The organism is Novosphingobium sp. AAP93 (assembly GCF_001296055.1).
Classification (GTDB): Bacteria; Pseudomonadota; Alphaproteobacteria; order Sphingomonadales; family Sphingomonadaceae; genus Novosphingobium.
The window spans coordinates 57672-115030 of sequence record NZ_LJHZ01000108.1; the positions used below are offsets into that span (position 1 = coordinate 57672).

Annotated in this window: 53 protein-coding genes (1 of these 53 only partly in view); 32 read left to right on the top strand and 21 right to left on the bottom strand. The window is 66.4% G+C overall.

All coding sequences use genetic code 11. From position 1 onward, the window contains the following. Positions 1-705 precede the first annotated feature (705 nt). Positions 706-1629 carry a TonB-dependent receptor gene (locus IP83_RS16315; RefSeq protein WP_054123284.1) on the top strand — a complete coding sequence of 308 codons (924 nt, stop codon included), beginning with the start codon at positions 706-708 and terminating at the stop codon, positions 1627-1629. Here IP83_RS16315 and IP83_RS16320 read toward each other — a convergent pair. The 4 genes from IP83_RS16320 to IP83_RS16335 all read right to left on the bottom strand — a co-directional run bounded on the left by IP83_RS16320 (position 1613) and on the right by IP83_RS16335 (position 5210). Further along, a complete protein-coding gene (locus tag IP83_RS16320) occupies positions 1613-2026 on the bottom strand; it encodes a winged helix-turn-helix domain-containing protein (RefSeq protein ID WP_054123285.1) in 414 nt (137 codons plus the stop codon). The two genes, IP83_RS16315 and IP83_RS16320, sit on opposite strands and share 17 nt — an antisense overlap. A gap of 181 nt (positions 2027-2207) precedes the next feature. Beyond that, complete coding sequence (locus tag IP83_RS16325) at positions 2208-2639, bottom strand: CHRD domain-containing protein (protein WP_054123286.1); 432 nt, start codon at positions 2637-2639, stop codon at positions 2208-2210. A 109-nt stretch (positions 2640-2748) separates the two neighbouring features. Next, positions 2749-3906 carry an acyl-CoA dehydrogenase family protein gene (locus IP83_RS16330; protein WP_054123287.1) on the bottom strand — a complete coding sequence of 386 codons (1158 nt, stop codon included), beginning with the start codon at positions 3904-3906 and terminating at the stop codon, positions 2749-2751. 83 nt (positions 3907-3989) lie between these two features. After that, complete coding sequence (locus IP83_RS16335) at positions 3990-5210, bottom strand: DUF3422 domain-containing protein (RefSeq protein WP_054123288.1); 1221 nt, start codon at positions 5208-5210, stop codon at positions 3990-3992. A gap of 83 nt (positions 5211-5293) precedes the next feature. Here IP83_RS16335 and bchI point away from each other — a divergent pair, with 83 nt between their 5' ends. From bchI to IP83_RS20355, 4 genes are read left to right on the top strand one after another with little or no spacing between them, the layout of a single operon-like run. Beyond that, complete coding sequence (bchI, locus tag IP83_RS16340) at positions 5294-6295, top strand: magnesium chelatase ATPase subunit I (protein WP_054123289.1); 1002 nt, start codon at positions 5294-5296, stop codon at positions 6293-6295. Next, positions 6292-7980 carry a magnesium chelatase subunit D gene (locus IP83_RS16345; protein ID WP_054123290.1) on the top strand — a complete coding sequence of 563 codons (1689 nt, stop codon included), beginning with the start codon at positions 6292-6294 and terminating at the stop codon, positions 7978-7980. Before bchI ends, IP83_RS16345 begins: the two co-directional genes overlap by 4 nt. Beyond that, positions 7977-8852 (top strand): alpha/beta fold hydrolase BchO, encoded by an 876-nt coding sequence (gene bchO, locus IP83_RS16350; RefSeq protein WP_054123291.1) that lies wholly within the window; start codon positions 7977-7979, stop codon positions 8850-8852. The genes IP83_RS16345 and bchO overlap by 4 nt, the downstream gene beginning before the upstream one ends. A gap of 14 nt (positions 8853-8866) precedes the next feature. Further along, a complete protein-coding gene (locus IP83_RS20355) occupies positions 8867-9004 on the top strand; it encodes a hypothetical protein (RefSeq protein ID WP_156309789.1) in 138 nt (45 codons plus the stop codon). A gap of 411 nt (positions 9005-9415) precedes the next feature. Here IP83_RS20355 and IP83_RS20940 read toward each other — a convergent pair whose 3' ends face one another. After that, a complete protein-coding gene (locus IP83_RS20940; protein ID WP_231625085.1) occupies positions 9416-10537 on the bottom strand; it encodes a hypothetical protein in 1122 nt (373 codons plus the stop codon). A gap of 91 nt (positions 10538-10628) precedes the next feature. Here IP83_RS20940 and IP83_RS16360 point away from each other — a divergent pair, with 91 nt between their 5' ends. The 11 genes from IP83_RS16360 to IP83_RS16405 all read left to right on the top strand — a co-directional run bounded on the left by IP83_RS16360 (position 10629) and on the right by IP83_RS16405 (position 21737). Then, positions 10629-11801, top strand: coding sequence for a methyltransferase (locus IP83_RS16360; RefSeq protein WP_054123358.1), 1173 nt, complete (start codon positions 10629-10631; stop codon positions 11799-11801). Positions 11802-11996: 195 nt separating this feature from the next. Continuing rightward, positions 11997-12932 (top strand): chlorophyll synthesis pathway protein BchC, encoded by a 936-nt coding sequence (gene bchC / locus IP83_RS16365; RefSeq protein ID WP_231625086.1) that lies wholly within the window; start codon positions 11997-11999, stop codon positions 12930-12932. Next, entirely contained in the window at positions 12929-13924 is a 996-nt protein-coding gene (locus IP83_RS16370) for a chlorophyllide a reductase iron protein subunit X (RefSeq protein WP_054123293.1), read from the top strand. The genes bchC and IP83_RS16370 overlap by 4 nt, the downstream gene beginning before the upstream one ends. Then, positions 13914-15452, top strand: coding sequence for a chlorophyllide a reductase subunit Y (bchY, locus tag IP83_RS16375; RefSeq protein WP_082364780.1), 1539 nt, complete (start codon positions 13914-13916; stop codon positions 15450-15452). Before IP83_RS16370 ends, bchY begins: the two co-directional genes overlap by 11 nt. A 76-nt stretch (positions 15453-15528) precedes the next feature. Beyond that, on the top strand, positions 15529-16974 hold the full coding sequence (gene bchZ / locus IP83_RS16380) for a chlorophyllide a reductase subunit Z (RefSeq protein WP_054123295.1): 1446 nt from the start codon (positions 15529-15531) through the stop codon (positions 16972-16974). Positions 16975-17095: 121 nt separating this feature from the next. Then, on the top strand, positions 17096-17248 hold the full coding sequence (pufB, locus tag IP83_RS19680; protein WP_072383985.1) for a light-harvesting antenna LH1, beta subunit: 153 nt from the start codon (positions 17096-17098) through the stop codon (positions 17246-17248). 107 nt (positions 17249-17355) lie between these two features. Next, positions 17356-17535 (top strand): light-harvesting antenna LH1, alpha subunit, encoded by a 180-nt coding sequence (gene pufA, locus IP83_RS16385; protein ID WP_054123296.1) that lies wholly within the window; start codon positions 17356-17358, stop codon positions 17533-17535. Between the two features lie 126 nt (positions 17536-17661). Continuing rightward, positions 17662-18486 carry a photosynthetic reaction center subunit L gene (gene pufL / locus IP83_RS16390; protein WP_054123297.1) on the top strand — a complete coding sequence of 275 codons (825 nt, stop codon included), beginning with the start codon at positions 17662-17664 and terminating at the stop codon, positions 18484-18486. A gap of 13 nt (positions 18487-18499) precedes the next feature. Then, positions 18500-19465: a photosynthetic reaction center subunit M gene (gene pufM, locus IP83_RS16395; RefSeq protein ID WP_054123298.1), complete on the top strand. Its 966-nt coding sequence runs from the start codon at positions 18500-18502 to the stop codon at positions 19463-19465. Between the two features lie 2 nt (positions 19466-19467). Next, entirely contained in the window at positions 19468-20553 is a 1086-nt protein-coding gene (pufC, locus tag IP83_RS16400) for a photosynthetic reaction center cytochrome PufC (protein WP_054123299.1), read from the top strand. 278 nt (positions 20554-20831) lie between these two features. After that, positions 20832-21737, top strand: coding sequence for a hypothetical protein (locus IP83_RS16405; RefSeq protein WP_054123359.1), 906 nt, complete (start codon positions 20832-20834; stop codon positions 21735-21737). A 47-nt stretch (positions 21738-21784) separates the two neighbouring features. Here IP83_RS16405 and IP83_RS16410 read toward each other — a convergent pair whose 3' ends face one another. From IP83_RS16410 to IP83_RS21080, 7 genes are all read right to left on the bottom strand, one after another. Further along, positions 21785-22045: a hypothetical protein gene (locus IP83_RS16410; protein ID WP_171955427.1), complete on the bottom strand. Its 261-nt coding sequence runs from the start codon at positions 22043-22045 to the stop codon at positions 21785-21787. 75 nt (positions 22046-22120) lie between these two features. Continuing rightward, on the bottom strand, positions 22121-22612 hold the full coding sequence (locus IP83_RS16415; protein ID WP_054123300.1) for a TspO/MBR family protein: 492 nt from the start codon (positions 22610-22612) through the stop codon (positions 22121-22123). Further along, on the bottom strand, positions 22609-23805 hold the full coding sequence (locus IP83_RS16420) for a geranylgeranyl diphosphate reductase (RefSeq protein WP_054123301.1): 1197 nt from the start codon (positions 23803-23805) through the stop codon (positions 22609-22611). The genes IP83_RS16415 and IP83_RS16420 overlap by 4 nt, the downstream gene beginning before the upstream one ends. Continuing rightward, positions 23802-25109, bottom strand: coding sequence for a BCD family MFS transporter (locus IP83_RS16425; RefSeq protein WP_054123302.1), 1308 nt, complete (start codon positions 25107-25109; stop codon positions 23802-23804). Before IP83_RS16425 ends, IP83_RS16420 begins: the two co-directional genes overlap by 4 nt. Then, entirely contained in the window at positions 25103-25999 is an 897-nt protein-coding gene (gene chlG / locus IP83_RS16430) for a chlorophyll synthase ChlG (RefSeq protein ID WP_054123361.1), read from the bottom strand. The genes IP83_RS16425 and chlG overlap by 7 nt, the downstream gene beginning before the upstream one ends. Before the next feature lie 94 nt (positions 26000-26093). Then, positions 26094-27515, bottom strand: coding sequence for a transcriptional regulator PpsR (gene ppsR / locus IP83_RS16435; protein ID WP_054123303.1), 1422 nt, complete (start codon positions 27513-27515; stop codon positions 26094-26096). A gap of 13 nt (positions 27516-27528) precedes the next feature. Further along, the gene (locus IP83_RS21080) at positions 27529-28500 is read right to left on the bottom strand and encodes a B12-binding domain-containing protein (RefSeq protein WP_304437618.1); all 972 of its coding nucleotides are present in this window, start codon (positions 28498-28500) and stop codon (positions 27529-27531) included. Positions 28501-28706: 206 nt separating this feature from the next. On the opposite strand from IP83_RS21080, the gene bchF reads away from it, so the two are divergent. The 14 genes from bchF (at position 28707) to hemA (ending at position 44319) form a co-directional block, all read left to right on the top strand. Then, positions 28707-29246: a 2-vinyl bacteriochlorophyllide hydratase gene (bchF, locus tag IP83_RS16445; RefSeq protein WP_082364782.1), complete on the top strand. Its 540-nt coding sequence runs from the start codon at positions 28707-28709 to the stop codon at positions 29244-29246. Next, on the top strand, positions 29243-30550 hold the full coding sequence (locus IP83_RS16450) for a ferredoxin:protochlorophyllide reductase (ATP-dependent) subunit N (protein WP_054123304.1): 1308 nt from the start codon (positions 29243-29245) through the stop codon (positions 30548-30550). Before bchF ends, IP83_RS16450 begins: the two co-directional genes overlap by 4 nt. 4 nt (positions 30551-30554) lie before the next feature. Then, positions 30555-32120 (top strand): ferredoxin:protochlorophyllide reductase (ATP-dependent) subunit B, encoded by a 1566-nt coding sequence (gene bchB, locus IP83_RS16455; RefSeq protein WP_054123305.1) that lies wholly within the window; start codon positions 30555-30557, stop codon positions 32118-32120. Then, positions 32110-35835 (top strand): magnesium chelatase subunit H, encoded by a 3726-nt coding sequence (locus tag IP83_RS16460; RefSeq protein WP_054123306.1) that lies wholly within the window; start codon positions 32110-32112, stop codon positions 35833-35835. Before bchB ends, IP83_RS16460 begins: the two co-directional genes overlap by 11 nt. A gap of 12 nt (positions 35836-35847) precedes the next feature. After that, on the top strand, positions 35848-36738 hold the full coding sequence (gene bchL / locus IP83_RS16465; protein ID WP_054123307.1) for a ferredoxin:protochlorophyllide reductase (ATP-dependent) iron-sulfur ATP-binding protein: 891 nt from the start codon (positions 35848-35850) through the stop codon (positions 36736-36738). After that, positions 36738-37463: a magnesium protoporphyrin IX methyltransferase gene (gene bchM, locus IP83_RS16470; protein WP_082364783.1), complete on the top strand. Its 726-nt coding sequence runs from the start codon at positions 36738-36740 to the stop codon at positions 37461-37463. Before bchL ends, bchM begins: the two co-directional genes overlap by 1 nt. 3 nt (positions 37464-37466) lie before the next feature. Continuing rightward, positions 37467-38909, top strand: coding sequence for a BCD family MFS transporter (locus tag IP83_RS16475; protein WP_082364784.1), 1443 nt, complete (start codon positions 37467-37469; stop codon positions 38907-38909). A 70-nt stretch (positions 38910-38979) separates the two neighbouring features. Then, the gene (gene puhA / locus IP83_RS16480; RefSeq protein ID WP_054123308.1) at positions 38980-39756 is read left to right on the top strand and encodes a photosynthetic reaction center subunit H; all 777 of its coding nucleotides are present in this window, start codon (positions 38980-38982) and stop codon (positions 39754-39756) included. Continuing rightward, a complete protein-coding gene (gene puhB, locus IP83_RS16485) occupies positions 39753-40382 on the top strand; it encodes a photosynthetic complex putative assembly protein PuhB (protein WP_054123309.1) in 630 nt (209 codons plus the stop codon). Before puhA ends, puhB begins: the two co-directional genes overlap by 4 nt. Beyond that, positions 40379-40861, top strand: a complete 483-nt coding sequence (gene puhC / locus IP83_RS16490; RefSeq protein ID WP_054123310.1) for a photosynthetic complex assembly protein PuhC — start codon at positions 40379-40381, stop codon at positions 40859-40861. Before puhB ends, puhC begins: the two co-directional genes overlap by 4 nt. Further along, complete coding sequence (locus tag IP83_RS16495; RefSeq protein WP_054123311.1) at positions 40861-41148, top strand: hypothetical protein; 288 nt, start codon at positions 40861-40863, stop codon at positions 41146-41148. The genes puhC and IP83_RS16495 overlap by 1 nt, the downstream gene beginning before the upstream one ends. A gap of 104 nt (positions 41149-41252) precedes the next feature. After that, the gene (gene acsF, locus IP83_RS16500; RefSeq protein ID WP_054123366.1) at positions 41253-42278 is read left to right on the top strand and encodes a magnesium-protoporphyrin IX monomethyl ester (oxidative) cyclase; all 1026 of its coding nucleotides are present in this window, start codon (positions 41253-41255) and stop codon (positions 42276-42278) included. Then, entirely contained in the window at positions 42275-43057 is a 783-nt protein-coding gene (gene puhE / locus IP83_RS16505) for a putative photosynthetic complex assembly protein PuhE (protein WP_231625088.1), read from the top strand. Before acsF ends, puhE begins: the two co-directional genes overlap by 4 nt. 41 nt (positions 43058-43098) lie before the next feature. Next, positions 43099-44319, top strand: coding sequence for a 5-aminolevulinate synthase (gene hemA, locus IP83_RS16510; protein WP_054123313.1), 1221 nt, complete (start codon positions 43099-43101; stop codon positions 44317-44319). A gap of 82 nt (positions 44320-44401) precedes the next feature. Here the strand turns inward: hemA and IP83_RS16515 are convergent, their stop codons facing one another. The 3 genes from IP83_RS16515 to IP83_RS16525 form a co-directional block, all read right to left on the bottom strand. Then, a complete protein-coding gene (locus IP83_RS16515) occupies positions 44402-44884 on the bottom strand; it encodes a nuclear transport factor 2 family protein (protein ID WP_197274411.1) in 483 nt (160 codons plus the stop codon). 63 nt (positions 44885-44947) lie between these two features. Then, positions 44948-45964 (bottom strand): SDR family NAD(P)-dependent oxidoreductase, encoded by a 1017-nt coding sequence (locus tag IP83_RS16520; protein ID WP_054123315.1) that lies wholly within the window; start codon positions 45962-45964, stop codon positions 44948-44950. Positions 45965-46178: 214 nt separating this feature from the next. Next, complete coding sequence (locus IP83_RS16525; protein ID WP_054123316.1) at positions 46179-46694, bottom strand: cytochrome c family protein; 516 nt, start codon at positions 46692-46694, stop codon at positions 46179-46181. 259 nt (positions 46695-46953) lie between these two features. On the opposite strand from IP83_RS16525, the gene IP83_RS16530 reads away from it, so the two are divergent. Beyond that, the gene (locus IP83_RS16530) at positions 46954-48507 is read left to right on the top strand and encodes a GtrA family protein (RefSeq protein WP_156309793.1); all 1554 of its coding nucleotides are present in this window, start codon (positions 46954-46956) and stop codon (positions 48505-48507) included. Between the two features lie 39 nt (positions 48508-48546). Further along, positions 48547-49842: an O-acetylhomoserine aminocarboxypropyltransferase/cysteine synthase family protein gene (locus IP83_RS16535; RefSeq protein WP_054123367.1), complete on the top strand. Its 1296-nt coding sequence runs from the start codon at positions 48547-48549 to the stop codon at positions 49840-49842. Positions 49843-49872: 30 nt separating this feature from the next. Here the strand turns inward: IP83_RS16535 and IP83_RS16540 are convergent, their stop codons facing one another. From IP83_RS16540 to IP83_RS16565, 6 genes are all read right to left on the bottom strand, one after another. Beyond that, positions 49873-50391 carry a GNAT family N-acetyltransferase gene (locus IP83_RS16540; protein ID WP_054123318.1) on the bottom strand — a complete coding sequence of 173 codons (519 nt, stop codon included), beginning with the start codon at positions 50389-50391 and terminating at the stop codon, positions 49873-49875. Beyond that, complete coding sequence (locus IP83_RS16545) at positions 50391-50816, bottom strand: PaaI family thioesterase (RefSeq protein ID WP_054123319.1); 426 nt, start codon at positions 50814-50816, stop codon at positions 50391-50393. Before IP83_RS16545 ends, IP83_RS16540 begins: the two co-directional genes overlap by 1 nt. A 10-nt stretch (positions 50817-50826) precedes the next feature. Further along, positions 50827-52566 (bottom strand): amidohydrolase, encoded by a 1740-nt coding sequence (locus IP83_RS16550; RefSeq protein WP_054123320.1) that lies wholly within the window; start codon positions 52564-52566, stop codon positions 50827-50829. A gap of 70 nt (positions 52567-52636) precedes the next feature. Beyond that, the gene (locus IP83_RS16555) at positions 52637-54403 is read right to left on the bottom strand and encodes a hypothetical protein (RefSeq protein ID WP_054123321.1); all 1767 of its coding nucleotides are present in this window, start codon (positions 54401-54403) and stop codon (positions 52637-52639) included. Then, the gene (locus IP83_RS16560) at positions 54400-56106 is read right to left on the bottom strand and encodes an Hsp70 family protein (RefSeq protein ID WP_054123322.1); all 1707 of its coding nucleotides are present in this window, start codon (positions 56104-56106) and stop codon (positions 54400-54402) included. The genes IP83_RS16555 and IP83_RS16560 overlap by 4 nt, the downstream gene beginning before the upstream one ends. A 97-nt stretch (positions 56107-56203) precedes the next feature. Further along, on the bottom strand, positions 56204-57359 hold the 3' portion of the coding sequence (locus tag IP83_RS16565) for a glycosyltransferase (RefSeq protein ID WP_054123323.1). It continues 281 nt past the right edge of the window; 1156 of the gene's 1437 nt are visible here — the last part of the coding sequence; its start codon lies beyond the right edge, outside the window; the stop codon is at positions 56204-56206.

Here is a 57359-nt window from a genome sequence, read left to right on the forward strand (position 1 = left end):
AGCGACAGGAAGCGCGGCAACGTGCGGACTGTGGTACGGGAACCAGCGACTGCCAGGCCCATGTGGTCAGGAACTGCGGACGCCGCAGGACTGAAGGCTGAGCAAGAAGGAAGCGCCTGCCTTGCAGGAAGGACCGGAATGCTGAGCGGACTGGAGGAGTACCGCCCCGAAGGGTGGGAACCGAAGGGCAGGGAACGGCGGAAGGACGCGGTGAGCTCAGGCGCTGGAATGCCAGAGTGCCAGCAGCGGCGACAGTGGGGGCCGGCAGCAATGCCGGCCCTCATTTGCGTTCGGGGCACCCGATTCGCCCCGCCCCGCCCGGCCTGTTGACCGCCCGCCGAGGCGCAAGGTTGACAGGGTTGACACAGTCCAGAGCAAAAACTGTCAGCCCCCTCGAAGTCCCTCCGCCGCGATCAGCAGGGGGCGTAAAGTGGCAGGATTGTTGGGAATCATGCGACATGAGAGGACCATGCCGCAGATCAGCGACTGTAGGACAGCGTTTTATAAATAACAGACGCGTCTGTTATTTATAAAACGCTGTCCTGAGGGGATCCGGTGCGCGTTACTCGGACCGACGGAACTTGCTGAGCGCCGTTCCAGTCTGCTCCATGAGCGGCTCAGCCGACCAGCAGAGCAGATCTCCGATCTTCCCTTTCCTGCGCGCCAAAGCCCGCATGCCAGATGCCATTATCTATATATCATAAAATGGTGACACGACCGGCGCTCATCAACGCCCGCCTCGGCGTGCTGCGGCCGCAGAGCTATTCGGCCAGCAACAAGGAAGGGAGTCTCTCGGGCCGCGCCAACATCGCGTGGAAGCCGGTCGACGCAGTGCTGCTCTACGGCAGCTTTTCGCGCGGGTTCAAATCGGGCGGGATCAACATGTCCGGCCTGCCGCTCGATGCGAACAACCAGCCGACGCTCTCCACCGCGGTGGTCCGGCCCGAGCGCAACACGACCTGGGAAGCCGGGATCAAGGCGGAATTATGGGACAAGCGGCTGACTCTGAACCTTGCCGCCTATCACACAACGGTGCGCGATTTTCAGGCGACTGTGGTCGATTCCAGTCAGACCGTGGCGCTGCGCGGCTATCTCTCCAACATTCCCGAAGTGCGCGTGAAGGGTCTCGAGGCTGATGGAGTGCTGCGGCTGGGGGCGCTGACGCTGACCGGTGCGCTGGCCTATGGCGAGGGGACCTATACCGACTATCCGGCAGGGCCCTGCCCGCTGGAAGTCCAGACGGCGGCGACCGCCGCCTGCAACCTTACGGGCAAGCGTCTCGCCGGCCTGCCACGCTGGTCGGGGACCTTGAGCGGCGACTACGCGGTGCCGGTGGGCGGCGGGTCGCTGGTGCTCCATGCCGACAGCAACTGGCGCAGCGGGTATTTCGGTGATCCCAGCTTGTCGCAATACACCTGGATCGAAGGCTACAACCTCACCAACGCGAGTGTGGGTTATCGGCAGGAAGACGCGCAGGGCAAGGGATGGGAAATCGCGGTCTTCGCGCGCAACCTGCTGGGCGCGAACTATATCCAGAACCTCACCATCCAGGCCGGCAATTCAGGGCTGATCCTCGGCACGCCGAGCGATCCGCGCACCGTTGGCGTAACGCTCAGGCTGCGGCGGTAGGTGCGTCGGCCTCGGTCGTAGTGCGACGCCGGGCGGGGCGCGGTGCAGGCAGCAGCAGTTTTTCGACAAGCGCCGCCAGCCGCTCCGAGATGACTTGCTCAACCTCGCTTTGCAGCGCCCGGTACTGCGCAAGGATCGCCTCGCCCAGTTCGGTGAGTTGGGCGCCTGCCTTCTGGTTTCCCGGGGTGGTGGCGACAAGCGGACCTTGCCAGCAGCGGTTCATGGCATCGACCAGCATCCAGGTGCGGCGGTAGCTCATGCCCATCGCCCGTCCGGCGGCAGAGATCGAGTGATGCTGGACGATCGCGTCCAGAAGGTCCGCCTTGCCCGGCCCCATCGCGACTTCATCGCCGCACATGATCTGGAGCTTGAGCCTGAGTGGGAGTTGCAGTGCCATGGCAGGATACTACCCCTGATGATCGTGCAGTCCAATGCGAATGACGTCGCTTGGTTCGAGGGACCGACACGTGTTGACAGTCGGCCGACCACAGGGATGCATCGGCCGGGGTGCCCGTGCACCACCGTCCTTCGACAAGCTCAGGATGAGCGAGTGGTCCCCTTTCCCGTGTCGGGGAAGATCAGCCCTTGGCCAGCTGGCCTCGCACCGCACCCGCGGGGAAATCTGCGGTGTGGATGTTGATGTAGAAGCCTGCCGGATCCGCGACGATGGGTTTCAGCTTGTCGGGTTCGACGGCGATGCACATGTCGCTGCCTTTGCCGGTGACATCGAGGGTGATGACGGGGGCGCCGTTGGTGCCGGCGGCGCCGGTGTGGACGTGGGCCATGGTCGGCGCGGCGATCTTCTCGCCGTAGAGGGTGTAGCAGAAATCGCCGGTTTCGGTGTTGATCTCGACGCGGAAGGCGCCGTTGCCTTCGGGGGCGCCGCCTGCGGGCTCGTTGGCGCCGGAGAGGTTGGCGGTGAGGACGACCGTCTCGGCAGCGGCGGCGACGGGTGCGAGGGCGAGCGCGGCGGCGCTCAGCGTGAGGATGGCGGCGGGGAGCTTGGGCATCGCATCTTCTCCATGCAGGGCAGCGCGGCCAAGCCCTTCAGACTCGGGGCTAGTTTTACCGCGCGCGAGGCGAGATTACGCCTTGTGGGCGGTGGTGCAACGGTTTGTCTCAGAAGCTTTTGGGCAGGCCCAGCACGTGGGTGGCGACGTGGCTGAGGATGAGGTTCGAGGAGATCGGCGCGACCTGGTAGAGCCGGGTTTCGCGGAACTTGCGCTCGATGTCGTATTCCTCGGCGAAGCCGAAGCCGCCGTGGGTCTGGACGCACATGTCCGCCGCGAACCACGAGGCTTCGGAGGCGAGGAGCTTGGCCATGTTGGCTTCGGTGCCGGCGCCTTCGCCCGCATCGAACTTCGCGGCGGCATCGGCGACCATCTGCGCGGCGGCGGTGGTCTGGATATAGGCGCGGGCAATGGGGAACTGGACGCCCTGGTTCTGGCCGATGGGGCGGCCGAAGACGCTGCGGTCCTTGGCATAGGCGGCCGCGCGGTCGATGAAGAAGCGCGCGTCGCCGATGCATTCGGAGGCGATGAGGATGCGCTCGGCGTTCATGCCGGAGAGGATGTAGCGGAAGCCATCGCCTTCCTTGCCGACGAGGTTTTCGGCCGGGACCGCGAGGTCATCGAAGAACAGCTCGGTGGTGGCGTGGTTGAGCATCGTGCGGATGGGGCGGATGGTGAGGCCGTTGCCGACCGCATCGCGCAAGTCGACGAGGAGGACGCTCATGCCCTCGGTGGGGCGGGCGCATTCCTCGCGAGGAGTGGTGCGCACGAGGAGGACCATGAGGTCCGAGTGTTCGGCGCGGCTGATCCAGATCTTCTGGCCGTTGACGATGTAGCGGTCGCCATCGCGGCGGGCAAACGTCTTGAGGCGCGTGGTGTCGGTGCCGCTGGTGGGTTCGGTGACGCCGAAGGCCTGGAGGCGCAGGTCGCCGCGCGCGATGGCGGGGAGGTAGCGCTCCTTCTGCGCGTCGGAGCCGTGGCGCAGGAGCGTGCCCATCGTGTACATCTGCGCGTGGGCGGCACCGCCGTTGCAGCCGGAGCGGTGGACTTCCTCGAGCACCGCTGTCGCCGCCGCAAGGCCAAGGCCGGAGCCGCCGTAAGCCTCGGGGATCAGGACCGAGAGCCAGCCTTCCTGCGCGAGGGTCGTCACGAATTCGGTGGGGTATTTCCGGTCGCGGTCGAGCGCCTGCCAGTAGCTGCCGGGGAAGCGCGCGCAGAGTTTGCGCACGCCTTCGCGCAGGTCTGCAAAGGTTTCTTCGCCGCTCATGTCCCTCTCCCGCAAGCGCTTGTCAGGGATGGCTATTGCCTGACTTGGGCGCGCCGTAAAGCGGGTCCGGAGGTGCAATTTTGCTAGTCGGCGCCGAGGCGGTGGCGTTCGCGACGCAGGTAGACGTAGAGCATGATGAAGACGGGGACGATCACGAGCGCGGCGAACAGGTCGTGCTCGACGTGGACGCCGAAGAGGGAAAGGCCGCCGCTGAGGTAGGCGAGGAGCGAGACGGCATAGTAGGTGATCGCGACGGTGGAGAAGCCTTCGACGAGATGCTGGAGCCGCAGCTGGGTCTGCGTTGCGCTTTCCAATGATTTGAGGAGCTGGGCGTTCTGGTCCTCGATCCGGGTCTCGATCCGGGTGCGCAGCAGCGAGGTGAGCTGGGCGGAGCGCTCGGCAAGCTCCTGCTGGCGGCGCACCACGGTCTCGCAGGTGCGGATGGCGGGGTAGAAGCGGCGCTGGGTGAAATCGGCGAGGCTGGCGAAACCGGGGATGGCGACGGGGTTCAGCGTGGCGAGGCGCTCGTCGACGAGGCGGGCGTAGGCGGCGGTGGCGCTGAGGCGGTAGCGGGTATCGGCGGCGATGGTGCCGAGTTCGAGGCTCATCGCGCAAAGCGAATCAAGGAGGTCGTTGTCGGACACTTCGTCCGAATCGAGCTTGCGACCGAAGGCGCGCAGTTCCTCCTCGGCGGCATCGAGCTTGCCCCAGACGGCCCGGGCAACCGGGAGGCCGAGGAGCGCCATGTTGCGGTAGTTGCCGAGTTCCTGCAGCGACTGGACCGCGCGGGCGAGGTCGACGGGGCCGAGCTGTCCGGCGGCGACGACGAGGCGGCCGTAGCCTTCGTCCTTGATGCGGAAATCGGAAGACAGGCGCGCGCCGCCGCCGAAATCGCAGCAGACGAGTTCGGCGGGATCGACTTCGAACTGCGCCATGCGCGCGGACGCGGCGGCCGCGTCAGACTCGATATCGATGAGTGTGGCGCGCAGGACTTCGCCGGGGGCGCTTTCGGCCCAGGCGCGAGCTTCGGGGAGCAAGGGCGCATCGGGGCTGGCGAAGACGGTGAGCGTGGTTGCCTCGCTGTGGCGCTCCCAGGTGAACAGGAGGCCGTCGGCAAGGATGCCCTGCATATGGCGCTGGCCGGGTTCGGCGGCGAAGGCGGGGCCGCCGCGAAAAGGAGGCAGGCCTTCCGAGGGCCCCACGCGCAGGATCTGGACGATCGACATGGGGGGCGTGATCGGCGGCCAGCGCCGCAGATGCATCTCGCCGACAATCTCGCGCCGCAGCCGGTGTTCGTTGAGCATGGCCTTGGCACTCCCCTTGAGGCCGCTAGTCTTTCACAGCGCGCTTGCCCTTACAAGGCGCATAGTCCAGATTGCTTGACACCATGAACCGTTTCCCCTTCTCCGCCATCGTCGCGCAAGACGAAATGAAGCAGGCCCTGCTGCTGGCCGCTGTCGATCCTGCCATCGGAGGCGTGATGGTCTTCGGCGACCGGGGAACCGGGAAATCGACGGCAGCGCGGGCACTTGCCGCGATCCTGCCGCCGATTGTCGCGGTGGAAGGCTGCCGATTCGGCTGCGCGCCGCCCGATGCGGGGACCTGTCCAGATCCCTGTACATCGAAGAAGACGGCGAAGCGGCCAGTGCCCTTCGTGGACCTGCCGCTGGGCGCGACCGAGGACCGCGTGATCGGCGCGCTCGATCTGGAGCGGGCGCTGCGTTCGGGCGAGAAGCGCTTCGAGCCGGGGCTGCTCGCCAAGGCGCACCGCGGCTTTCTCTATATCGACGAGATCAACCTGCTCGAAGATCACCTCGTCGACCTGCTGCTCGACGTAGCGGCATCGGGTGAGAACCTGGTCGAGCGCGAGGGGCTTTCGGTGCGGCACAAGGCGAAGTTCGTGCTGATCGGGAGCGGGAACCCGGAGGAAGGCGAACTACGGCCGCAACTGCTCGACCGGTTCGGGCTTTCGGTGGAAGTGCGCACGCCGCAGGCACTGGACGCCCGCGTGGAGATCATGCGCCGCTGTGCCGCGCATGAGCGCGATCCGGTGGCGTTCGGCGAGGAGTGGGCGGCGGCGGACGCCAAGATCGTGCGCAAGATCGCCAAGGGGCGGACCCGGCTGTCGACGGTTGAGACGCCGGACGAGGTGCTCTACGATGCTTCGCGGCTGTGCATGGCCTGCAAGGCGGACGGGCTGCGCGGCGAGCTGACCCTGATGCGCGCGGCGCGGGCGCAGGCGGCGCTGGAGGGCGCCGACAAGGTCAAGCGCAAGCATGTGATCGCGGTGGCGCCGATGGCGCTGCGGCACCGGCTGCGGCGCGACGTGCTCGATGAGACGGGTTCGACGACGCGGATCGAGCGCGCGGTGGCCGAGGTCTTCGGGTGACGACCCTCCCCGCGCCGTCCGCCGCAGAAGATGCGGCGCTGGCGCTGCAAGCCTTTGCGCTCTGGCCGGCGGGGTTTGGCGGGCTGTGGCTGCGCGGTCCCGGTCCGGCGCGCGATGCCTTGGTCGAGCGGCTGGGGAGTGCGGTGGCGTTGAAGCGGATGCCCGCGCATATCGATGGCGAGCGGCTGCATGGGGGGATCGATCTCGCCGCCAGCCTTGCCGCAGGGCACAGTGTCTCGCGCGCCGGGTTCCTGCAGGAAGCGCGCGGCGGGGTGGTGATCGCGCCGCTCGCCGAGCGGATCACGCCGTCGCTGGCGGGAAGCGTCGCGCAGGCGCTGGATCAGGCGGAAGCGGCGGAGCGCTTCGGGCTGGTGTTGCTCGATGACGGGGCCGAGCGCGACGAAGTGCCGCCGCTGAGCCTGACCGAGCGAGTGGCGTTTGCATGCGATCTTGGAAGTAGCTCGCCTGGAGGGCTGGGGACGACCGAGCTTCCGTCTCCCCTCGCCTCACCAGCCGAGATCCCGCCCTGCAGCACGGAAGGGCTGGAAGCGCTGGCGGCGGTTTCGCTGGCACTCGGGGTCGATTCCGGGCGAGCCTTGCGGTTTGCTGCATTGACGGCTGGCGCGAGCGCGCGGCTGGAAGGGCGGGACCGTGTGCTTGAGAGCGATCTTGCCGCAGCGGCGCGACTGGTGCTGGCCCCGCGCGCCACGCGGCTGCCGCCTCCGCCGCCGGAGGATCAACAGGACGAAGCGCCGCCCCCTCCCCCGCCGCCAGAAGGCGAGACTGATACGCCGGGAGACGAGGAGCGCGAGGACAATGGCGTACCCGATCCCGATCAGCTGATCGAAGCGGCAGCGGCGGCGATCCCGCCGGGCCTGCTGGAAGCGCTTGCCGATGGGCGCGTCCGGCGCGGTGCGGGTAGCGGCGGTGGTTCGCGGCATCTCTCGCCGCTCAGGGGGCGTCCGCTGGCGGCGCGGCAAGGGCTGCCGCGTGGCGGGGCGCGGCTGGCGCTGATCGATACCCTGCGCGCGGCGGTGCCGTGGCAGGCCTTGCGGCGCAGCGAGGGTGAAAAGCGGCCCGGCCTGCGCATCATGAAGGACGATGTGCGCGTGCGGCGGTTCGAGGCGCGCAGTGCTTCGGTGACGATCTTCGCGGTCGATGCCTCGGGCTCTGCGGCGTTTACCCGGCTGGCGGAGGCCAAGGGCGCCGTCGAGCTGCTGCTGGCACAGGCCTATGTGAAGCGCACCGAAGTCGCGCTCGTGGCGTTCCGGGGGCAGGAGGCGACGATGCTGTTGCCGCCGACCCGTTCGCTGACGCGGGCACGGCGGGCGCTGACGGAATTGCCGGGGGGCGGCGGAACACCGCTGGCGGCGGGGCTGTCGATGGTCTGCACGCTCGGCACGGGGCTGGCGCGCCGGGGCTATACGCCGCTGCTGGTGGTGCTGACCGACGGGCGCGGGAACATCGCGCTTGATGGCAGCACCAACCGCGCGGCGGCGACCGAGGATGCGCTGAAGGCCGGACGCGCGGTTGCAGCAGCGGGACTGGCAGGCGTGGTGATCGACATCTCGCCGCGCCCTCGCCCTGAAGCGGCGGCCATCGCCTCGGCGATGCGGGCGCGTTATGTGCCTTTGCCGCAAGCCAATGCGAAGGCGCTCAGCGCGGTGATCGGGGCCCTGACATGAGCAGGCCACTCGATTGGGACAGTGACGGGCGTGACTGGCCACACCGTGAGGCCAGCCGGTTCGTGGCTGCCGGGTCGCTGACGTGGCATGTGCAGGAAATGGGCTCGGGGCCAGCGCTTGTGCTGCTCCACGGCACCGGCGCAGCAACGCATAGCTGGCGGCATCTGATGCCGCTCCTCGCACAGCACAACCGTGTGATCGCGATGGACCTGCCGGGGCATGGCTTTACGCGCGGAAGGCCGGCGGGGGGGCTGACGCTGCCGGGCATGGCGGCGGCGGTCGCAACGCTGCTGCAAAAGCTGGAGGTGCAGCCCGAGCGGCTGATCGGCCATTCCGCCGGAGCGGCGATTGCGCTGCGGATGGTGCGCGACGGGTTTGCGGTGCCGGAAGTGATCGGCCTCAATGCGGCGCTTTCACCGTTTCCGGGGTTCTTTGCGCCGCTGTTTCAGGGGCTTGCCCGCGCGCTGGTGCTCAATCCGCTGGTGCCGCGCCTGTTTGCTGCCAGCGCGCGGACCTCGGGCGATACCGGGCGGCTGCTGGTGCGCTCGACCGGCTCCAACATCGATGCCGAGGGCGTGCGCAGCTACGCCATGCTGCTGGGCAATGCGCTTCATTGCCGGGGCGCGCTGGAGATGATGGCGGGGTGGGACCTCGCCGGGCTGCAGCGCGATCTGCCCAAGGTCATGGCGCAGGTGCGGCTGATCCATGGCGCCAAGGATGCGGCGGTGCCGGTCGGTTCGGTGGAGCAGGCAGTGAAACTAATGCCGCAGGCGACGCTCGAGGTGCTTGCGGGGCTTGGCCATCTGGCGCACGAAGAGCGAGCGGACCTTGTCGCCGAGGCCATGGCGGCCGCCGCGGCGGTGCATGCCTGAGAGGGAGGGACAGCGTGGCTGAGAATTTCGGATGGATCGAGATGGTCGTCTTTGGCGGCGTCGCGCTAGGCATCGGCGTGTGGCAGCTGGTTTCGGTCAACCGCGAGATCGCCAAGGACAAGGCCAAGAAGGACGGAACAGCGAGGGACTAGCCAGCGTCGATTGGTTCCGAACCTGGCGGAGCGGCCGGGATTGGTGGTTAACTGCTATTGGGTAAAGCGTTTCCCAGTATGTCAAGGCTACGTAGCTCAGGAACCAGCTTTAGTCCGTCAAATACGCAGGAAATGTGCTGCCACTCTTCGGCGCTTTGTTCATCTGATCGTAAAAGAACCTGGACCTGCACTACCCCTCTGCCACGCGCCAAGAGGCGAATCTTATTGGATGCACGGCACCGCAGCACCAGCTCATCAACATGTTGCTGCAGGACAACGGTTTCGTTTGCAGACGAAGCCAACAGGAAGAGAGGAAGCATCCACACAGTGGCATGATACCACTTGATGAGGGCCGTGCAACGTCCGCAATTGGGCGCAGCCGGTCGTTCGGACTTGCCCGTCCAGCCTAAGTCACCGCCGCGCCCTTGGCATGCGGTGCGGGATCAGTTGCTGCACGATGGGATTGCAGAACCGGTCGAGCGAGAGCGTTTCCTGCATCGCCACGACAGGTTCGCCATAGAGCCGCGCGTGGAGCGTGGAGCGGGTGTAGAAGGGCGAATCCTCCCAGGTCTTGCGCACCCGGGCAAGGCCCCGGTCCGAGCGGGTCAGGCGCTCCATCTGCCACATCGTGTTGGGCAGCGGCGCGGTCGGGGGGAGATCGGCCTCGTGCGGGACGCCCGCGCTGTCAAACCGCAGCGCGCTGGCGAACATGGAGCCATCGCGGCGCTGGCCTTCGTAGAACACCGCGACATGTTTGCCGAGATGCGCACGCGACCAGTGCCACACGCGGAAGCCTTCCTCGAGCGACTCCGAACCGCGGTTGGAATCGAGGTAGGCGCTGCCCTTCCAGCTGAGTTCGGGCGCCTGCATCTCGACCGAAATCCGCGCGCGGGGGGCCAAGCAGTGCCACAAGTGCTTGCCCGCCGGATCGAGCGCGAAGGCTTCGGTGTTGAGCATCTCGGGCCAGACCTTGATCTGCCCGGCGACCCGGCGGCGGAAGGGGTTCATGATCCGCTTATCGCGTTCCTCGATGTCGATGACGAGGCAGTCCCCCGCCCAGCGGACCGAACTGGGGCCGATGGCGAACTGGTCCGCTTCGGGTTTTACCGCGTGCTCGGGCCGCTCGGTCATCGTCCAGCGCGCCTTGGGGCCATAGAGCGCGACGTTGAGCGCGCAGTGATCGAGCGGATTGCCGCGCCCGGAGCGCTTGAAATAGGGCGAGAAGACGCTGCCGATGAAGGCGATCAGGGTGAGGCCGTGCTGCCCGTCGTCGCTGAGCGCATCGACATACCACCATGAGTAGCCGCCCGGCGGAACCGGCGCGTCGAAGCGGGGGTGCGCATCGCTGTCGCGGCTGCCGGGTGCGCGGACGAGGCGGTCTTCCTCGCCTTTCTGCAAGAGCGCCCAGGGATCGGACGCGGCGGGCGCTGGCGGCAGTGCCCCTTGCATGCGGGCGAGTGCCGTCCACACCGGCGGCAATTCCTCCGCCTTGAGCCCCAGCGCGCCATCCGCGCGATCATCGCCTCGCCACATGGGCCTGTCTCCCGTGCTCCGGATTTGCAGGAGCATGTGATGGATGATTGACGCATTGCCGCTAAATGTCCAATGTAATTGACATATGGACATGTCCAATCGTCTGGATTTGCCCCAAAGGGCCGGATTGAAGGAGCGCTGGGTCCTTTGGCGCAACCGGCTGCTGACCAATCCCCGGTTCCAATCGTGGAGCGCCGCGTTCCCGCTGACCCGGCCGATCGTGCGCTCCCGCGCGCGGCGGGCGTTCGATCTGGTGGCAGGCTTTGCCTATGCGCAAGTGCTGGCGGCCTGCGTCGAGGGCGGGCTGCTCGATCTGCTGGCGGAAGGGCCGTGCGATACGGTGCGGGCGGCGAACCGGGCGGGACTTGGCGTGGACGCGGCAGAACGCCTGCTGCGCGCCGCCGCTTCGCTGGGGATTGCCGAGTCGCTGCCGGGCGGGCGCTGGACGCTGGGGATGGATGGCGCGGCGCTGCAGTGCAATCCGGGGGCGCGGGCGATGATCCGCCACCATGCGCTGCTCTATGCCGACCTTGCCGACCCGCTGGCGCTGCTGCGCGCGGACCGGAAGGAGCCGACCGCACTCTCGGATTTCTGGACTTACGCACGGGCCAGCGCGACAGGCAATGTGCCGCCCGGGCGACAAGGCGACGCGGACAATGCACCCGCAGCGGCCACCTACTCCGCGCTGATGGCCGCCTCGCAGGCGATGGTCAGCGAGCAGCTGATCGCGGCGTACAAGTTCGGCAAACACAAGGCGATGATGGACGTGGGCGGCGGCACCGGCGCCTTTGTGCGGGCAGTCGGCACTGCCGCGCCTGACTTGCGACTCGGCCTGTTCGATTTGCCCGATGTCGTCACGGGGGCGGAAACCTCGCTGGGGCGCGATGCGCTGATTGCTCCGCGACTTGCGCTCCACAAGGGCAGCTTCCTGCATGATCCCCTGCCCACCGGCTTCGATCTGATCACGCTAGTGCGGATACTCCACGATCATGACGACGAACCCGCGCTGCGCCTGCTGCGGGCGGTTCGCGCGGCCCTTCCGCCTGGCGGAACCTTGCTGATCGGGGAGCCGATGGCCGGTGCCGCCGGCGGCGGCGCGATGGGCGATGCATACTTCGGGCTTTACCTCTGGGCGATGGGATCGGGCCGCCCGCGCCGCCCCGCCGAGCTTGGCGCGATGCTGCACAGCGCCGGATTTTCCAGCTGGCGCGAGGTTTCGACCCATTTGCCGCTGGTTTGCGGCGCGATTGTCGCCCGCGTTTGACACCTCGCGGCCGCATAGGCGCAGAATTCCCCCAAAACGGACTAACGGCACTCATGCACAGCTTGTCGCATGGCCGACCTGCACAAAGGTGTAGTGTTGAGTTGACACTTCTTCATGACAATGTAAGCTGACACTCGGAAAGCCCCCTAAACCGTACGGCACGCCGTCCGGCCCGGGCTGAGGGGAAAAGTGGTCGTGGAAGCACTAGCGCTCATCATGGAGGCACCAGAGCAATTGGCTCTCCGGCCCCTCGCGCTCGATGCGCCGACCGGCTCCGATGTGGTCGTCGAAGTCTGCTGGAGCGGCATCAGCACTGGTACCGAAAAGCTCCTCTGGACCGGAAAAATGCCCATGTTTCCGGGCATGGGTTACCCGTTGGTGCCCGGCTACGAGTCCGTCGGAAGAGTGATCGACGCGGGCCGTGATGCCTGGGCGCGGATCGGTGACTGGGTGTTCGTTCCGGGTGCGAGCTGCTTCCGCGATGCGCGAGGACTGTTCGGCGGATCGGCCCGCAGGCTTGTCCTCCCCTCCGCCCGCGCGCTCACCATCGACGAGTCGCTCCAGGCGAATGGGGTGCTGTTCGCCCTCGCCGCGACGGCGCTCCACGCGCTGGACGGCGGCACGTTGCCCGACCTGATCGTCGGGCACGGCGTGCTCGGCCGCCTGCTGGCACGCATCACCATCGCCCTCGGCGCGCACGCACCCACCGTATGGGAAACCGACCCGCAGCGGATGGGCGGGGCTGTCGGCTACAAGGTCGTTTCGCCCGACGCGGATCTGCGGCGCGATTACCATTCGATCTGCGATGCCAGCGGCGACTCGAACATTCTCGACACGCTGCTCGGCCGCCTGACCCGCGGCGGCGAGATCAACCTCGCGGGTTTTTACAGCGAGCGGGTGAACTTCGCCTTCCCGGTGGCCTTCCGCGCGGAAGCACGCATCCGCGTCGCTGCCGAATGGAGCCACGGCGATCTCGACCGGACGCGCGATCTCATTCGTTCGGGTCGGCTCGATCTCTCGGGCCTCGTCACCGACGTTCGCCCCGCGAGCGAGGCGGCCGAGGCCTATCCGGCGGCCTTCACCGACCGGAACTGCCTGAAAATGGTTCTCGACTGGAGCAACTGCGCATGACGACTCTGGAAGTATCTGCGCGCGTTCAGGCGCTTCGCGACGAAGCGGCGATCGAACCCGATGCGGTCACGCCCTCCGAAGTGACCAAGGAAACGCAGATCATCGCGATCTACGGCAAGGGCGGCTCGGGCAAGAGCTTTGCGCTTTCCAACCTGAGCTACATGATGGCGCAGCAGGGCAAGCGCGTGCTGCTGATCGGCTGCGATCCCAAGTCCGATACCACCAGCCTTCTGTTCGGCGGCAAGAGCTGCCCGACGATCATCGAAACCTCCGCCGCCAGGAAGCTGGCCGGTGAGGACGTGAAGATCGAGGACGTCTGCTTCCAGCGCGACGGTGTGTTCGCGATGGAGCTCGGCGGACCGGAAGTCGGCCGTGGCTGTGGCGGGCGCGGGATCATCCACGGCTTCGAACTGCTCGAGAAGCTGGGCTTCCACGAGTGGGGCTTCGACTACGTGCTGCTCGACTTCCTCGGCGACGTGGTCTGCGGCGGCTTCGGCCTGCCGATTGCCCGCGACATGTGCCAGAAGGTCATTGTCGTCGGCTCAAACGATCTACAGTCGCTCTACGTCGCCAACAACGTCTGCAAGGCGGTCGAATATTTCCGCTCGATGGGCGGCAATGTCGGCGTCGCGGGCATGATCGTCAACAAGGATGACGGCACCGGTGAGGCCAAGGCCTTTGCGCAGGCTGTTGATATTCCAGTGCTTTGCGCAATCCCGGCCGATGAGGACATTCGCCGCAAGTCCGCAAACTACCAGATCATCGGCCGGCCCGACACGCAGTGGGGCAGCCTGTTCGAGGAACTGGCGGAAAACGTTGCAACGGCCCCGCCGCGGCGGCCCAAGCCGCTCGACCAGGACGGCCTGCTCGGCCTGTTCTCGCCCGAGGACACCGGCGGCAGCGTGACACTGATCCCCGCCACCCAGGCGGACATGCGCGGCGGCACCTTCGAGACCAAGGCGTCGTTGGAGGTCATCTACGATGACATCTGAAACCCGCCCCGCCCCGGACCGCATCGACGCCATGCCCGACGCCCCCGTCGCGGCGGGGACCGATGGCGGCTGCCATGGTGGGACGGACCGGATGCGCGAAGCCGCGCGCAATGCCGGCAAGAGCGAAGTGCTTGATCGCTATGCCGCCGACTACCCGGTCGGCCCGCACGATCAGCCGCAATCGATGTGCCCCGCGTTCGGCTCGCTGCGCGTGGGCCTCAGGATGCGCCGCACGGCCAGCGTCCTCTCGGGCTCGGCCTGCTGCGTCTATGGCCTGACCTTTACCTCGCACTTCTATGGCGCGCGGCGGAGCGTGGGCTACGTGCCGTTCAGCTCGGAAACGCTGGTGACCGGCAAGCTGTTCGAGGACATCAAGGAAGCGGTCGAGCAGCTCGCTGATCCTGAACTCTACGACGCGATCGTCGTCACCAACCTCTGCGTGCCAACCGCGAGCGGTGTGCCGCTCCGCCTGCTGGGCAAGGAAGTGAACGGCGTCCGGATCATCGGCATCGATGTCCCCGGCTTCGGCATTCCGACTCATGCCGAGGCCAAGGACGTGCTTGCCGGCGCCATGCTCGCCTATGCCCGCAGTGAGGCGGAAGCTGGCCCGGTAAGCGCTCCCCTTGCCCGTTCGGACCGCCCGACGATCACGCTGCTCGGCGAGATGTTCCCGGTCGATCCGGTCGGCATCGCACAGATGCTGGAGCCGATGGGCCTCGCTGCTGGACCTGTCGTGCCGACGCGCGAATGGCGCGAGCTCTATGCCGCGCTCGATTGCGCCGCCGTCGCCGCGATCCATCCGTTCTACACCGCCAGCGTGCGCGAGTTCGAAGCCGCGGGTCGCACCGTCGTCGGCTCCGCTCCGGTGGGCCGCGATGGCACCGCCGATTGGCTCGCCAGCATCGGCCAGGCCTGCGGCGTGAGCGCCGACAAGATCGCCATGGCGCAGAACCGCATCCTGCCCGCGATCAGCGGCGCGTTGGCGGCCCGCCCGATCAAGGGCCGCATCACCGTTTCGGGCTACGAAGGCTCGGAATTGCTGGTCGCGCGTCTGCTCGTCGAAAGCGGCGCCGACGTGCGTTATGTCGGCACCGCCTGCCCGCGCACCGTGTGGTCCGATCCCGACCGCGAATGGCTGCAGGCGCGCGGCGTCAAGGTGCAGTACCGCGCCAGCCTCGAGCAGGACATTGCCGCCGTCGAGGAATTCCGCCCCGATCTCGCCATCGGCACGACGCCGGTGGTGCAGCACGCCAAGCAGATGGCGATCCCGGCGCTCTATTTCACCAATCTCATCTCGGCCCGGCCGCTGATGGGCCCGGCGGGTGCTGGCAGCCTCGCCATGGTGGTGAACGCCGCGATCGGCGGAAAAGCCCGCTTCGACCGCATGAGCGCCTTCTTCGAGGGCGTCGGCTCCGGCCATACGACCGGCGTTTGGGAAGATACCCCGCAGGACCGCCCGAACTTCAAGAAGAAGTACGCCGCGCTGAACGAGGCTGCCCGCAAGGCGGCAGAGGCGGTGGGATCATGATCCTGCTGATCGCCTATCGCCACCTGCGGCTCGCGATGACCGTCCGGCCCTTGTATCGCCTGGCAGGAGCGCGCGCATGACGCTCATCATCGATCATGATCGGGCCGGCGGCTATTGGGGCGCGGTCTACGTCTTCACCGCGGTGAAGGGCCTGCAGGTCATTATCGACGGCCCGGTGGGCTGCGAAAACCTGCCGGTGACATCGGTGCTGCATTACACCGACGGGTTGCCGCCGCACGAACTGCCCATCGTCGTCACTGGCCTCGGCGAGGAAGAGCTTGGCAAGACCGGCACCGAAGCGGCCATGCGCCGCGCGTGGAAGACGCTCGATCCTGAGCTTCCGGCGGTTGTCGTGACCGGCTCGATCGCCGAGATGATCGGCGGCGGCGTGACGCCGGGGGGCACCAATATCAAGCGCTTCCTGCCGCGCACGATCGACGAGGATCAGTGGCAGTCGGCGGACCGCGCGCTGAGCTGGCTGTGGAGCGAGTTCGGCCCCAAGACCGTGCCCGCCCCGAAGGCACGCAAGGAAGGCGAGAAGCCGCGCGTCAACATCATCGGCCCGGCCTACGGCATGTTCAACATGGCCTCGGACCTTGCCGAGGTGCGCCGCCTGATCGAGGGCCTCGGCGCCGAGGTGAACATGGTGTTCCCGCTGGGCTGTCACCTCGCCGATATCCGCCGCCTTGCGGATGCCGACGCGAATGTGTGCCTTTACCGCGAGTTCGGGCGCAATCTTTGCGAGGTACTTGAACGGCCCTATTTCCAGGCGCCGGTCGGGCTCACCTCCACCACCCGCTTCCTTGAAGCGCTGGGGGCTTCGCTGGGGCTTGATCCCGAACCGTTCATCACGCGCGAGAAGCACACCACGATCAAGCCGCTGTGGGACTTGTGGCGCTCAGTGACGCAGGACTTCTTCGGCACGGCCAGCTTCGGCATTGTCGCGAACGAGACCTACACCCGCGGGATCCGGCATTTCCTTGAAGAGGACATGGGCCTCCCCTGCGCCTTCGCCTTCTCGCGCAGCGCGGGTGTGAAGCCGAAGAACGAGGACGTGCGCGATGCCATCCGCGCCGGCGCACCGATGGTGGTGTTCGGCAGCTACAACGAGCGCATGTACCTCGCCGAATGCGGCGCGCGCAGCATCTACATCCCGGCAAGCTTTCCGGGCGCCGCGATCCGCCGCCACACCGGCACGCCCTTCATGGGCTATTCGGGTGCGACCTACCTGATCCAGGAAGTGTGCAACGCGCTGTTCGACGCGCTGTTCCACATCCTGCCCCTTGCCACCCAGCTCGATGCGGTGCCCGCCACGCCGGCGCGGCTCCAGCGCGAGCTGCCGTGGAGCGACGAGGCCAAGGCCCGGCTCGACGAACTGGTCGAAGCCCAGCCGGTGCTCATCCGCATCTCCTTTGCCAAGCGCCTGCGCGACGCGGCCGAAGCTGCCGCCCGCCGCGAAGGCGAAAGCGAAGTCAGCGCCGATCGGCTTGCCGATGCGCTGCTCGGAAGCGCGGCGCCATGAGCCGCGTGGCCACCATTTCCCGCCCAGCGGGTAACCCCATTCCCTCGGCTTCGGCCGTTGGAATATCGCCGGGGGGCGATCGCCGCCTCTCGCTTTGCACGTCAATACTGGAGATGCAGATATGAGCGATGATCGCCTGGGGCTCAGGACCTACCTGACGCCTGAAGAAGCCAAGGAATTCCACAAGCTGTTCATGAGCAGCTTCCTCGGCTTCACCGCCGTGGCCGTGGTTGCCCACGCGCTCGTGTGGTCGTGGCGTCCCTGGATTTCGTAAGAAATCCAACGTCATAACACCCACGTTTGGCCATAACGGCCACCCGGCCTTTTTCGGCCGAACCTGAACGACCGCGCCGCTTTGGCGCTTTCACAAGGACAGATACCATGTGGAGAGTCTGGCTTATTTTCGATCCGCGCAGGGCCCTCGTGGCGCTTGCCGCGTTCCTGTTTGTGCTGGCAATCGTGATTCACTTCATCCTGCTCAGCACGCCTCGCTTCAACTGGCTCGACGGCCCGCACTCCGCGGCCCAGGCAGCCCCGGCTGCAGCCGCAGCCACGCCCTGACCACCTGCAAGGCAAGAGGCGGCATCCCACCGAAAGTGGACATGCCGCCTCCGGCACTGCCGGGGGGAACCGGTTGATTTTCCATGTACTTGTGCCCGCCAGGCTTGGGCGGGGGAGGATAGAGCCATGGCGCTCCTCAGTTTCGAGCGAAAGTATCGCGTGCGCGGAGGCACGTTGATCGGCGGGGACCTTTTCGACTTTTGGGTCGGCCCGTTCTACGTTGGCTTTTTCGGAGTGATCACGGCGATCTTCGCCTCACTCGGAACGGCTCTCATTCTCTACTGCGCCTCGCAAGGTGGCACGTGGAACCCGTGGCTGATCTCGATCGCGCCGCCTGACCTCAAATACGGCCTCGGCTTCGCGCCGCTGCGCGAGGGCGGGTTCTGGCAGGTGATCACGGTCTGCGCGATCGTGTCATTTGTCTCCTGGGCGCTGCGCGAGGTGGAGATCTGCCGCAAGCTTGGCATGGGCTACCATGTTCCGATAGCTTTCGGTTTCGCGATCTTCGCCTACGTTTCGCTGGTGGTGATCCGTCCGGTGCTGCTGGGTGCCTGGCACTTCGGCTTCCCCTACGGCATCTTCAGCCACCTCGACTGGGTGTCGAACACCGGCTACCAGTACCTGCACTTCCACTACAATCCGGCGCACATGCTGGCGGTGAGCTTCTTCTTCACCACCTGCCTCGCGCTCGCATTGCACGGCGCGCTGGTGCTTTCCGCGGTCAACCCGAAAGAGGGCGAGACCGTGAAGACCCCGGAATACGAAGACACCTTCTTCCGCGATCTGATCGGCTACTCGATCGGTACCCTGGGCATCCACCGCCTGGGCCTGCTGCTGGCGCTCAACGCCGGCTTCTGGAGCGCGGTCTGCATCATCATCAGCGGCCCCTTGTGGACCAAGGGCTGGCCGGAATGGTGGAACTGGTGGCTCAACCTGCCGATCTGGTCGTGAAGGAGGACTAGCCATGGCTACCTATCAGAATATCTTCACGCAGGTTCAGCTCAGCCATGCCCCCGAAATGGGCATCGAGATGAAGCCCGGCAGTGATCCGCGCGGCACCGCCGTCACCTTCAACCACCTCTTCGGCCGCTTCGGTCAGGCCCAGCTCGGCCCGATCTATCTTGGCTGGACCGGTCTCCTCTCGATCCTGTGCGGGCTCACCGCGTTCGAGATCATTGGTCTCAACATGATGGCTTCGGTCAACTGGGATCCGATCCAGTTCGTGCGCATGCTGCCGTGGCTCAGCCTGGAGCCGCCGGGGCCGGAATACGGTTTCTCGCCCATTGTCCCGCTCGCCAAGGGCGGCTGGTGGATCCTCGCCGGCATGTTCCTGACGCTCTCGGTCCTGCTCTGGGCGATCCGGACCTACCGCCGGGCCCGTGCGCTCGGCATGGGGACCCACGTATTCTGGGCGTTCATGTCGGCGATCTGGCTGTTCCTCGTGCTCGGCTTCATCCGGCCCGCCTTCATGGGCAGCTGGTCCGAAGCGGTGCCCTTCGGCATCTTCCCCCATCTCGATTGGACCGCCGCGTTCTCGATCCGCTATGGCAATCTGTTCTACAATCCGTTCCACGCCCTCTCGATCGCCTTCCTCTATGGCTCGACCCTGCTCTTCGCGATGCACGGCGCAACCATCCTGGCCGTCGGTCGCTACGGCGGCGAGCGCGAGATCGAGCAGATCACCGATCGCGGTACCGCCTCCGAACGCGCCGCCCTGTTCTGGCGCTGGACCATGGGCTTCAACGCCACGATGGAATCGATCCACCGCTGGGCCTGGTGGTTCGCCGTGCTGACCACTCTCACGGGCGGCATCGGCATCCTCCTCACCGGCACCGTTGTCGACAACTGGTACCTGTGGGCCCAGCAGCACCACTATGCGCCGGCCTATCCCGACACCGGGGTCGTCGATCCGGCTTTGGGGAGCAAGTGACCATGAAACCGAACCTCATGCTGCGCCTCGGCGCGGTGGTCCTCGGCGCAGCGCTGCTCGGCGGCTGCCAGCTCGAGACCAAGTCCGCCAAGCAATACGGCTTCCGCGGCACCGGCATGGATCAGATCACGCTCGCTTCGGCGAACAAGAAGATCGATCCGATCAATGTCGTGCCGCCGCCGCCCTATGATCCGCCCAAGCCGGGTGGCCGTCCCGCCAAGGAAGCCTACCAGAACGTGCAGGTTCTGGGCGACATCTCGGAAGACGAGTTCAGCTACACGATGGCCGCGATCACCCAGTGGATCGCACCGGAGCAAGGCTGCAACTACTGCCACAACCCGGCCAACATGGCCTCCGACGAGATCTACACCAAGAAGGTGGCTCGGCGGATGCTGCAGATGACGCGGAACATCAACACCAACTGGACCCAGCACGTGAAGCAGACCGGTGTGACCTGCTACACCTGCCACCGGGGCAAGGCGGTTCCGACCGAAAACTGGGCGCTGCCGGCCAAGGGCAACGAGGACACCATCCTCGGCAACAAGCACGGCCAGAACGCGCCGCTTGTCAGCACGGCCTATTCGTCGCTGCCGAACACGGCGTTCGCCAAGTACCTGCTCGACAGCAACTCGGCGCCAATCCGGGTGCAGACGACCTACAGCCATCCGTCGCAGTTTGCCGCAACGAAGAACAAGACCACGACGATGGAGACCGAAGGCACCTACAGCCTGATGATGCACACCTCCTCGGCGCTCGGCGTGAATTGCACGTTCTGCCACAACGCCGGCTCGTTCCAGGCCTGGAACATGAGCACGCCCAAGCGCGTCGGCGCCTGGTACGGCTACCGCATGGTGCGCAACATCAACGGTGAATACATCGGCACGCTCGCCAGCGTGTTCCCGAAGCACCGCCTCGGGCCCCAGGGCGATCCGCTGAAGGTTAACTGCACGACCTGCCACCGCGGCATCAACAAGCCCCTGGGCGGCGTCTCGATGGTCAAGGACTACCCGGCCCTGCGGCCGAGCGCTCCGATGGTCACCGCGGCGGCAGCCCCGGCTCCGGCGGCGGCACCGACCAAGATGCCGTAAGCCAACCGAACACCCCCGCGCACGCAACCGGCGCGGAATACCTGGCCCCTGCGATCCCCTGGGATCGCGGGGGTTTTCTTTTGATTTGGAATGCGCGCGGCGAAGCGCATAAAGGCATACAGGGTTGTGAGAGTCATCCACGCCGCGTTACCCTCGTAATCATGCGAGGAAAACGAAGAACGCCCATTCGACCAGACTTGCAGGTGGAATTGCGCAAACTTGGTCTGGTACTACGCAGTAGAATGCAGGTTGGTTCAGCATTCGAGCACCTCTGGCCGATGCTCGACGCGATCGACCCTAGTGCTTTGGCTGAAGCCGAATCCGTGATTGTGCGCGAGGCGGAACTTTACCGCCGGCCGCCTGAAGAATCGACTTTCATGGCTCGGCTCTTGGGCAAGTCGGTTGGATCGCTGGAACAGCTTTCCGAGACACACCAACTAGAGAAGCTTTTCCTGTTTCATCGCGATGGCAATTTGCGTGAGGCCGCCCTGCGCAAGTTCGACGGACCTGTCTCGAGTGCCTTTATGTTCATCGCGCTTGCTTGGCGGCTCAATGATTGGGTTCCCGAGGTTCGCCGCGCCGCGGAAGAGTGCGTGTCGCGCTGCTTTCCGCAGACACCCGCGAGCATCGTTGCGCAAGCGGCAGCCGTCCTGCTGATCCGAAAGTCGAGCTGGCGCCGCTGGGGTGATGAAAGAAGATGGCTCGACGCGGTGTTGAATCGTCGCGACGTGGCGTCCGAACTTGCCGCCCTGATCATCGAGCGGCCTAGCGGCCCCACTGCCCGTATCTTGCGCGGGGCACTGCAAACACCATGGATGGACAGCTTCCTGCCGCAGATCGCCGGTTCCGCGGTCCAACCAGCTACGAGAGCAGTCGCCTACGAAACATTGATTGCCGGGCAAGCCAGTTGGCCGAATGGCTGGAGATGGCGATGGGTGGACAAGACCATCGGCAGGCGGCGTGTCGAGACGGTTTTTGCCCACAGGCCGCTTGCAACGGACATCTCCTTACAGGACATAATCGCACTGGCGCTCAGGGACCGATCCGGTGCTGTCCGATCAGTCGCGATGTCTGGTGTCATTCGGCATCGGGACAAGCTGAGTGATGTAGAGGCCATCGCTCGGGAATTTCTTGATGACTCCGCCCGCGGCGTGCGCGAGCGTGCCGAGTTCATTCTTCGCTAATCCTGAAAAGGCAACTGAGCCGCCCCTAATGATGGACTAGCAGGACCTTATCGCCCCCTCCCCCGCCGCAGCAGATCCGCCAAATGCACCGGGAACGAGGCCGCCAGCGGTAGCGCGATCCATGGCCAGCTGGCGCCGACGAGCGCAGCGCGGAGGCCCAACATCATGCAGGCGCCGGGGAGCAGTAGCAGTGCAACGTCTATGGCGGGGCGGCCGGCGCGCAGCAGGATGAGGGCCTCGATTACCAGCACCGCAAGGACGAGATCGGCGGCGTGGCCGCTGGCGAAAAAGGTAGCGAGATCAGGCATGACTTGCCCTGCACCGTTGCGCGAGCACCCTTCGACAGGCTCAGGGTGAGCGGAGTTGTTGTGGTGATCGCCGTCTCAAAACGGCCCGTTGAGCTGGATCACCTGCCAGTTGAGCGCGCCGGCGATGCTCACCCAGACGAGATAGGGCATGAGCAGCAACGCGGCGAGGCGGGAGAAGCGGCCGCAGGCGATAATCAGGACGAGGATCGAGACCCACAGCACCGACAGCTCGACCATCGCCCAGTCCGGGCGGCGCAGCTGGAAGAATAGCACTGTCCAGCTGACGTTGAGCGCGCCGTTGATCGCGAACAGCCCGATCAGTGTATCGGCGGAGCGGCTGTCCGGCGCGGCGCGCCAGGCGTAGACGCCGGCGGCGGCGATCAAGGTGAATACCACTGTCCAGATCAGACCGAACGCTGGCGCCGGCGGGTTCCAGCTCGGCAGGTTGAGCGACTGGTACCAGCCGGTCGTATCGGTCATCGTGCCGCCGACGCCGGCGACGATCGTCGCGGCGATGGCGGCAACGGCAATCGGCAGGCCCCAAGGCCGGTTGGCGTGTTTGCTCAAGGGTGCGCGGCCCTCAAACCAAGCAGATGCGCGGTGTCCTTGAGGAAGATCCTGAGGTGCGCCAGCGGATCGGCGCGGACCAGCTTCTTGTTCATGTAGGCCTGCCAGGTCAGGCGCTGCACATCGGGATCGGCGCACATCGCGACAAAGCGCTCGCGGCGCTTGTCGCTCGAGTACCAGAAATACTGCATGATCCCGAGGATCCAGAACACGCGGCCATGTTCCTTCAGGAAGGTACGCCGCGCGGCCCGGAGGGCGGAGGGCTTGCGCGTCAGCAGGAACTGGTGCGCTGCGTTGGCCACGTGGCGGCCGCACGTCATTGCGTAGTAGATGCCCTCGCCCGACGCGGGCGCGACAACACCGGCGGCATCGCCGGAGACGATGACGTCACGGCCATTGTCCCAGCGCTTCAAGGGCTTCAGAGGGATTGGTGCGCCTTCGCTGCGCACTGTCTCGCAATCGGCAAGGCCCATCTCCTGGCGCATGGCGGCGACCGAACCGCGCAGCGAGAAGCCCTTGTTCGCGCTGCCGACGCCGATACTGGAGGTCTCGCCGTGCGGGAAGACCCAGCCGTAGAAATCAGGCGAGACGCGGCCCTGGTAGATCACGTCGCAGCGCGCGGGATCAAAGCCGTGGTCGTTGGCGGGGGGCGACTTGATGATCTCGTGGTAGGCGAAGACACACTTGACGTTCTCGCTGCCGGGCAGGCTGTCGCGCGCCACACCGGAGCGGGCGCCGTCTGCGCCGACGACGAGGCGGGCGCGCACGCGGTGGTCCGGTCCGCTGCGGCTCTCGCGGTAGACGACGACTGCGCCCTCGGCCCCGTCGCGCTCGATGCGTTCGAAGGTGCCGGTGCGGCGCTCGGCCCCGACTAGCGCAGCGCGATTGCGCAGCCATTCGTCGAACACGTCGCGATCGACCATGCCGACGTAGCCGATCTCGCCCACCGGCATATCGACCGCGCGATCGGACGGCGCGACCATGCGCGCGCTGCGGGCGCGGGCGACGAGGAGGCTGTCGGGGATGGCGAACTCTTCCATCAGGCGCGGGGGAACTGCGCCGCCGCAGGGCTTGATGCGGCCATCGCGGTCGAGCAGCAGCACGGAGTGGCCCATGCGGGCGAGGTCGGCAGCCGCCGTGGCTCCGGAGGGGCCGCCGCCCACGACGACGACGTCGAAATCGATCTTGCTCATGCTTCCGCCTCCCGCAATTTCACTGCCGCGCCCTGACCCGCAATGCGCGCCGCCATCACCGCCGCGGCCATGAACAGCATGGCCTCGAACGTGAAAATCGTCTGGAACGCGCGCCCGTCGCTTTCCGCGTGGCGCGCAAGATCAACGCCGATGGCGCCGGAAAGTCCGCCGAGGCCGAAGGCAATGCCTTGGGCAGCGCCCCAGACGCCCATGCGCAGACCGGTATCAGCCTTGTTGCCAGCTCCGGCGAGGCTCATCATCGCGCCGATGGCGGAGACCGCGAACACGCCGTTGGTGAAGCCAAGCACGCCGATGTTGGCGGCGAGCGGCCAGCCGGGTCCGATGCCGGCACCGACGGCCAGGCCTGCCAGTGCGAGCGCGGAACCGACACAACCGGCGGCGATCCAGCCCCTGAGTTCGCCCGCCGCGCGGCCTGCAAAGGCACTGCCGCCGATGCCGGCGACGATCATGCCGAGGAGCACGCCGCTGTGCTGGACCGCGGAGAGCGAGGTGGACTGGGCAGGCGTCATGCCGAAGACGATCCCGGCGAAAGGTTCAAGGATCAGGTCCTGCATCGAATAGGCGAGCATCGAGAGGAACACGAACACGGTGAAGCGGCGCGCGGCGGTTTCTGCAAAGACGGCGCGCAGGGCCTCGCCGAGGCTGGTTTCACTGGTCGGTTCGGGGGTAGCGGCCTCGATTCCGCGCTCAAGACGGAAGGTGGCGAGCACCGTGATCAGGAGGGCAGCGAGCGCGATGCCGCCGGAGACCCTGACGAGTTGCGCCCACGAAAATGGCTCAAGCAGCGCACCAGCTGTGCCGGCGGATACCACAATGCCCATGACCATCATGATCCACGTGACCGCCGCGGCAGCGGCGCGGCGCTGGGGTGCAACACCCGCCGCGAGCAGGGCGAGAAGCGATGTGCCCGCCGCACCGACACCTGCTCCGATCAGGGCGAAGCCGAGCAAAAGCAATGCATTGGCAGGGAGTGGCGCGAGCGGCAGTGCGAAAACGGCGAGCATTGCTCCAGCGCCCAGCACGGCAACACCGCCGATGATCCACGGCGTGCGGGCATGGCCACGGTCCGAGCCATGGCCCCAGACGGGACGTGCGAGCTGAACCGCATAGTGCAGCGCAACGAGCCCGGCGGGGACGGCGGCGGCCATGCCATATTCGACGACCATGACGCGGTTGAGCAGCGACGTGGCGAGCATGACGATCGCGCCGATGGAGGCCTGCACCAGCCCGAGCCGGGCGATCGAGAACCAGCCGAAGCCCGTCACCACGCCCCCCTTCACCAATGCCCGCCGAGGCCGCCAGCAGCTGCCAGCATGCCAAGGACATAGAGCGTGACGCCGGTTCCGCCATACCAAGGCGCGCGGCCCGCCGGATCGGCAATCAGTGTCGGCATCAGCGCGAATTGCACCGCGAGGACCGCCGCAACGATAGCGGCAGACAGCATGAGGCCATGTTGCACAAGGTAGATCGCGGCGAGGACTTGCGCGAGCGCCATGACCGTGCAGGCGAGCAGCGCGGCATTGCGGACGCCGAGCACGACCGGGAGCGAGCGCACACCGGTCTGGCGATCACCCTCTACAGCCTTGAAATCGTTGAGTGTCATGATCCCATGCGCGCCGAGGCTGTAGAGCACGAGGACGACGAGCACCGGCGTGGGCGGCAGCATGCTGGTCATCACGGCGGCGCCAGTGAACCAGCTGAGGCCTTCGTAGGTCAGCCCGACCAGCATCGGGCCCCACCAGCCGCTGGCCTTCAAGCGGAACGGCGGCGCGCTGTAGGCCCAGGCGGCGGCAAGGCCGACCACGGTCGCGACCATGACCCACAGGCCGAGCGCCGCGCCGACCGCAAAGGAGATAACCGTACCGATGCAGGCGATCCACAGGCCCCAGCGGCCAGGAATGCGGCCCGACGGGATCGGGCGGTTCGGTTCGTTGATGGCATCGACATGGCGGTCGAACCAGTCGTTGATCGCCTGGCTGTTGCCGCAGACCAGCGGGCCGGCAAGGAGGCCGCCCGCGATGATCTGCACCCAATGCCCGGAGGCAGGCTGACCCGACGAAACGACGCCGCACATGAAGGCCCAGATCGGCGGGAACCACGTGATCGGCTTCAAGAGCTCCAGCACGTCGCGCGGAGCGGGACGCCGGATCACCTTGGGGTCCGTAAGTGCCATCGAGCGGGCCGAAGTGGCAGGCTGCGTCATACCCTCGGAGGGTATGGTTGACACCAACAAGTGTCAATTGATTCTTACACTTGCGCGGAAAAGGCTACTCGCCCTCACCCACGAGGTTGCCGAGCCCGTAGCGGTGCAGCTTGGAATAGAGGCTCTGGCGGCTGAGGCCGAGGATTTCGGCGGCCGAGGCGCGGTTGTCCGAGGTGTAGGCGAGCGCGGCCTCGATGCAGAGCCGCTCGATGAGATCGGTGCTCTCGCGCACGATTTCCTTGAGGCTGGCGCGGCCGACAAGTTCGGTGAGCTGTTCGACCGAGCGCGGCAGATCGAGCGGCGTCGGTGGCAGATCGCGCAGACGGCGGCCGATCTCGCGGATTGCGAAGCCATAGCACGGATTGTCGCCCGACGTGCGCACAGCGGAAAGCTCGACCGGCTCTTCCAGCTCGGAATCGCGGGCGCGGACCACAGTGCTCACGTTGCGGGCAAGGCCGTACTTGGTGAGCTGGCTCTCGATGAGATCGAGATCGATGCCGGGCCGGCCGACGAATTCACCCAGCGGACGTCCGCGGATCTGATCGAGCGAGGCCGCGCGCGCGAGTTCGAGGAACGCGATGTTGGCCGCGATGATCCGCATGTCGGAATTGGCGACGACGAAAGCATCGGGCATGCGCTCGACGATATCGAGCAGCGTGGCGGCGCCTTCGGTGGTGCGGCCGCCCGTCGAGCTCAGCCTGACCAGCAGGTAGCGTCCGCCCAGCTGACGAAAACCGGTGGCGGAAATGGTGAGTTGCTGGCGCGCTCGTTCGAGTTCGACCGTGAGCGGCGAAACATCGGATGTGGTCAGTACGGCGCCCAGATAGGCGATCAGTGCATCGCGCGAGCCACGTGCGACGAGGCCGGAAAGCTTGGTGCCGACGAGGCTGCCGGGACGAGCATCAAGCACCGCATGCGCGGCAGGGTTCGCTTCCTGGATGCGCTGGCTGTCCGCCTCGACGAGCAGGACCGGCTCGGACGAGAGATCGAACAGCAGGCGGTAGCGTGTCTCGATCTGGCGCAGGCGCATGTAGTCCCGCTCGAGCGATTGCTGCGCCTGGAGGAGGCGCTGCTGCAGCACGACGGCATTGCGCATGTCCCGCCCCACCGCGATCAGGCGTTTGCCGCCATCGAGGCTGATCAGCAAATAGCGGACCGGGATATCGCCGGCCGGGCTGATGTGGTTGATCTGGCGCCAGCGATGGCCGGTATCGCCACCGTCCAGCTGCAGCATGTCCTTGATCTTGCTGCGGCTCTCAACGGTGACAGTGGCATCGAAATGCTGGCCGATCCAGCCATCGCAGCCGGGAAAATCCTGCCGATTGGCCGCGACGTCGAGAACTTGCCCCGCAGGATCAAGCGAGAGCGTGACGTCTCCTGCAGCGAGCACGAGGCGCATGGCATCCGCCGGACCGATGTCGTTGAAAGCGGATTCCGACCGGGTAAACGGTGTCGTTTCCGCGATGGCGCGCTCGGGTTCTACCACGGGGTGCCCGGCCCTAGCCGGCGTTCGCGGTCCGGTGCGCGACCGCGCCAACCAGACGGTTGGCGAGAGCGAGCGCTCCGGGTGCATCAACCGCCGAGCCATCCGCGCCGGCTTCAAGAGCCATCGCCGGATTGGCATTCACTGCATGTCCTCCCACCAGAATACTCACATCTTGGCACATGGACACGCTGCGGATCGCCTTGATCGTTCTTGCAAGTGACTCGGTAGTAACTTCACAAGATACGGTCAAGCCAACGAGATCGTAGGATTTGTTGGCAACTTTCGCGACCAGCTGGCGCATGTCGGGCGCGACGAGAACCTCGCTTTCCCACGCGGCGCGAACGAAGACTTCGTGCACCATGGTGGCGCCGAAACTGTGCTGCTCACCCGGCATCGGCGAGAAGAGTGCGCGGCGAGGTGCGCTGAGCGGACCGGTGATGATCGGGCTGCCCCACGCAATCTCGCGCATGACTTCCTGCAAACGCCAGAGACCGATGGTGACATCGAGAAAATCGCAGAGATCCTCTTCCCACAGCACGCCGAGGCGGCGGGCTGCCGGAGCCAGGAGATCCACGAAGATCGCATCGATGCCGACACCGCGCGCGAGGTATTCCTCGACATGGACGAGCAGTTCGTCTGCCTGCAGTGTCAACGGCAGTGGACAGAAGCGCGCCAAATCCTCAGGCGTGATGACCCCGCCGCCACTTGGTGCCGCGCGGCCGGGCCGCATACGGTGCGCCACGAGGAGCTGGGGAATGATCTCGCCCTCGATCAGCGAGTTGATGGCCGAACTGGAACCAGAACGCTGCGAGCGGCGCGAGCTTCCGCTCCGGCCATTGCCGCTACCGCTGCCATTTCCGCCGCTGCTGCCCTTGCGCCGCCCTGTAACGGGGACGCCGGTATGCTCTTCGTGTGCAGCGCCGGGATCCGCCTTGCGGGGTCCCTGGCCACCTTGTGGCCCGCTTTTCCCAACCGCCAAGTCCATGCCAGACTCCCCCCGTCTGCCGCGGCAGGTACCGCGTGGGGATAGTGGTTAAAGACACTCCGACTCTGTCCCGTTCACAAGACGTACGCCCATTGTCCGACCTTGGCAAACGCAATGATGTCAATTTTTCTTGTCGTCCAATTTTATTGACAGTCCTCGCGAACGAGTCGTAAGCTGCCCGTTGCGAAGAGGATGGGACGCACGAAATGTCGGAAGCTCGTACGACAGCGCTGCGCGGAATCAGGTCCGGTTCGGACCACCGCCAGAATGCTCGCGGGCCTGCCCGACAGGCCCGCCCACTTTATACCCCCGAAGAGCAGCAAAGGCGTGACAATACGCCGTGGACACTGGTCCAGGGCCTGCTCGCACCCTTCCAGTTCGTGGTGTTTCTGGTCAGCCTCGCGCTGGTTGTGCGCTGTCTTCTGACCGGTGACGGCGCCTTCGCGGCAGACCTTTCGGTGATCGCCAAGACCCTCACGCTCTACACCATCATGGTTACGGGATCGATCTGGGAGAAGGTTGTCTTCGGGAAGTGGCTCTTTGCCCCGGCGTTCTTCTGGGAAGACGTCGTCTCGATGCTCGTGATCGCACTGCACACGGCCTACATGGTCATGCTGCTGGGCAAGATCGGCACGGTGGAAGCACGGCTTACCGTGGCGCTCGCCGCCTACCTCACCTACGTCGTCAACGCAGCGCAGTTCGTTCTGAAGCTGCGCGCGGCGCGGCTGCAGCGAGCTGCCGCATGAGCCCTGCCCAGTCCTCCGCCCTTGCGGCCAGCCCGCGCGATGGCACGCTCGAAGTGCTGCGCGAGCGCGGCCAGCGCGAGGTGTTCTGCGGGCTGACCGGGATCGTCTGGCTGCACCGCAAGATGCAGGACGCGTTCTTCCTCGTCGTCGGCTCGCGCACCTGCGCCCACCTGCTGCAATCGGCGGCGGGCGTGATGATCTTTGCCGAGCCGCGCTTTGCTACCGCAATCATCGAGGAGCGCGATCTGGCGGGAATGGCCGATTGCCATGCCGAGCTCGACCGCGTGGTGGAGCGGCTGCTGGCGCGGCGCCCGGAAATCCGCACACTCTTCCTTGTGGGCTCGTGCCCTTCCGAAGTGATCAAGCTCGATCTCGCCAATGCCGCCCAGCGCATCGGCGCGCGGCACCTGAAGGGCGAGAACGGCTCCGAGGGCGTGCGCATCCTCGCCTATTCGGGGAGCGGAATCGAGACGACCTTTACCGAGGGCGAAGACGCCTGCCTCACCACGCTGGTGCCTGAAATGCCGGCCGAAGCTTCGGGCGCGGCGCAGTCGCTGCTGATGGTCGGGACCCTGCCGGACATTGTCGAGGACCAGTTCCTGCGTCTGTTTGCGGAACTGGGCATCGAACATGTCGGCGTACTGCCTGCCCGCCGCGCCGGGGCGCTGCCTTCAATCGGCCCGAACACCCGTTATCTCCTCGCACAGCCCTTCCTCGGCGAAACGGCGCGAGCGCTGGAAGACCGGGGTGCGGTGCGGATCGATGCGCCCTTCCCGTTTGGTGCTGACGGCACTGCCGCATGGCTGACCGCGGCAGCAGCGGCGTTTGGCATTGACGAAATGCATGTGAACCGCGTGATCGCCCCGGGCCGTGAACGCGCCAAGCGTGCGCTGGAGCGCTACAAGCCGGCACTCGCAGGCAAGCGCATCACGTTCCTGCCGGACTCGCAGCTGGAAATCCCGCTGGCCCGTTTTCTGGCGAACGAACTGGGCATGATTCCGGTCGAGGTGGGCACGCCTTATCTCCACCGCGCGCATCTTGCCGCGGACCTGGCGCGCATGCCCGAAGGCACCCGCATCAGCGAAGGGCAGGATGTCGAGCGCCAGCTCGATCGTGTGCGCGCCGATCGGCCCGACCTTACCGTCTGCGGCCTCGGCCTTGCCAACCCGCTCGAAGCCGAAGGGCTTTCGACCAAGTGGTCGATCGAACTCGTCTTCTCACCCGTCCACGGCTTCGACCAGGCCGGTGACCTTGCCGAACTGTTCGCCCGGCCGCTGCGCCGCCGCGACGTGCTGAGGATCTAGGCCCATGCAGCTTGCCGTCTGGACCTATGAAGGACCGCCGCATGTGGGCGCCATGCGGGTTGCTACGGCCATGCGCGGGGTGCACTACCTGCTCCATGCGCCGCAGGGCGATACTTACGCGGACCTGCTGTTCACTATGATCGAGCGGCGCTCTGCGCGCCCGCCGGTCACTTATACGACGTTTCAGGCGCGCGATCTGGGCAAGGATACCGCGAGCCTGTTCCAGAACGCGGCGCGCGATGCTGTGGCGCGGTTCCAGCCGCAGGCTCTGCTGGTGGGTGCATCGTGCACGGCAGAGCTGATCCAGGACGATCCGGCAGGCCTTGCCGCGAATATGAACCTGCCTTGCCCGGTGATCCCGCTCGAACTGCCGAGCTATCAGCGCAAGGAAAACTGGGGCGCGGCGGAAACGTTCTACCAGATCGTACGCCATCTCGCGGATACCTCGGTGCGGCCCGCGCCGCGCGAAGGCCGCCGCCCACTGGTCAATCTGCTCGGCCCCGCCGCGCTCGGTTTCCGCCACCGCGACGATATCCGCGAAGTGCGCCGCATTCTCGACCTGCTCGGGATCGACGTCCATCTCGTCGCGCCGCTGGGGGCATCGCCCGAGGACATCCGCACGATCGGCGCGGCGGACTTCAACATCGTGCTCTATCCCGAGATCGGCGACGAGGCCGCGCGCTGGCTCGACAGGACCTTTGCCCAGCCCGCCATCCGCACGGTTCCCATCGGCGTCGGCGCCACGCGTGCCTTCATCAACGAAGTTGCGGCGCTGGCCGGGGTCGATCCGGCGCTGGCGCTCGATGATCCTGCATCGCGCATGCCATGGTGGAGCCGCTCTGTGGACTCGACCTACCTCACCGGCAAGCGCGTCTTCATCTTCGGCGATGCAACCCATGCCGTCGCTGCCGCGCGGATTGCGCATGAAGAACTCGGTTTCACCGTCTGCGGGCTGGGCTGTTACAACCGCGAATTCGCGCGCGACATCCGCAATGCCGCCAAGGAATATGGCGTCGAGCCGCTGATCACCGACGATCACCTGACCGTCGAGGAAGCCATCGCTGCAGCCGCACCCGAACTGGTGCTGGGCACGCAGATGGAGCGCCATATCGCGAAGCGGCTGGGCGTGCCCTGCGCGGTGATTTCCTCGCCGGTGCATGTGCAGGATTTCCCGGCGCGGTTCAGCCCGCAGATGGGCTTCGAGGGCGCGAACGTGATCTTCGATACCTGGGTCCATCCGCTGGTGATGGGACTGGAAGAGCACTTGCTCACCATGTTCCGCGACGATTTCGAGTTCAGCGATGCGGCTGGCCCGTCGCACCTCCATGGGCACAGCAAGCCGGAACCGGTACTGGCGCCTGCAGGCGACATCCTGATCAAGGAGGACGCTGCGCCAGCCATGGCGGGCGAACTCGGATGGACCGCCGAGGCGGAGCGGGAGCTGCGCAAGATCCCGTTCTTCGTGCGCGGCAAGGCCAAGCGCAACACCGAGAAGTTTGCGAGCGAGATGGGGCTCGGCGCGATCACGCTCGAGACGCTCTACGACGCGAAGGCCCATTATGCGCGGTAAGGCGCCTCTCGCCCCCACGCCGGACACCCCGGTGCGCGTCGTGGTCATCACGCTCGACAACCACCTTTCGGGCGCATTTGCCCGCGCGCAAGCGCAGTTTGCGCGGGCCGGGACCGGGGTCACCATCGGCTTCCACGCGGCGGCGGACTGGGAAGAAAAGCCCGGCACGCTCGATGCCGCGCGAGCCGATATTGCGCGGGCCGACATCATCCTGTGCACGATGCTGTTCCTCGAGGACCACATCCGCGCGGTGATGCCCGCGCTGGAAGCCCGGCGCGAGGATTGCGACGCGATTGTCGGCCTGATGTCGGCGGGCGAAGTGGTCAAACTGACGCGCATGGGCGACTACCGCATGGACAAGCCCGCCACCGGCATGATGGGCCTGCTCAAGAAGCTGCGCGGATCGGGCAAGCCGGGCGCCAGCTCGGGCAAGGGCCAGATGGCCATGCTGCGCCGTCTGCCCAAGCTGCTGCGCTTCGTGCCTGGCACCGCGCAGGACGTGCGGGCCTATTTTCTGACCTTGCAATACTGGCTGGCGGGCAGCGACGACAACGTGGTGGACATGATCCGCGCGCTGATCGACCGCTATGCCAGCGGCGAACGCGCAGCCCTGCGCGGCGCAATGAAGGCGGAGGCCCCGCGCGAATATCCCGAAGTCGGCGTCTACCACCCGGCGATGACCCCGCGCATGGCGGCTACCGCGGCTGCGCTTCCCGCCAGTGCGACCGCAGGCAAGCGCGGCACCGTCGGCCTGCTGATGCTGCGCTCCTACGTCCTCGCGAAGGATGCGCGGCACTACGACGGCGTGATCGCGGCGATGGAAGCGCAGGGCTTGAGCGTGATCCCGGCCTTCGCCGGTGGGCTTGACGGGCGTCCGGCGATCGAGGCGCTGTTCCTGAAGGACGGGAAGTCGACGGTCGACGCGGTGGTGAACCTCACGGGGTTCAGCCTCGTCGGTGGCCCCGCCTACAACGACACGGCGGCAGCGGAAGAAATTCTGGCAAAGCTCGACCGCCCGTACATCGCGGCGCATCCGGTGGAATTCCAGACGCTGCAGGCCTGGGGCGCAAACCCGCAAGGGCTGCTGCCGCTGGAATCGACGATGATGATCGCGATTCCGGAACTCGACGGCGCGATCCAGCCGATGGTGTTCGGCGGCCGCGCGGACGGCAGCGGCGAGGCCTGCACCGGCTGCGCGAAGGGCTGCACCTTTGCCGGCGCGAGCGCCGCCGGCGTGCGCCAGATGGAAAGCTGCGCCGAGCGGGCCGAGGCCCTCGCCGCGCGGGTGGTGAAGCAGATCGATCTGGCCCGCGCCGCGGCAGCCGAACGCCGCATCGCGGTCGTGCTGTTCAACTTCCCGCCGAATGCCGGCGCGGCGGGCACGGCGCAGTTCCTCAGCGTGTTTGAATCGCTCCACGCGACCCTGAAACGGCTCTCGGCGGAAGGCTACTCGGTCGAAGTTCCGGACAGCGTCGACGCGCTGCGCGAGGCGATCCTCGTCGGCAATTCGGCGCGCTATGGCACCGAGGCCAATGTCCATACCCGCGTGATGGCCGATACCATCGTGGCGCGCGAAACGTGGCTCAAGGAGATCGAGGCTTCGTGGGGCCCGGCACCGGGCAAGCTGCAGTCCGATGGCAGCGCGGTCCAGGTGCTGGGAGCCATGTTCGGCAATGTGTTCGTCGGCATCCAGCCCGCCATCGGCATCGAGGGCGATCCGATGCGGCTGCTGTTCGAGGGCCGCTTCGCTCCGAGCCACGCCTTTGCCGCGTTCTACCGCTGGCTGCGCGAGGACTTCCAGGCCCACGCCGTGCTGCACTTCGGAACACACGGCAGCCTTGAATTCATGCCCGGCAAACAGACCGGCCTCACCGCGCAGTGCTGGCCGGACCGGATGATCGGCGATCTGCCCAACGTCTATCTCTATGCCGCGAACAACCCCTCCGAGGGCGTGCTGGCCAAGCGCCGTTCGGGGGCGACCTTGGTGAGTTACCTCACCCCCGCCCTCACCCGCTCGGGCGTCTACAAGGGGCTGGCCGATCTCAAGGCTTCGGTCGAACGCTGGCGTTCGCTGCCACCGGGCGACGAGCAGGCCGGACTGCTCGCGGAGCTGATCGCCGAACAGGCCGAAGCGCTTGACCTTGATGGCAGAGATGTGCCTGCCCTCGCCGCGCGGCTCTACGAGATCGAGCGCGAGCTGATCCCGCAGGGGCTGCATGTGGCGGGGCAGGCGGCAAGCCGCGAGGAGCGCATCGACATGATCCGCGCCTCTGCCGAAGCGCGCGGTGAGCCGCTACCGGCCCAGACTGCCGAGCTGCTGGTCGATGGCCGGATCAAGCTCGATACGCCGCTGCTCAAGGACATGGGCGCGCTCAACGCAGCGCTTTCCACCAACCACGAACTCGATGGCATCGTCCGCGCGCTGTCCGGCCGCTTTGTCCGCCCGGTCTCCGGCGGTGACGTGCTGCGCGCGCCGGAAATCCTGCCGACCGGGCGCAATATCCATGGCTTCGATCCGTTCCGCCTGCCCTCCGCTTTCGCGGTGAAGGACGGCGCGGAACAGGCCAAGAAGCTGATCGAGCGCAGCCTCGCCGACAGCGGCCACCTGCCGCAGACGATCGCGATGGTGCTCTGGGGCACCGACAACCTCAAGAGCGAGGGGGCGCAGATCGCACAGGTCCTCGCGCTGATCGGCGCCCGCCCGCGGTTCGACAGCTACAGCCGTCTGGCCGGGGCTGAACTGATCCCGCTGGAAGAACTCGGCCGCCCGCGCATCGACGTGATCGCGACGCTTTCGGGCGTGTTCCGCGACCTGCTGCCGCTGCAGACGCGCATGCTGGCCGAGGCTGCCCTGCTCGCCGCCAGCGCTGACGAGCCGCTCGAAATGAACTTCGTGCGCGCCCACGCCATCGCTCACCAGGACGAGCACAAGTGCGACTTCGAGACGGCGGCACTGCGCGTCTTTTCGAATGCGCAAGGGGCTTACGGCGCCAACGTCAACCTGATGATCGACAACGGCGCGTGGACCGATCCGGACGAGCTGGCGGACAGCTTCGAGCGGCAGAAGGGCTATGCCTACGGCGTGAAGGGCGTGCCGGTGCGGCAGGCGGCGATTCTCGCCTCGGCGCTCAAGACGGTCGATTGCGCTTACCAGAACCTCGAAAGCGTCGAACTCGGCATCACCACCATCGATCAGTACGTCGATGCGCTGGGCGGGATCAGCCGCGCGGTGACGCGGGCCAGGGGCGGCGAGACCGCGCCGGTCTATATCGGCGACCAGACCCAAGGCTCGGGCAAGGTCCGCAGCCTGCAGGAGCAGGTTGCGCTGGAAACCCGCACCCGCATCCTCAACCCTGTCTGGCAGGAGAGCCTCCTGCGGCACGGCTACGAAGGCGTGCGCGCGATCGAGGGCCACGTCACCACCACGATGGGCTGGTCCGCCACGACCGGCGAAGTCGATCCGTGGGTCTACCAGCGCATCAGCGAGACCTATGTGCTCGACGCCGCGATGCGCGAGCGCATGGCCGCCCTCAATCCGCGCGCTTCGGCGCGTGTTGCCAACCGTTTGCTCGAAGCGGTCGACCGGCAGTTCTGGTCGCCCGACGAAGCCACACTCGCAGCTCTCCACGCCGCCAGTAACGAACTCGAGGACCGCCTTGAGGGCATCATGCCTTCAACGTCGGCCCCCGCGTCCGTTGCAGCCGTCGCGGCATAAAGGAAACCAAGCATGGCACTTCTCGATCCCCCCGTCCGAAAGCCTGATGGCGACGGGTCGGTGCAAGTCCGCCTCGATCCCGCTGATCGCATCGGCAATGCCAAGGTCTTTGCCGTCTACGGCAAGGGCGGCATCGGCAAGTCGACCACTTCGTCGAACCTTTCCGCCGCGTTCTCGATGCTCGGCCACCGCGTGCTGCAGATCGGCTGCGATCCCAAGCACGATTCCACCTTCACCCTCACCAAGAAGCTGATGCCGACGGTGATCGATGTGCTGGAGACGGTGGAATTCCACGCCGAGGAACTGCGGCCCGAGGATTACATGTTCGAAGGCTTCAACGGCGTGATGTGCGTCGAGGCTGGCGGGCCGCCGGCGGGTACCGGTTGCGGCGGCTATGTCGTGGGGCAGACGGTGAAGCTCCTGAAGCAGCACCACCTGCTCGAAGACACCGACGTCGTGATCTTCGACGTGCTGGGCGACGTGGTCTGCGGCGGGTTTGCCGCCCCGCTCCAGCATGCCGAGCGCGCCATCATCGTGACGGCCAACGATTTCGACAGCATCTTCGCGATGAACCGCATCGTTGCGGCCATCAACGCCAAGTCGAAGAACTACGACGTGCGCCTTGCGGGTGTGGTCGCCAACCGTTCGGCAGGCACCGACGAGATCGACCGTTTCAACGCCGCCACCGGCCTCAAGCGCCTCGCCCACTTCAAGGATCTCGACGAGATCCGCCGCTCGCGTCTCAAGAAGTGCACGCTCTTTGAGATGCCGGACAGCCCGGAAGTGATCAAGGCGCGGGAGGAATATCTCAATCTCGCCCGCACGCTGTGGGCAGGAGCGCCTGCGCTTGACGCGCTGGCGATGAAAGACCGCGATATCTTTGATTTTCTGGGGTTTGAGTGATGGCAACGCACCCATCTTCCGGCTTCGGTCACCATGGCTCGCGCTTCGCCACGCAGCGCGACAAGCTGACGACGTACTTCGACAGCACCGCTCGCAAGGCCTGGATCGACCTGACGTCCGACACCAAGGTCAGTGGCATCCGCGCGACGGTGCGCGCCGGGCGGGATGCCATGCGCGACGTGCTGCTGAGCTGGCTGCCGCATGATCTGAGGCGCATGCGCGTCCTCGATGCGGGCTGCGGCACCGGCGCGCTGAGCGTGCTGGCCGCGCGGCGCGGGGCTGAAGTCGTCGGTGTCGATGTCGCGGGCGGTCTGGTTGCCATTGCACGCGAACGCCAGCCTTCGTTCCTGGGCCATGGCCGCATCGACTGGCGGGTGGGCGACATGCTCGATCCCGCGCATGGCCGATTTGACCATGTGGTCGCGATGGACTCGCTGATCCACTACCGGCCCGAAGATATCGTCGCGACGCTGGTTTCGCTCGCCGAACGCTGCGACGGCTCGATCGTGTTCACCCATGCGCCGTCCACCCCGATGCTGCGCGCGATGCACACGATGGGCCTGATGTTTCCGCGCAGCGACCGCGCGCCCGCCATCGTGCCGGTGCGCGATGCGGACCTCGTCGCGATGATCGAGGGGGCCCTGCCCGGCTGGCACGTCGGCCGCAGCGAGCGGATCGGCAGCGGCTTCTACATCTCCAACGCCATCGAACTGGTGCGCGACTGACCCATGACCGGCACCCCCGCCTTGACTGACACCGTGCCGCAAAGCCGCATGTCGCGCATGGCGGGCCAGTGGACGCGCGTGGCGGTGAGCTGGCTGCCGTTTGCCGATGCGGCGAGCGCCGAGCTGCCCCTCTCCCGCCTGCTGCGCCTCGCGCTGTTTCAGGTGAGCGTGGGCATGGCGACGGTGCTGCTCAACGGCACGCTCAACCGCGTGATGATCGTGGAGTTGCACACCCCGGCCTGGCTGGTTTCGCTGCTGATCGCGATGCCACTGCTGTTCGCACCCTTGCGCGCGCTGATCGGGCACAAGTCCGATACCCACCGCTCGGTGCTGGGCTGGCGGCGTGTGCCCTATATCTGGTTCGGCACGCTGATGCAGTGGGGCGGCCTTGCCATCATGCCCTTCGCGCTGCTGCTGATGAGCGAGGCCCGCACGTTCTATACCGGCCTTGGCGGAGGGGCGCTGGCGTTCCTGCTGACGGGCGCTGGGCTTCATGTGACGCAGACTGCGGGCCTTGCGCTCGCGACCGATCTTGCGCGCGAGGACAAACGTCCCCGCGCGGTGGCGCTGCTTTATGTGATGCTGCTGGTGGGCATGATGGTTTCAGCCTTCGTGATCGGCGGCCTGCTGGTGCCGTTCAGCCCGACTCGGCTGGTGCAGGTGATCCAGGGCGCAGCGGTGGTCACGCTGGTGCTCAACGTGACCGCATTGTGGAAGCAGGAAGGCCGCAATCCCGGCCGCACCGCAAAGGACCGCGAGACGCCGGAGTTCAGCGATGTCTGGCGCGAATTCGTGGCCGAGGCGAACACCAAACGCCTGCTGGCCGCCATTGGCCTCGGCGCGGCGGCCTTTGCGATGCAGGATGCGCTGCTGGAACCCTATGGCGCCGAACTGCTTGGTCTCGCTGTCGGTTCGACCACGATGCTGACGGGTTCGTGGGCCTTGGGGGCGATTGCCGGCTTTTCGATTTCCACGCGGGTGCTGGAGCGCGGCTTCGATCCGCTGCGGCTGGCGGGCGCGGGCATGGTCGGCGGGATCTGTGCGTTCATTCTCGTGCTCTTGGCAGCGCCGCTCCATTCAGCGCTGCTCCTTGCCGTAGGTGCGGGTTCGATCGGCTTCGGCATCGGTCTGTTCTCGGTCGGCACGCTGATCGCGGCGATGTCGCTGGCGCAGCGCGGCGACTCCGGTGTGGCGCTGGGCGCATGGGGCGCGGTGCAGGCGACGGCGGCGGGCAGCGCGCTCGCGGTGGGCGGCGTGATCCGCGATACTGTCTCGTGGGCGAGCGGCGCGGGTGGACGCGCGGCAGGCTATGCCACGGTCTACAGCCTAGAAATCGTTATGCTGATTGCAGCGCTGGTGGTGCTCGGGCCGCTGGCCGGCAAGCGCATCGGCCTCACGGGCGAGCTGCCCGGGGGGCAGATGGTCTTGCCCGAGTTTCCGACGTGAATGCGAAGAATTTGACTGAGGTGGTGGGAATTGCGGCCTCCGGGGCCCTGATCCGGGAAAGGAAAGTTCGATGAAAACCGCATATGTAGTTGGCTCGATCGACGTCGCGGAGATTGCCCTCTGGGCGTTCTTCCTGTTTTTCGTCGCCCTGGTGTTCTGGCTGCGCCGCGAGGATCGCCGCGAGGGGTATCCGCTTGAAGACGAGATCAACGGCTTCATCGAGAGCGTGGGCGGCCCGCTTTCGACCGCGCTGCCCAAGACCTTCCGCCTGCCCTTCGATCGCGGCACGGTGTCCTATCCGCTCCCGCGCGAGGAGGGCCGGGAGCCGGTGGACATCGCCGCCAAGCGCTACGAGAACTTCCCCGGCGCGCCCTATGTGCCGACCGGCAATCCGCTCGTCGACGGTGTTGGCCCCGCGTCCTACGCCAACCGCGCCAAGTGGCCCGATCAGGACGCGCATGGCCGCGCCCGCATCGTGCCGCTTTCGACCGAGGACCACATCTCGGTATGGAAGGGCGGTCCCGATCCGCGCGGCATGAAAGTGACGGCGGCAGACGGCAAGGTCGCCGGCACCGTGACCGACCTGTGGATCGACCGCGCGGAGCATCAGGTCCGTTACCTGCAGGTCGAGACGACCGGCGGCAAGACCGTGCTTGCCCCGATGGCGATGGCTTCGGTCAGCACTTCGGGCGTGAGCATCGATGCGATCAACGCGGCTGACTATGACGCCGTGCCGCAGCTTGCCAGCGCGACCGAGATCACCCGCTACGAGGAAGAGCGCGTGATCGGCTACTTCGGCGGCGGCTATCTCTACGCCAACGCCGGACGGCAGGAGCCGATCCTGTGAGAGAGCATGATATCGAGCCGATCCGCGGCCTGCCGGGTGATCTGCCTCCGGGTGAGGCGATCCTCTGGCAGGGTGCGCCCGATGCGCGGGTGTTTGCCCGCAGCGCCTTGGGCGTGCGGTGGATCGGCGGATATTTTGCGGTCCTTGTGGCATGGGCGATGGTCGGCGGCACCCCGCTGGGCGCGCTGCTGACGGCAGTCGCCGGCCTGCTGGCGCTCGGCCTTGCCTATGGCTTCGCGCTCATGGTGGCGCGCAGCACGGTCTACACGATCACCAACCGCCGCGTGGTGCTGCGGATCGGCGTCGCGCTCAGCAAGTGCATCAATCTGCCGCTGGTGAAGCTCTCCGGGGCTGATCTGCGCAAACTGGGCGCAGGCCATGGCGACATCGCGCTCTCGCTGCAGGGTTCGAGCATGCTCGGCTATGCGATGCTCTGGCCGCATGCCCGGCCCTTCCGCCTTGCCGCGCCGCAGCCGATGCTGCGCGCTCTGCCCGATGCGGCCAATGTCGCGGGCATTCTCGCCAAGGCGACCGCGGCGGTGATGCCGGTGCAGCAGCGCACTGAGGCGGCACCTGCAGCAAGCGCACCACGCCCGGCGATGGGCGCCAGGGAGGCTACAGCATGAGCCTGGTTCACGATCACGAACAGACGATCCCCAAGCATGCCGTGGCCTCGGCCGCGATGCTGGTGCTGACCGCGCTGGCGCTGACCACGCTGGTAAAGGTCGGTGTGCTGAGCCGCGAAGCAGTGCCCGCTGTTGTCCGCAGCGAAGCGCATGTGGCGCCGATGATCGTGCGCCAGCTCACCTTCTCGGATCGGGCCGACGGCGCGGTGGTGGTGCAGGATGTCGCCACCGGCGAGACCGTGCGCGTGCTTGTTGACGGGGTACCGGGCAACGGGTTCGTGCGCGGCGTGATGCGCGGCATGGCGCGTGACCGGCATATCCACGGCATCGGCATGGCCCCGCCTTTCACGCTGACGCTGTGGAAGAACCAGTCGCTCAGCCTCGAGGACAAGGCCACCGGCCGCTCCATCGAACTGGGCTCGTTCGGGCCGGACAACCGCGCAGCTTTCGCCGCCATGCTGCCCGGAGGCGCCATCTGATGGCTGCCAGCCGCTTCGATACCCCTTGCCGCATCGAGATCGAGCAGACGCCGGAGCACTTCCATGCGCATGTCCGTCTCGCCGGCGATATCGAGCTGCAGCCGGGCGACCGCGTGAAAGTCCACGGCGCGCCGATCAAGGTTGATTTCGGTCAAAGCCTCGCGATCGACCGGATGGCAACCGTGACACGGGCAGGTCCGCTCGTGCGGGCCTGGATCAGGCTGGCCGCCTATCTCGACCTGACCGAACTCTACGAAGTCAGCTTCACACCCGGGAGAGTGTCATGAACGCCCCTACCAAGATCGACCCGAACTCCCCCGATCATGGAGAATTCAGCCGCGCCGCCGCTGCCGCCGGGCTGGACCTTGGCAGCGATGGCAAGCTCGACACGATGGCGATGGCCCGGCAGGAAACCGTGCTGAGCCCGCGCTTCTACACCACCGATTTCGCAGCGCTCGATGCGATCGACGTGAACCCGGTGCGCGCCGAGTGGGACGACCTGATCGCCGAGATGCAGGCGGACCGCAACAAGCTGCACTTCAAGCGCAAGGAAAGCTTCGAAGGGATCATCGAAAACCTCGAGCCGGAACTGCGCGAGGAATTCACCGATTTCCTCGTAAGCTCGATGACCTCGGAATTTTCCGGCTGCGTGCTCTATTCGGAAATGGCGCGCCGCACGCGCAACCCGGACATGAAGATGCTGTTCAAGCTCCTCGCCCGCGATGAGAGCCGGCATGCCGGGTTCATCAACGAGACGCTGAAGGACGCGGGGATCGGCGTCGATCTGGGCTTCCTGACGAAATCGAAGAAGTACACCTACTTCCGGCCGAAGTTCATCTGGTACGCTGTCTATCTTTCGGAAAAGATCGGCTATGCCCGGTACATCACGATCTTCCGGCACCTCGCCAAGCACCCCGAACACCGTTTCCACCCGATCTTTTCGTGGTTCGAGGAATGGTGCAACGACGAGTTTCGCCACGGCGAGGCCTTTGCCCTCCTCATGCGCGCCGATCCGAAGCTGCTGAAGGGCGGCAACCGCCTGTGGATCCGTTTCTTCCTGCTTTCGGTCTACGCGACGATGTATGTGCGCGACCACTCGCGGCCGGTGTTCCACAAGGCGCTGGGGGTCGATCCGACCGAGTATGACTACAAGGTCTTCACGGTCTGCACCGCCATCACCCGGCAGGTGTTCCCGATTGAGCTGGAAACCGATGATCCGGCCTTCCGCGCCCGGATGGAAGACCTGCTGCAGTCGAGCCGCCGCATCGATGCCGGCAAGGCGCGTGGCGGGCTGATGGGCGCGTTCCAGCGCTACAGCGGCGTTGCCGGCGCGGGCCTGGCCTTCGCCCGCATGTACTTCCACCGCACGCGTGAAAACGCGCTGCCCGCTTCGGTGCGGATGCAGCCTTCGTGGTGAGCTTTTCCGGCCATGCCGTGCCCCTCGTGGTCACGCTGCTCGTGTGGTTCTTCGCCACCGGGCTGATTGCGTGGCTGGACAACCGCGACCGCGCGACCTTTCCGCGGGCGCTCGCATGGGCGGGCGCGGGCGGCATTCTCGGGCTCGTCGCGGTGGTGGCGGGCTCGGTCATGCCTGGCATGGCGGGGGCCTATGTGGGCTTCGTCGGCGCGCTGATGGTGTGGTCGTGGCACGAGGCAAGCTTCCTGATGGGCGCCGTCGCCGGCCCTCGCCGCGAGCCGAGCAACCCCGCTGCGCGCGGTTGGGACCGGTTCATCGATGCGGGCTCCACGCTGATCTACCACGAAGTCGCGCTTGCCCTGACGGCGCTGATGCTGATGTCGCTGGGGTGGAACGCGCCGAACCCGACCGGCGCCGAAGTCTTCGTGCTGCTGCTCGCGCTGCGCCTCGCCAGCAAGTTCGCGCTCTACGCCGGGGTGCCGAGCCAGGTGGGCGATCTGCTGCCGCCGCATCTCGATTACCTGCGCAGCTATTTCGGCCCTCGCCGCTTTTCCGGTGCGCTGGGGCTGGCTCTCGTCTTCACCGTGGTGCTGGCCGCGCTGCTGGGCAAGGCCGCCCTCGCCGCGCCTGCGGGCAGCGCCGAAGCGGTGCGTGCCAGCCTGCTCTTTGCGATGGCCGCGCTCGGCGTCCTCGAACACGTGTTTCTCGCCTTGCCGTTTCGCGACGGCGCTCTGTGGGGTTGGGCGCTGCCCGGCCGCCGCAATCATCTGGGCGCCTGAGCGCGCCGCATAGGGTTTTGAAGGGAAGGGGTATTTCGGCCATGGATTATGAGGCCTTCTTTACACAGGAACTCGATGGGATCCGCGGCGAAGGGCGCTATCGCATCTTCGCCGAACTGGAGCGCCATCGCGGCTCCTTCCCCAAGGCGACGCGGCATGTGGACGGCGGCACGCAGGAAGTGACCGTGTGGTGCTCGAACGACTACCTCGGCATGGGCCAGAGCCCCAAGGTGCTCGAGGCGATGCACACGGTGCTCGATGAATGCGGCGCGGGCGCCGGCGGCACGCGCAACATTTCGGGCACCAACCGCCATCACGCGCTGCTTGAAGCCGAGCTTGCCGACCTGCATAACAAGGAAGCCGCGCTGCTGTTCACCTCGGGCTATGTCTCGAACTGGGCGGCGCTGGGCACCCTCGCTTCGCGCCTGCCGGACTGCGTTGTCTTCTCGGATGCAGGCAACCACGCCTCGATGATCGAGGGCATCCGCCACAGCAAGGCGGAGCGCGTGATCTGGAAGCACAACGACTGGCGCGATCTTGATCGCAAGCTCAGTCAGGTCGCTCCCGGCCGCGCCAAGCTGGTGGCGTTCGAAAGCGTCTATTCGATGGACGGCGACATCGCGCCGATCCGCGAGATCGTCGAAGTCTGCGAGGCGCATGGCGCGCTGTCGTACATCGACGAAGTGCACGGCGTCGGCCTCTATGGCCCGCGCGGCGGCGGCGTGGCCGAACGCGACGGCCTGATGGACCGCATCGACGTGATCGAAGGCACGCTGGGCAAGGCCTTCGGCGTGATGGGCGGCTATATCGCGGCCTCCGAAGCGCTGTGCGACTATGTCCGCAGTTTCGCCTCGGGCTTCATCTTCACGACGGCGATCCCCCCTGCCCTCGCCGCCGGCGCCTGCGCCAGCATCCAGCACCTCAAGGTGAGCGGCCACGAACGCGCCCGCCACCGCGACCGGGTGAGCACGGTGCGCCGCAAGCTGAACGCGCTGGGCATCCCGCACCTCGACAACCCGAGCCACATTATCCCGGTGATGGTAGGCGATGCGCGCAAATGCAAGATGATCAGCGACTGGCTGCTCGACAACCACGGCATCTACGTCCAGCCGATCAACTACCCGACCGTGCCGCGCGGCACCGAGCGGCTGCGCATCACCCCCTCGCCGGTCCACACCGACGGCGATATCGACCGGCTCTTGGAAGCGCTGACCGATATCTGGTCGCAGTGCGAACTGGCGCGCCGCAGCCACGCGGCCTGAGGTGAGCTGAAATCAGAAGCCCGGCTCCCTACGCTGGGGGTCCGGGTTTCTTGTTGGGCCGCACGTAGCCCGCGAAAGCGCGCTAGCCGAAGGCCATCGGCAAACGGTGCTCGATCCGCATGGCCGAGATAGCCCAGCCCTCGGCGGTCCTGCGCATCGTTGGTCGGTACTGCCCTGCTTCGATCGGTATGATGCGGCCTTGTGCGCCGAATGTACCTGCAGGCCATCCGTTGTCCGGAACCTCGGCCCCGACAATGCTGAACACCATGAACTGCGCGTCGATCGTGGCATGATCGCCATCGATGGCAATGATCGGGGCGCTGATCACGTTCTGGCTCCACGCGCGCGCTTCATGCGGTGCCATCATCTGGCGGACCGCCTCGCCGATCGCCGCGCGCCCTTCCAGCCTGCCGAGCAAGCGCGCCGCTCCACCGACCGCATCGATGATCTCGATCGTTGCATCAGGCGTGAAGAGCGCCGCCATCGCATCGGGATCCCGATGGTCATGCGCCCGGGTGTAGTGGCCAAGCAGATTGAGCAGTGCGCGCTCGTCGGTAAGGGACATGTCGTCCTCCATGGTGGGTGAGCCGCCAGGCAGTCAGCCTGCCGGGCGGCCTGCAATGCCGGGTCAGGCGTCCGGCAGGTTGCGCTGCGCTGTTGCAGCGGAGCGAAGATCGAAGCTCTCGCCGACCCATTCCTCGGTCCTGGCCCACAGCGCCTTGGCGGTTGCCGGATCGAGCGCATAGGGCCGCACGCCGGGGCTGCCGAAACCGATGCTGGCAGAGGTGACCACGGGCGAGACCTGGCAGTCTTCGCAGTAGCGCCCGCCGACGGCATCCGCATCCGCAACAAGGCCCGCCCAGAGCGAAGTGGCAGCGCCCTGCCGCCGGGTTTTCCATTCCATCGGCGGCTTGCCTTCCCTGGCGAGGTCCACGTTGATCTGGTCGAACAGCCCCTGGAGCTTCTCATCGCCCATGTGGCGGGACAGCTCGGTGCGGATACCGCCCGGATGGACGGCGGTCGCACGCAGGCCGAGCGCGCGGTAGCGGCGGTCGAACTCCACCGCGACGAGGATATTGGCGGTCTTCGAGCGCCCGTAACCGATGAACGGCTCGTAGACTGTCGTTTCGAACCCGGGGTCCGTCAGGTCGACGTCCGAGAACCGGTGCCCGGATGAGGCGAGCATGACCAACCGCGAGCCGGGCCGCATCAGGCCGGCGATCCGGTTCACGAACACGAAGTGCCCGACATGGTTGGTGCCGAACTGGGTCTCGAACCCATCGGCGGTGCGGCCGAATGGCGGTGCCATGACACCGGCATTGGCAATCACCAGATCGAGCACGGGCTTGGCTGCATTGAGTTGATCGGCCGCGCGCCGGACAGTTGCGAGTTCAGCGAGGTCCATTTCGACGAGTTCCACGGCGTTGCTGGCGACACCGGCAGCAGCCAGCGCCCTGGCCGCCTTGGCTAGATCGCGCGCCGTGCCGATGACATGCGCGCCATGGCTGGCAAGAGCGCGGGCAGTCTCCACGCCGAGGCCGGCCGAAACACCGGTCACAAGCACGCGTTTTCTGGTGAGGTCGATACCGGCGAGCACATCGTCGGTGGTGGACGTGCGGTCGAAGGTCTTGGTCTGGGTGGCCATGGTCAATCTCCTGTTGGTGGTCAGGAGATGAGAGCATTCAGCTGCGGTGGGTAGCCGCCAAACATGTACGAAAACCATTCAAATCTGAATGATAATGCTCAGGCGCGCAGATCGAGGCGAACTTGCTCGACAGCGTGCTGGTCGGCAGCCACAAAAAAACGCCGCCCCCTTGCGGGAGCGGCGCGTTTGTTCGGCGACGTCGCCCTGGCGAAGCTTACTTGGTGGCTTCGGTCAGGTAGGCGATCACGTCCGCACGGTCCTGGCCCTTGGGCAGGCCGGCGAAGGCCATCTTGGTGCCGGGGACGACGCGGGCCGGCTTTTCGAGGTACTGGTAGAGCTTCTCAGCCGTCCAGGTGATGCCGCTTTCCTTGTTCGCGGTCGAATAGGAGAAGCCGGCGACTTCGCCCGACTTGCGGCCGATGATGCCGTGGAGCGACGGGCCGATGCGGTTCACGCCGGCGTCGATCACGTGGCAAGTCTTGCACTGGGTGAAGACGGCCTCGCCGTGCTTGGCATCGCCCTTCATGTCGGCGAACTTGGTGCCGTCGAGCGTGGTGGTGTCGTCGGCCGCGATCTTGGCGGCAGCCGGAGCAGCCGCATCAGCAGCAGCCGAGGTGGCCGCAGCGGGAGCTTCGGCGGCAGGCGCCGCAGCTTCTTCCTTCTTGCCACCGCAAGCCGCCAGGGCGGCGGACAGGGCGATCAGACCGAGGTATCCTCTCAAATTGCTCATGGCCACTCCTTCAAGAATTGGGGCAGTTCCAAGCTGCCGAATATGACGAAAATCACAGACCGGCAACGGGCAATCACGGCGCGGCAGGCTTGGATCGTGTACCTTACACACGTTTAATCTCCACGGCGGAAGCCGCCCGCGCAATTGTCCTCAAGGGCATGTCGCGCGGGGGGCTTCAATCTGCCAGCGATCACCCGATCCCTTCGGTTCGCAGCCGCCCTTTGACAGCGACACGGCACCCCCCGTAAAGGCAGGCGAGATGAGGGTATGGCCGTTCTCCGTATTGGTTGATCCGCGCGGCGGTGCCCGCGTCCGCGACCCGCTTGGCGAGATCGCGCTGATCGTGCTGCTAAGCGCGCTGGCTGCCTTGCCCGCGATCTCTGCGCCCATTCTGCCGTTCACCGATCTGGGCGGACACGTGGGGCGCTATGCCGTGCAGCTCGATGCGGGGCGCTCGGAAGTCCTGCGCATCTGGTACAGCTTTGAATGGGGACTGCTGCCCAATCTTGGCGTCGATTTGCTGGTGCAACTTCTGGCGCCGGTGATGGGGCTGGAGCCGGCGGTGCACCTGATCGTGGGTTCGATCCCGCCGCTGACAGTCTCGGGCATGCTGCTGCTCGCGCGCGCGGCGCATGGGCGGATCGGAGTCCAGGCGCTCTATGCGCTGCCCCTGGCATTCTCGCTCCCCTACCTCTACGGCTTCGTGAACTTCGCGCTGTCGATCGCGCTCGCCTTCCATGCCATCGCACTGTGGATCGCGCTGGAGCACAAGCCAGTGCTGCGGACGCTGCTGTTCGTGCCGATCGGGTTCCTGCTGTGGCTGTGCCATCTGGTCGGCTGGGCGGTGTTCAGCCTTGCGGCGGGCATGACGGCGCTGGCGGCAGGCTGGCGTGACCGCAAGGGCCTCGTGCGAACCGGGTGGACCACCGGGCTGATGACCGCGCCGCTGCTGCTGGGCCCTATCGTCGGCATGCTGGCGCAGCGTCCGGGCAAGGAAGCGGTGGCCCTGCTCGCCAACAACGATGCGCCGCGCAAGATCGTCTGGCTGATCATGGCGATGGCCGATCGCTGGCTGGTGTGGGACGCCGCCGGCGCCGCGATCATCGCCTTCGCACTCTACATCTGCCTGCGCACGCGCGGGTTTGTGGTGCATGCGGGGCTGCTGGCCACCGCATTTGCGCTGCTCGGGCTCTATCTGGTGATGCCCGATACGATCATGGGATCGCGCTTTGCCGACATGCGGCTCGGCTGGGTGATCCTGGCCCTGTTTGTGCTGGCTGTGACGCAAGGGCCGCTGTTCGATCCGCGCGTCGCGCGTGCGCTGCTGATCGGGGCCCTGCTCTTCTGCTCCGCCCGGCTGGCGACCAATACCGCAAGCATAGCGCTGGCCGGCCGGCAGTTTGCCGAAACGCTGACCGCAATCGACGCGGTGCCGCGCGGGGTAAACCTCGTCTCGCTCTATATCGACGAGTGCAAGGGCTGGAACACCGATCGGCGGCGGCACATCATGGGCTATGGCCTTGCGCGGCGGCACTTGTTCGACAACGGGCAGTGGCAGCTGCCGAGCGGCCAGTTGATCAGCATCCACCACCGAAGCCTCGCCCCGTTTGACCGTGATCCTTCGACGATCACCTTCCTTGAAGGCTGCGGCGAATCCCCCGCATTGCCTGAAGTGGTCGCGGCGATCCCGCAGCGGGTGCGGTTCCTGTGGGTGATCCGGATCGATCCGGGCCGGCAGTTCCCGGGCTGGCAACCGCTGCGCAAGACGGCAGACAGCGTGGTCTACCGCCGCTTGCCAACTCAACTGAATTAATAGACTATAACGACAACCTCCCGGAGCAGGATGCCGACCATGACCGACCTTTCGAAAGCCAAGCCCGAGACCCTTGCCCTCCATGCCGGCTGGCGCGCCGATGCGACGACCGGTTCCGTCGCGGTGCCGATCCACCAGACGACCTCGTACCAGTTCAACTCCACCGAGCATGCCGCGAACCTCTTTGCCCTCAAGGAACTGGGCAATATCTACACCCGGCTCGGCAACCCGACGACCGATGTGCTGGAACAGCGCATGGCGGCGATCGAGGGCGGCGTCGCGGCGCTGGCGGTCTCCTCGGGCCAATCGGCGACGACGCTGGCGATCCTGAACCTCGCCAAGGCGGGCGACAATATCGTCGCTTCGACAAACCTTTACGGCGGGACGTGGAACCTTCTTGCCAACACGCTGCGCGATCTGGGCATCGAGACGCGTTTCGTCGATCCGGCAGACCCCGAAGGTTTCCGCCGCGCGACTGATGACAAGACGCGCGCCTACTACGCGGAATCGCTGCCTAATCCGAAGCTGGAAGTGTTTCCCATCGCCGAAGTGGCCGCGATCGGGCGCGAGTATGGCATTCCGCTGATCATGGACAACACCGCGGCACCGCTGCTGATCAAGCCGTTCGAGCATGGCGCGGCGGTGGTGGTCTATTCGGCGACCAAGTACATCGGCGGGCATGGCACTTCGATCGGCGGCCTGATCATCGATGGCGGCAACTTCGAATGGGACGCCTTTCCCGAGCGTCAGCCGCACCTCAATACGCCCGACGCAAGCTACCACGGCGCGGTGTGGGCGCGCGACATCAAGCCGCTGGGGCCGATTGCCTACATCATCCGCGCGCGTGTGATCTTGCTGCGCGATCTGGGCAATGCGATCTCGCCGTTCAACGCGTTCTCGCTGATCCAGGGGCTGGAGACGATGCCGCTGCGCATGGAGCGGCACTGCGCCAACGCGGTGAAGGTGGCGGCGTTCCTTTCCAGCCATCCGAAGGTCGCTGCGGTGATCCATCCTTCGGTGGCGACGGGCCGCGCGGCGGACCTTGCGGCCAAGTATCTGCGCGGCGGACAGGGCGGGCTCGTCGGCTTCGAACTGAAGGACGGCGCCGAGGCGGGCAAGCGCTTCATCGATGCGCTGCAGCTGTTCTACCACGTCGCCAATATCGGCGACGCGCGCAGCCTTGCGATCCATCCCGCTTCGACCACCCACTCGCAGCTTTCGGCGGACGAGCAGGCCGCGACAGGTGTGTCACCGGGCTATGTGCGGCTTTCCATCGGCATCGAGCATATCGACGATATCCTCGCCGATCTAGGCGCGGCGCTGGACGCGGCGTGACCTGCTGCCAATGAAACTCCCCTTCCCCGCTCAAGGTGAGCGGGGAAGGACGAGATCGAAGGCCGGCACCTCACCGTCCCGCGCAAGGCACGGACGGTGCGAGTGACCTGCAACAGTCAAGCCAAACTTGGCAAGGACGCGACCCGAGGCCGGATTGTCCTCGAAAAAGCCAGAAGTCAGCCGGGCAAACCCCTGCGTTCCGAAGGCAAAATCGATCACGGCCGCCGCTCCTTCAGTAGCGATCCCCTGCCCCCAATGCGAACGGCCGAGCCAGTAGCCGAGTTCCGCCGAAGTCCCGTCTGCGGCAGGTGACAGACCGACAACACCGAGAAGTTCGTCATCGCCGCGCCGCGTGACGGCCCAGACCCAATCGGCAGGCACCACGTGATCAAGGAAGAACTGCGCATCCGCGGCGCCATAAGGATGCGGGACGAGCGCAAGGTTCTTCGCGACCTCCCAATCGCCCACGGCTGCGATGATTGCCGCGCTGTCGGCCGGCACGGGCTTGCGCAGCACAAGCCGCGAAGTTTCCAGCCGTGGACTTTCCATCAGCCGTTCTGCCAGCCATGCGAGAGCAGCTTCACGGTGACCTTGCCGGTAGCGACGACCACGCCGTTCGCATCGAGCATCGGAAACTCGGCGAGGTAGCCCGCGCTGCCTTTGCGTTCGAGATCGGCGAGGAGGCCTTCGAGGGCTGGTTCGTCAAGGCTGAACTCGGCGAAGACGTCGGTCGCAGCCATCTTGTGAAACGAGACAGCGATATCCTTGATGATTGGGTAGAAACGTGCGGTATCGAGGATCGAGATGCCGGGGATGGCGGCGGTCGCTTCGGCGAGCACGGTGAAGGCGCCCATATACATCACGCCGACGTGGTTCTCGTTGCCCGCCAGCGGCATGCGGTAGCGGGCGGTGCCGCGCCCGCCTTCGAGGAGTTCGAGGCCGGTACGTTCGACGAATTCGACGCGGTAGGTCATGCGGGGCTCCTCAGGCCTTGTACTTCACATCGCCGCCGACAATCGTCTGCTGCACGCGGATGTCCTTGATCTTTTCGGGGTCGATGCTTGCCGGATCGCCATCAAGGATCACCATGTCGGCGAGCTTGCCGGGGGTGAGCGTGCCTTTGAGGTCTTCCTCGAAGCTGGCGTGCGCGCCGTTGCTGGAGAGGACCTTGAGGCCTTCCATGACGGTGATCTTCTGGCTGGGGCCCCAGACTTCGCCGTTCCAGCCCTTGCGCGTGACCATGCCCTGCAGGCCCATCAGCGGGGCAAACGGGCCGGGCGGGAAATCGGACCCCGCGCAGACCGGCACGCCCGCATCGATCAGCATGCGGTAGGCCATCATGTGTTCCATCATCTCCGCACCGTAGAAATGGAACTTGTCGGCGTTGTAGTAGGCATAGCTGGTGAACAGCGCTGGGACCGCGCCGAGCGCCTTGATCCGGGCCACAAGCTGCGACGAGACATTGGTGCAGTGGGTGATCTTGGGGCGGCGGTCGGCGGGGCCGAGCAGCTTCATGCCGCGTTCGTATGCCGTGAGCACCATGGCGATCGCGACATCGCCGTTGGCGTGGAAATTGGGCTGGATGCCTGCGCGCATCTGCTTCTCGACGAGCGCATCGAGGCCCTCCTGCGTCTGCATGATGTTGCCGTAATAGGGCGGCGTGCGGCCGGGATAGGGCGTGGAGCGCGACATCGTGCGTTCGGAGAACGAGCCGTCCGAGAACTGCTCGGCGGTGGCGCCGAAGCGGATCCACTCGTCGCCGTAGCCGGTGCGGATGCCGTTGGCGATCATCGCATCAAGCATCGCGCCCGAGGTTTCATAGGTCACACGGTGGAGCAGCTTGCCCTCGCGGCGGATCTGCTGGATCGCGGCGAAATCGTCGGCAAGGCCGGTGCTGGCGGCGACGAGGCCCGGGGCGGTGTGGCAGACGCTGGTGAGGCCGTAGCGCACGAATTCCTGGCTGATCTTGGCCTGCCCGGCAATGGCGCGGGCGCGCAGCTGTTCGGGGGAGAGATCGGGCTCCTTCGCCGCATCGCGCACGAAGTTGAGCGCGGCATCGGTGACGCGGCCGGTGAGATTGCCGTTCGCATCGCGGTCATAAGTGCCGCCGAAGGGATTGGGCGTATCGCGCGTGATCCCGGCGTTTTCAAGCGCAAAGCCGTTTACGACGCCGGTATGCCCGCCGCGATGGGTGACGATGACCGGGTGGGTCGTGGAGACGCGGTCGAGGTCCGCCATGACGAGCGGGCGGCCGTCCTTGATCTTGGTATCGTCGTAGAATTCACCGCGCACGAGGCGGCCCGGCGGGGTCTGCGCGGCACGCTCCTTGAGGCGGGCGATGATGCTTTCGATGGTGGGGAATTCGACTTCGAACGGATTGCCGACCAGCACATCGCCCAGCAGGCTCTCCCCCACCGCGTGGAGATGCGCATCGTTGAAGCCGGGGACCACGGTCTGCCCGCCGAGGTCGATCACTTCGGTGCGGGCGGAGGCGAGTGTCTTGAGCTCGGCCCAGCTGCCGACGCCGACGATGCGGCTTCCCGAAATGGCAATGGCATCAGCCGAGGGGATCGCCGGATCGAGCGTGTGGATGCGCGCGCCCTTGTAGATGCGCGTGGGGGCGGGATCGAGGACTGCGGCCATGGCGCGGGGCGAGATGCTCGCAAGGCCCAGCGCGCCGCCGGAACCGATGAAACCGCGCCGCGTGATCGCCAGTGATGCCATGCCCCTGCCCTCCCCCTTGGAACTGCCGCATCGTGCTGGCTTGGGGCGAGGCTGGCAAGGGGTCGTGCGCCTACATCACGCGGAGGATATCCACCGCTTCCTTGCCGGGCCACTTGAGCGCCGCGCGGAGCAGGCTGCCGATCACCGCGCAGCGTTCAGCAGGCTGCCCTTCGCCCTTTAGCACCGCTCGGACGCGCGCTTCCGGCAGATCGGTCACCTTGATCACTTGGCCGATCAGGGCGCCCGGTATGGTCGCCTGCTTCGGAACAGTCTCGCCGCTATCGGTCAGCACGCCCTGATCTACCATACGCGCCGCCAGCGCCCGTTCCTGCGCGCGAACTTCCTCTGGAACCGGGATGTTGGTTAGGTCCGCTGTTTCGAGGAAATGACTGCAGACGTCGGGGTCTTCCTTGCGCGCGACCTCATAGAGCGCAAGGCGGACTTTGGTCATCTCGCGCAGGGTCTGCACGTCGGCAGCGCGGCCATCGTAGTAAACCCGCCGCCGTACGTACTCGAGCGGATCGGAGATGATCCCGGCCTCATCACGCCCACCCGCGCTCCGGGCGGACTCGATGTGGCTCTCGAAATTCGTCGCAAGGCTCGCCTGCTTCTCGCGCAGCCACCCGATGGTCTTGCCCTTGCCAAAGACTTCCTCGACCGCCTTGTCGCGCAGGGGAGCGTAGGCCGGATCGGCAGTGGCGGTGATGGTGGGCGGGCCGAACAGTGGATCGTGGCCGCCCGTGGGATCGGGCGCCGCCATGCGCAGCACCGCCATAAGGATTTGCAGGCCAACAAAAATCGAGATCGCGTAGCCGGCGTTGAACGTGAAACCGGTGCCGAACAGGCGGAACACTCCGAAGCCCGACCCGCTTTTTGCTGCGCCATCACCCCACGATACGACGCGTTCGCGCGGGAAGTGGTGCTCCAGCTCGGGGAAATGCTTGCGCACGCCTTCGAGGAGCTGGTTGATGTCCGCGCGTTTGACCCGGAACTTGTCGATCAGGGTCGCGCCGCCCGGGCGGGTCAGTTCGGCCCAGGCCTTGTGCAGGGGGTGATCGGGCTCGGCCACCTTGTCCTGAAAGCGCAGGCCGCGCAGGCGGGCGTTGAGCCAGGCGATGGAGGGGCGCTCGTTGATCTGGCCGCGCTCGTTCTCCCAGCCGAATGCCTCGGCGGCGGGGCGCAGCAGAGGAGCGCTGCGCGGCCAGGTTTCGGCGAGGAGATCGGCAACCCAATCCTCGATTTGCGCGCGCCGGGTGAGGTTGGCGGTCGCTGCTTCGGCCAGCAGCGCGGCGAGACAGCGCTGAGCGAAGGTTTCGCCGGCATCGTCGAGCGGTGCGAGATCGGCCTCGTCATCATGGAGCAGGCGCGCGAGGTCAACGTCGGGCCGCGCGAGATAGCTTACGTCGGCGCGCACCGGTTCAGCAGTTGCGAGGACCGGCGGGCCTCCAAGTGCCCTCAGCGCCGCATCGGGGGTGGCCGGGGCATGGATCGCCTGCGGGGCGGGAGGGACGACCTCGGGATGTTCGATCTGCCCGGCGATCAGCAGCGGCATTTCGCCCGCCTCAGCCAGCGTGACGGCAGGAGCCGCATAGAGCCATGGCGCGGCGGAAGGTTCAGCAGCAGGTGCTTCAGGCTCCTCCACCAGTGGAGGCGGGGGTGCGGCGGCGAGCTTGGCGGCGCGCAACGCCACATCGCGGGCCTGGCGGAGGCGGGCATAGCCTTCCGGATCGGCGTCCGGGTCCATCGCCTTGAACAGCGCGGCATAGGCCTTGCGGATGGCCGCGACATCGGCCCCCTTGGCAAGACCCAACCGCTTGAACGCCGCCGCGGGGGTCACAGCAGAGAAGGTCCGCTGGCCGCCTCCAGCTGGCTCTGGAGCACGGCGCGGGCGTCGGCGATGCGGCGGGGGTCCTGGCTATCGAGCGCCCCGACAAAATCGGTGATCCACTGACCGATCATGCGGCGCTCCTCGCCGACGAAATCCTCGTAGACGCGCTCGGCGCGGGCCATCAGCGCGACATTTTCCGCATCCTCGCGCGGGTGGAACTTGAGCTTGGCCAGTGCTTCGCGCCGCGCGGCGACTTCGCGGTCGGTCATGACTTCGGCCTCGCCCGCGATAACGAGATTACGGGTCACACCGGTCTCGTGGACGGTCACATCGACTTCGAGCAGGCCGCTGCTGTCGTAGCTGAAGCGCACGTCTGCGCCTGCCTCGCCCGCCGGTCTTGCAGGCACCGGAACCTTGATCGCGCCGAGGTGTATATTGGCCGAAACCTCGCGCGCCTCGCCCTGGTAGATGTTGAACAGGAGCTCCTTCTGGTTGTCCTGCACGGTGCGGTAGTTGTTGACGCGGCTGACCGGGACGGGGGTGTTGCGGTCGATAATCGGCGAGAAAATGCCGTGCTGGTAGACGCCGCGGGAATCGCGCTCGGCGGAATCGACGCCGAGTGTGAACGGGCAGACATCGGCGATACGGATCTCGTCGAGCGCGGCATCGCGGCTGAGCAGTCCGGCCTGGATCGCCGCGCCGAGGGCCACCGCGTGGTCGGGATGGACCGAGCTGTTGGGAAAGCGGCCGAACATGCGCGTGATCGCCTTGCGCACGACCGGCATGCGCGTGGCGCCGCCGACGAGGACAATGTCGCCGAGTTCCGCCACATCGAAAGCGCAATCACGCAGCGCCCGCACGACGGGTTCGCGCAGGCGGCGAAGGAGGTCCTCGCAGGCGGCCTCGAACTGGTCGGCGGTGACTTCGGCGGCAAGACGGTCTTCCCCCAGCACCACCGCGAAGGTTGCCTTGTCTTCGCTGGACAGCTGGCGCCGCGCGGTTTCGGCGGCGCGGTGAAGCATCGCCTCGCGCTGGCGGGCATCGAGCTTTTCGAGGCGGCCATCCGGATCGACAAGCGGCTTCATGCGGGCGGCGAGCGCAGTGTTGAAATCGTCGCCGCCGAGCCGGTTGTCCCCCGCCGAAGCGCGCACTTCGACCACGCCTTCGAACTTCTCGACGATCGAGACGTCGAACGTGCCGCCGCCGAGATCGAACACGAGGAACGGCTCGCGGTCTTCCTGATCCTGCAGGCCGAAGGCGAGCGCGGCGGCGGTCGGCTCGTTGATCAGGCGGCGCACGGTGAGCCCGGCTAGCTCGCCCGAATGGCGCGTCGCCTTGCGCTGGCGGTCGTTGAAGTAGGCAGGGACGGTGATCACCGCTTCGGTCGGCCGCGCGCCGAGGAAGGCTTCGGCATCGTCGCAGAGCGCGCGCAGGACGAGTGCGGAGAGGTCTTCCGGGCGCCATTCCTTCTTGCCGAGCCGCAGCTTGCGCTCGGTGCCCATGTAGCGCTTGAAGCTGGTTGCGGTGGCTTCGGGGTGAGTCGCCAGCCGGTCGAGCGCGGCGGCGCCGACGTAGGTCGTGCCATCGCTGCCGACCGAGACCGCAGAGGGCGTGAGCATATCGCCCAGCGCATTGGGGATCAGCACGGGCGCGTCGTCCTGCCACACAGCGGCGGCGCTGTTGGTGGTCCCCAGATCTATTCCGACAATCATGCCCCGCGCGTGCCCCTGTGCCCCATCGGCTTAGGACTTGCCCGCAGGCGCAGCCTTGCGCAAGCCTGCGAGGTCCGAAGCGGACCAATCCAGCGTTCTAGGCCTGATGCTCCAGCGCGCTGCGGGTGGCGCGGGTCCAGGTCTGGCTGCCGGTCAGGAACGCATACCAGCCAAGCGCGGCGCCGGTGTGGCGGAGCAGCTGGAAGCTGAACGGCTCCAGCAGCGCGGCGACAAGTGCGGGGAAGAAACGCAGGCCTTCGCGCCTCCCCGTCCAGCGCTTGTAGATACCGAGCGACCAGAGGTGGAAGGTGAGGTCCACGATGATCTTGGCGATCATCACGAGGAGGATGGGGAAGGCGAGGTAGAAACGGCCCGTCGCGACGAGGAAGATCAGGATCGCGAAGGCGGCGAGGCCGTAGATCGGCTGGAGCGTATCGAGCGCCTTGACCGGCAGCATGCGCGTGCCGACGAGGCCGTAGCGGCTGTTGCCCACCATGTCGCGGTTCCAGTACTGCGTCTGCAGGAAACCGCCGAACCAGCGCTGGCGCTGCTTGAGGAAGCCGCGAATGCTGGCAGGCGCATCGGTGCGGGCGAGCGCGCCGCCGACGACGCTCACGTGCCAGCCGAGACCGTGGTCGTTGCTGTGGCGATGGAGGCGGTGGATGAGTTCGTAATCCTCCACCATGCAATCGGGATCGAACCCGCCGACCGCCAGCACCGCCTCGCGCCGGAATGCGGCGAAGGCGCCGGAGATCAGCAGCAGGCCATTCAGCTGCATCCACGCGTGGCGCGAGAGGAAGTTGCGCACGTATTCATAGGACTGGAACCATTCGAACAGGCGGCCCGAAAGCGAGGGGCCGCAGATCGGCTGGAGCACACCGGTCGCGGCAACGAGCGCTGGATCGCGCAGGAACGCGGTGCGCATCGCGGCAATCGCACCGGGCTCGAGGAGCGTATCGGCATCGACGGTGAGCACGACATCGGTGCGCGCGTGCTGAAGGGCCTGATTGAGCGCGCGGGCCTTGCCGCCGTGGGGCAGGCGGAGCCATTGCAGGCGGGTTGCGCCGACCACCGTCTCGGCCATGCCGCCGATGCAAGGCGCGGTGAGGCCGTAGGTGTCGAGCATAACAGCAGGTGTGCCGTCGCTCGATCCATCGTCCGCGATGAGGATGGCCTCGGGCGGCTGGGCCTGCGCGAGGAGGCGGTTGATGGTGAGGTGGATGACGCCGGCTTCGTTGTGCGCGGCGACGATG

Coding starts and splice junctions, on each gene's coding strand:
- IP83_RS20940 (WP_231625085.1), bottom strand. CDS start 10,537: ATGTGGCGAGGCGATGATCGCGCGGATGGCGCGCTGGGGCTCAAGGCG.
- IP83_RS16515 (WP_197274411.1), bottom strand. CDS start 44,884: ATGTCCCTTACCGACGAGCGCGCACTGCTCAATCTGCTTGGCCACTAC.
- IP83_RS16410 (WP_171955427.1), bottom strand. CDS start 22,045: ATGCCTGATCTCGCTACCTTTTTCGCCAGCGGCCACGCCGCCGATCTC.
- IP83_RS16420 (WP_054123301.1), bottom strand. CDS start 23,805: ATGAGCAAGATCGATTTCGACGTCGTCGTCGTGGGCGGCGGCCCCTCC.
- pufM (WP_054123298.1), top strand. CDS start 18,500: ATGGCTACCTATCAGAATATCTTCACGCAGGTTCAGCTCAGCCATGCC.
- bchB (WP_054123305.1), top strand. CDS start 30,555: ATGCAGCTTGCCGTCTGGACCTATGAAGGACCGCCGCATGTGGGCGCC.
- puhC (WP_054123310.1), top strand. CDS start 40,379: ATGAGCCTGGTTCACGATCACGAACAGACGATCCCCAAGCATGCCGTG.
- IP83_RS16540 (WP_054123318.1), bottom strand. CDS start 50,391: ATGGAAAGTCCACGGCTGGAAACTTCGCGGCTTGTGCTGCGCAAGCCC.
- acsF (WP_054123366.1), top strand. CDS start 41,253: ATGGCGATGGCCCGGCAGGAAACCGTGCTGAGCCCGCGCTTCTACACC.
- IP83_RS21080 (WP_304437618.1), bottom strand. CDS start 28,500: ATGGACTTGGCGGTTGGGAAAAGCGGGCCACAAGGTGGCCAGGGACCC.
- bchZ (WP_054123295.1), top strand. CDS start 15,529: ATGACGCTCATCATCGATCATGATCGGGCCGGCGGCTATTGGGGCGCG.
- IP83_RS16535 (WP_054123367.1), top strand. CDS start 48,547: ATGACCGACCTTTCGAAAGCCAAGCCCGAGACCCTTGCCCTCCATGCC.
- IP83_RS16460 (WP_054123306.1), top strand. CDS start 32,110: ATGCGCGGTAAGGCGCCTCTCGCCCCCACGCCGGACACCCCGGTGCGC.
- hemA (WP_054123313.1), top strand. CDS start 43,099: ATGGATTATGAGGCCTTCTTTACACAGGAACTCGATGGGATCCGCGGC.
- pufC (WP_054123299.1), top strand. CDS start 19,468: ATGAAACCGAACCTCATGCTGCGCCTCGGCGCGGTGGTCCTCGGCGCA.
- puhA (WP_054123308.1), top strand. CDS start 38,980: ATGAAAACCGCATATGTAGTTGGCTCGATCGACGTCGCGGAGATTGCC.
- IP83_RS16320 (WP_054123285.1), bottom strand. CDS start 2,026: ATGGCACTGCAACTCCCACTCAGGCTCAAGCTCCAGATCATGTGCGGC.
- chlG (WP_054123361.1), bottom strand. CDS start 25,999: ATGGCACTTACGGACCCCAAGGTGATCCGGCGTCCCGCTCCGCGCGAC.
- IP83_RS16405 (WP_054123359.1), top strand. CDS start 20,832: ATGCTCGACGCGATCGACCCTAGTGCTTTGGCTGAAGCCGAATCCGTG.
- IP83_RS16530 (WP_156309793.1), top strand. CDS start 46,954: ATGAGGGTATGGCCGTTCTCCGTATTGGTTGATCCGCGCGGCGGTGCC.
- IP83_RS16475 (WP_082364784.1), top strand. CDS start 37,467: ATGACCGGCACCCCCGCCTTGACTGACACCGTGCCGCAAAGCCGCATG.
- IP83_RS16330 (WP_054123287.1), bottom strand. CDS start 3,906: ATGAGCGGCGAAGAAACCTTTGCAGACCTGCGCGAAGGCGTGCGCAAA.
- IP83_RS16450 (WP_054123304.1), top strand. CDS start 29,243: ATGAGCCCTGCCCAGTCCTCCGCCCTTGCGGCCAGCCCGCGCGATGGC.
- IP83_RS16525 (WP_054123316.1), bottom strand. CDS start 46,694: ATGAGCAATTTGAGAGGATACCTCGGTCTGATCGCCCTGTCCGCCGCC.
- IP83_RS16550 (WP_054123320.1), bottom strand. CDS start 52,566: ATGGCATCACTGGCGATCACGCGGCGCGGTTTCATCGGTTCCGGCGGC.
- pufL (WP_054123297.1), top strand. CDS start 17,662: ATGGCGCTCCTCAGTTTCGAGCGAAAGTATCGCGTGCGCGGAGGCACG.
- IP83_RS16325 (WP_054123286.1), bottom strand. CDS start 2,639: ATGCCCAAGCTCCCCGCCGCCATCCTCACGCTGAGCGCCGCCGCGCTC.
- IP83_RS16315 (WP_054123284.1), top strand. CDS start 706: ATGGTGACACGACCGGCGCTCATCAACGCCCGCCTCGGCGTGCTGCGG.
- pufA (WP_054123296.1), top strand. CDS start 17,356: ATGTGGAGAGTCTGGCTTATTTTCGATCCGCGCAGGGCCCTCGTGGCG.
- IP83_RS16545 (WP_054123319.1), bottom strand. CDS start 50,816: ATGACCTACCGCGTCGAATTCGTCGAACGTACCGGCCTCGAACTCCTC.
- pufB (WP_072383985.1), top strand. CDS start 17,096: ATGAGCGATGATCGCCTGGGGCTCAGGACCTACCTGACGCCTGAAGAA.
- bchY (WP_082364780.1), top strand. CDS start 13,914: ATGACATCTGAAACCCGCCCCGCCCCGGACCGCATCGACGCCATGCCC.
- IP83_RS16495 (WP_054123311.1), top strand. CDS start 40,861: ATGGCTGCCAGCCGCTTCGATACCCCTTGCCGCATCGAGATCGAGCAG.
- IP83_RS16370 (WP_054123293.1), top strand. CDS start 12,929: ATGACGACTCTGGAAGTATCTGCGCGCGTTCAGGCGCTTCGCGACGAA.
- bchM (WP_082364783.1), top strand. CDS start 36,738: ATGGCAACGCACCCATCTTCCGGCTTCGGTCACCATGGCTCGCGCTTC.
- bchL (WP_054123307.1), top strand. CDS start 35,848: ATGGCACTTCTCGATCCCCCCGTCCGAAAGCCTGATGGCGACGGGTCG.
- bchF (WP_082364782.1), top strand. CDS start 28,707: ATGTCGGAAGCTCGTACGACAGCGCTGCGCGGAATCAGGTCCGGTTCG.
- IP83_RS16560 (WP_054123322.1), bottom strand. CDS start 56,106: ATGATTGTCGGAATAGATCTGGGGACCACCAACAGCGCCGCCGCTGTG.
- IP83_RS16520 (WP_054123315.1), bottom strand. CDS start 45,964: ATGGCCACCCAGACCAAGACCTTCGACCGCACGTCCACCACCGACGAT.
- bchO (WP_054123291.1), top strand. CDS start 7,977: ATGAGCAGGCCACTCGATTGGGACAGTGACGGGCGTGACTGGCCACAC.
- bchI (WP_054123289.1), top strand. CDS start 5,294: ATGAACCGTTTCCCCTTCTCCGCCATCGTCGCGCAAGACGAAATGAAG.
- IP83_RS16360 (WP_054123358.1), top strand. CDS start 10,629: ATGTCCAATCGTCTGGATTTGCCCCAAAGGGCCGGATTGAAGGAGCGC.
- IP83_RS16335 (WP_054123288.1), bottom strand. CDS start 5,210: ATGCTCAACGAACACCGGCTGCGGCGCGAGATTGTCGGCGAGATGCAT.